Origin of the sequence: Klebsiella sp. CN_Kp113 (assembly GCF_040064585.1) — a bacterium.
In the GTDB taxonomy this organism is placed as follows: Bacteria; Pseudomonadota; Gammaproteobacteria; order Enterobacterales; family Enterobacteriaceae; genus Klebsiella; species Klebsiella michiganensis.
Genome location: NZ_JBEAID010000023.1, coordinates 114676 through 171318, shown reverse-complemented (window position 1 = coordinate 171318; position 56643 = coordinate 114676). Strand labels below are relative to the sequence as shown.

The following is a 56643-nucleotide window of genomic DNA, read 5'->3' as shown; positions in this document are numbered from 1 at the left end:
CGCATTGAGCATCAATGAAATAGCGAATAATTAATTTTCCGCTGATTTTATGTCAGGCATGTGCGGATATTAACAAATTCCACATTCATTATCTGGTAATGTTTGCTGATATTCCCGGAGGCCAGCGCGGCTATTTCGAGGCTAGCGGTGATTAATCCGCCAGGCGTCATAAACGGGTAAGTTTTGTCTCAACGCTCTTTTTTCGGTATTTCAATATTTATGAACGGGATCACAAACATGTTTCTGCGGTGGAGTCGGGCGCCCGGCAAAACGCTTGCGTTGCTGCTGCTGGCCGCCGGATTCAGCTCCTGTGCGGCGCAGGGGAACGAACTGGTGATGGCGACAACATTTTCCCCCAGCGCCACCGCGTGGATTATCGCACGCTGGCAAACGGAGCCGGGGTCGGTGATGATTCGCACCCTCAACCGCACCAGCGCCTCGCTGGAACAGCTGCTTGATACGGCAAATGCGGAGAACGTTGATCTGGTCCTGACCTCATCACCGATGCTGCTGCAGCATCTTCAGGAGCATCAAAAGCTGGCGCCGTTAAGCGGCGCGCCGGCGGCCAGTCAACGCCTGGTGCCGGAATCCATCCGCGCCACCTCCGTTGCCGTGGCGATGTCGGGGTTTGGCTTGCTGATTAACCGCTCGGCGCTGACGACGCGGCATCTGCCTGCGCCAGCGGACTGGGACGATCTCACCGATCCCCGATATCAGGGGGCGCTGCTGATGAGCAGCCCGTCGCGCTCGGACACTAATCATCTGATGGTGGAGTCGCTGCTGCAACAAAAAGGCTGGCTTAAGGGATGGCAAACGCTGCTGGCAAGCGCGGGAAATCTGGTGACGATTTCATCCCGCAGCTTTGGCGTGGCGGATAAGATCAAAAGCGGGCTGGGCGTAGCCGGTCCGGTGATTGATAACTATGCCAATCTGTTGCTGAACGATCCGCACCTTGCCTTTATCTATTTTCCGCAGTCGGCGGTGTCGCCTACCTACGTTGCGGTGCTCAAAAATAGCCAGCACGCCAGCGAGGCGCGGCGGTTTATTCGCTATCTGCTGAGCCCGGAAGGCCAGCGGATCCTCGCCGACGCGAATACCGGGAAATACCCGGTGACGCCGCTGACGGCAGGCAATCCACGGGCGGCGCAGCAGGCGGTGCTGATGAATCAACCGCCGCTGAACTATCGCCTGATCCTTAAGCGTCAGCGCCTGGTTCAGCGGATGTTTGATACGGCGATCAGCTTTCGTCTCGCCCAGCTGAAAGATGCCTGGCGAGCGCTGCACAGCGCGGAGGCTCGCCTTAAGCGTCCGCTGCCCGAGATACGCGCGCTGCTAACCGGCGTCCCGGTCGATCCGGCAAGCAGCGAGGATGAGGCCTGGCTGGCTAAGTTCGATAATAAGAGCTTTGCGGAGCAGCAAATGATGGAGTGGCAGCTCTGGTTTCTCAACAACCAGCGGCAGGCGATCAATAAACTGGAAGAGCTGAAATGATGGCCCGTTCCATACTGCAACGTCTGCGGCAAATCAGTATCAGCAGCAGCCTGCGCGGGGCCTTTCTGATGGGCGCGCTGCTGACGCTTATTGTCAGCAGCGTCAGCCTCTATTCATGGCATGAGCAAAGCTCGCAGATACGCTATTCGCTGGACGAGTATTTTCCCCGCATCCACTCTGCTTTTCTGATTGAAGGCAATCTCAATCTGGTAGTCGATCAGCTGAATGAATTTCTGCTGGCGCCGAATACCACGGTGCGCCTGCAGCTGCGTAACCAGATTATTCAGCATCTGGATAAAATCGAGCGGCTGAGCCAGGGCTTGTCGCCCGCGGAACGCCAGCAGCTGGCGGTGATTTTACAGGACAGCCGCGCGCTGCTGTCGGAGCTGGATCGCGTGCTCTACAACATGTTTCTGGTACGCGAAAAGGTGGGGGAACTCTCGGCGCGTATCGACTGGCTGCACGATGATTTTACCACTGAGCTGAATTCACTGGTGCAGGACTTTACCTGGCAGCAGGGAACGCTGCTCGATCAGATAGAAGCCCGCCAGGGCGACGCGGCGCAGTACCTGAAGCGTTCCAGAGAAGTCCAGAATGAACAGCAGCAGGTCTATACGCTGGCCCGCATTGAGAATCAAATCGTTGACGACCTGCGCGACAGGCTTAATGAACTGAAATCCGGAAATGATGACGGCATGCTGGTGGAGACGCATATCCGCTATCTCGAAAACCTGAAGAAAACGTCGGATGAAAATATTCGCGCGTTGGACGACTGGCCGAGCACGATCACGCTGCGACAAACGATTGATGAGCTGCTGGAAATCGGCATGGTGAAAAATAAGATGCCGGATACCATGCGCGACTACGTGACGGCGCAAAAAGCGTTAGTGGACGCCAGTCGCGCCAGAGAAGCCACGCTGGGGCGTTTCAGGACGCTGCTTGAAGCCCAGCTTGGCAGCAGTCATCAGCAAATGCAGATGTTTAATCAGCGTATGGGACAGATTGTCCGCGTGAGCGGCGGGTTGATTCTGGTGGCGACGCTGCTGGCGCTGCTGCTGGCGTGGGTGCTGAATCATTATTTCATCCGATCGCGGCTGGTGAAGCGCTTTACCGCGCTGAACCAGGCGGTGGTGCAGATTGGTTTAGGCCGGACGGATGCCACCATTCCGGTTTATGGCCGGGATGAGCTGGGGCGTATTGCCGGTTTGCTTCGCCATACGCTGGGTCAGCTTAACGCGCAAAAACAGCAGCTTGAACAGGAGATTGGCGAGCGAAAAACGATTGAGGCCGATCTTCGCGCCACCCAGGACGAGCTGATCCAGACCGCTAAACTGGCGGTGGTGGGGCAGACGATGACCACCCTGGCGCATGAGATCAACCAGCCGCTGAACGCGCTGTCGATGTATCTGTTTACGGCAGGACGGGCGATTGAGCAGGGACAGACGGCGCAGGCGCGGGCGACGTTAAGTAAAGCGGAAGGGTTGATTAACCGCATTGACGCGATTATCCGCTCGCTGCGTCAATTTACCCGCCGCGCTGAACTGGAAACGCCGCTGCATCCGGTTGATTTGCGTCAGACGTTTACGGTGGCGTGGGAACTGCTGGCGATGCGCCATAAGCCGCAGCAGGGGACGCTGGAGATACCGGATGAAACCGTCTGGATCCGCGGCGATGAAGTGCGGGTTCATCAGGTGCTGGTCAACGTACTGTCGAATGCGCTCGACGCCTGTCCGACCGCGGCGAAAATAACGGTGAGCTGGCAAATCCACGGCGATACCCTGTGCGTGTTGATTGCCGATAACGGTCCCGGCTGGCCTGCGGCCTTGCTACCGTCACTGCTGAAGCCGTTCACTACCAGCAAAGATGTGGGGCTGGGGATTGGGCTGTCGATTTCTGTTTCGCTGATGACGCAAATGGAAGGGACGCTGCGCCTGGCGTCGACGTTAACGCGCAATGCCTGCGTGGTGCTGCAATTTAATTTAACGGATGTAAATGATGTTGAGTAATGAGTGTTCGATTCTGCTGATTGATGATGATCGCGACGTGCTGGATGCCTATACGCAGCTGCTTGAGCAAGCGGGTTATCACGTCCACGCCTGCGATAACCCCTTTGATGCGCGGGCGTGGGTGCAGAAGGACTGGCCCGGCATTGTGCTGAGCGATGTCTGCATGCCCGGCTGCTCCGGCATCGATTTGATGACGCTGTTTCATCAGGATGACGAGCAACTGCCGATTCTGCTTATCACCGGTCATGGCGACGTACCGATGGCGGTGGATGCGGTGAAAAAGGGGGCCTGGGATTTTCTGCAAAAGCCGGTCGATCCGGGTAAGCTGCTCTCGCTGGTGGACGCCGCGTTGCGCCAGCGGCAAGCGGTGATCGCGCGTCGCCAGTACGGCCAGCAAAAATTACGGGTTGAGCTGATCGGGCGCAGCGAATGGACGGAACAGTATCGCCAGCGTTTACAGCAGCTGGCAGAGACGGATATTGCGGTCTGGCTTTACGGCGAAGCGGGAACCGGGCGTATGACCGGCGCACGTTACCTGCACCAGCTGGGGCGTAACGCCGAAGGCCCTTTTGTCTACTGCGAACTGACTGCGGCCAACGCCCATAAGCTGAATGACGCGATCGCGCAGGCGCAGGGCGGAACGCTGGTATTAAGCCACCCGGAGCACCTGACTCATGAGCAACAACATCTGCTGGTACAGGCGCAGAGCCATGAGAAGCGGCCTTTTCGCCTGATTGGTATCGGCAGCGCGTCGCTAGTGGCGCTGGCGGGCAGTAGCCAGATCGTGGCGGAGCTCTATTACTGCTTCGCGATGACGCAAATTGCCTGCCTGCCGCTGTCAAGGCGGCCTGATGATATCGAGCCGCTGTTCCACCACTATTTGCAAAAAACCTGTCAGCGACTGAATCATCCCGTCCCGGAGGTGGATAGCCATCTGTTAAAAGGGATGATACGTCGGGCGTGGCCGAACAACGTCCGTGAACTGGCGAACGCTGCCGAACTGTATGCGGTGGGGGTATTACCGCTCGCGGATACGGTGAATCCGCTGATGCATGTCGGCGAGCCGACGCCGCTCGATCGACGGGTTGAGGACGTAGAGCGGCAGATCATCACCGAAGCGCTGAATCTCCATCAGGGGCGCATTAATGAAGTGGCGGAGTATCTGCTTATTCCGCGTAAAAAACTCTATCTCAGAATGAAGAAATATGGCCTGAGTAAAGAGCACTACAAGGGCTTTTAGCGAAAATTGAGGGGGAGGGTGTCTATTTCCTTGCCCCTGATTTTTTGCGTTTTATTAATCGTATGACAAATAGTGGTTGTTATCTCTGCACGTGAATTATATAAATATCCAGCACGTTAAGTACACCCATACAAATAATAACGTATTAAAAATGATACTTTAAAAAATAATAAGATTTCAGTACTAATTTTGATGCGTTAAAAGGTGCCACTATAAATCAGGTTATGTGATCGCTGTTAGTGAATCAGCATAGTTGCATTTTATAAAATAGCCAAACAAACACAGCGTTTTTATTACCTGAATCAGAGTCAAATTAATTTGACCCTACTCTATATTACTGAGGCCATATTATGGAAACCGTTCAAAATACCCTCGTTGCTCGCGAGAGCAGCGGCTGGAGAAAAAGTGATACCGTGTGGATGCTGGGCCTGTACGGTACCGCAATTGGTGCAGGGGTGCTTTTCCTGCCAATTAACGCCGGGGTCGGCGGTTTAATTCCGTTAATCATCATGGCCATTCTTGCCTTCCCGATGACCTTTTTTGCCCACCGCGGTTTAACCCGTTTTGTCCTGTCGGGCAAAAATCCGGGAGAAGATATTACCGAAGTGGTGGAAGAACATTTCGGCACCGGTGCAGGTAAGCTTATCACGCTGCTTTATTTCTTCGCTATTTATCCGATTCTGCTGGTTTATAGCGTTGCTATTACCAACACCGTCGACAGCTTTATTACTCACCAGCTTGGTCTGGTGTCTCCGCCGCGCGCTATTTTGTCGCTGATTTTAATTGTCGGCATGATGGGGATTGTCCGTTTTGGCGAAAAAATGATTGTTAAGGCCATGAGCGTGCTGGTGTTTCCGTTCGTGTTCGCGTTGATGATATTGGCGCTGTATTTGATCCCGCAATGGAACGGCGCGGTACTGGATACGTTGTCGCTGAGCAGCGCTTCGGCAACGGGAAATGGTCTGTGGATGACCCTGTGGCTGGCCATCCCGGTCATGGTCTTCTCCTTCAACCATTCGCCGATTATCTCCTCATTTGCGGTGGCTAAACGTGAAGAATATGGCCAGGACGCCGAGCGCAAATGCTCCCGTATTCTGGGCTTCGCCCACATCATGATGGTGCTGACGGTGATGTTCTTTGTGTTCAGCTGCGTACTGAGCCTCTCCCCGGAAAACCTGGCGGAAGCGAAAGCGCAGAACATCTCCATCCTCTCATATCTGGCGAACCACTTTAACGCGCCGGTGATAGCCTGGATGGCGCCGATCATCGCGATGATTGCGATTACTAAATCCTTCCTCGGCCACTACCTCGGCGCGCGTGAAGGCTTCAACGGCATGGTGATTAAGTCACTGCGCGGAAAAGGCAAATCGATCGAAATCAACAAACTGAACAAGATCACCGCGCTGTTCATGCTGGTGACCACCTGGATTGTTGCCACCCTGAACCCCAGCATCCTGGGGATGATTGAAACGCTGGGCGGCCCGGTCATCGCGATGATTCTGTTCCTGATGCCAATGTATGCCATCAACAAAGTACCGGCCATGCGCAAGTACAGCGGCCACATCAGCAACGCGTTTGTGGTGGTGATGGGACTGATTGCCATCTCCGCTATTTTCTTCTCTCTGTTCAGCTAAGTTTTCAGCGCCGCCTGTCACCGGCGGCGCATCCGTTTTGCTATGTAACCGCGTGGGTGCCATATGATTAGCGTTTTCGATATTTTCAAAATCAGCATCGGGCCGTCCAGCTCACATACCGTTGGGCCGATGAAAGCGGGAAAACAGTTTGTTGATACCCTGCAGGAAAAAGGCCTGCTGCATAAAGTGACTCGGCTGGTGGTGGATGTGTATGGTTCCCTCTCATTGACGGGTAAAGGTCACCATACCGATATCGCCATAATTCTTGGTCTGTCAGGGTATCTACCGGATACCGTTGATATCGACGCCATTCCGGGCATTATTCGCGATGTCAACACCATGCATCGTCTGTTTATTGAAGAAGGCCAGCGCGAGATACAGTTCCCGGTGGCGGAGTGCATGCGCTTTCACAATGAGTTTCTGCCGCTGCACGAAAACGGGATGAGCATTACGGCGTTTTGCGATGGCAAAATCGTCCACTTCCAGACTTACTATTCCATCGGCGGCGGTTTTATCGTCACGGAGGAAAACTTTGGTAAGAACCTGGAGGCGGAGGTTGATATTCCGTTCCCGTTCTATTCTGCCCGCAACCTGCTGGCGCACTGCCAGAACAACTGCCTGTCGATTTCCGCCGTGATGATGAAAAACGAGATCGCCCGCCACGGCCGGGAGACCGTTGAGCAAAATATGGCGAAAATCTGGGAGACCATGAGAAACGCCATTAACCGGGGGATGAATACGGAAGGTATTTTACCGGGGCCGCTGAAAGTGCCGCGCCGGGCTTCTGCGCTGCACCGCGTGCTGGCACCGCAGAGCCAGTCGATTACGCCACTGAGCGCGATGGATTGGGTCAATATGTTCGCCATGGCGGTGGGGGAAGAGAACGCGTCGGGCGGGCGAGTGGTAACCGCGCCGATCAACGGCGCCTGCGGCATTGTTCCTGCGGTACTGGCCTATTACGATCGTTTTATCAAAGAGGTGACGCCGGAAATCTATATGCGCTATTTCCTGACGGCGGGCGCGATAGGCATTCTGTACAAGATGAATGCCTCCATTTCCGGGGCAGAGGTCGGTTGCCAGGGCGAAGTGGGCGTGGCCTGCTCGATGGCGTCTGCCGGACTGGCCGAGCTGCTGGGTGGCAGTCCGGAGAAGGTGTGCATCGCCGCGGAGATCGGCATGGAGCATAACCTCGGCCTGACCTGCGATCCGGTGGCCGGCCAGGTGCAGGTGCCGTGCATCGAGCGTAACGCGATTGCGGCAGTGAAGGCGATAAACTCGGCCAGTATGGCGATGTACCGTACCAGCGATCCAAAAGTCTCCCTGGATAAAGTTATCGAAACGATGTTTGAGACGGGCAAAGATATGAACGCCAAGTACCGTGAAACCGCCCGGGGCGGTCTGGCGATTAAAGTCGCGGTGTGTGAATCCTGAGTCCCCTAAAAACCGCCTGCCTGAGCCGCAGGCGGTTTTCTCTTCCCTGATCTTTAAAATCATCTGAAGCCTGTTAGCTTTTTTTCTCTCCGTCGGACGGCGTAAAAGACCACACCACGCTGTTAGAAGCCGATGAGGTGTACCATTCGTTAATCGTGGCATCAGCCTCGTTGGTCTGGGCAGCGGCGGGCAATTTCTCTTTTGGCTGATGCGTTTTTTTCCGAATACGGATACGGGAAGGGGGTCCGGCATTGAGCTGCGCCTTAAATGTACGCATGTGCGAGTCAAATAAAATCGACTCCAGCTGATGCAGCCGATCGAGACCGCGCAAAATACCAATCAGCGTACTGAGGGTAACGGATTCGCCTAATTCAACGCGTTTAATGGTTGCCGCGCCGACCTGAGCGCGTTCGGCCAGCTCAATCTGTGACAGGCCCAGCTGTATACGCGTTTCTTTAATTCTTCGGCACAGTTCAGAAATAATTTCACTGTCGGGCATGGTACTGAAACGCATCTTAATTCCTCTACTGCGTAATAAAACCTGACCAATTATTTAGCAAGCCAATTTATAAATAAAGCGAATAATTTCTCTTTTGCGATAGCGGCGACAATGTTTTTTGCCAATGCCATCAAAGAGTTGGGTATAGGGTCATTCCTGAAAATCCCGCGGTTTCAGGCGCCGAATAAAGAGGCTTCGGATCATTCGCCTGGGGCGATACTCCGTGGCGCAGGGATGAGCCTCCGTCTCTGCCATAATGCAATTACGGCGAATTATGGTTATATATATCCCTTTCTGCGGCCCGGTTTCGCCGCAGCCACTCTTACGGATGATAACGATACGCCATGAATCTTCGTGAAAATATTGTGAGCCAATTCAGCCTGCTGTCGCCCGAACTCCAGCGCGCGGCGGAATTTTCCCTGCAAAATGCCAACCAACTGGTGGTGCAATCAATGCGCGCTTTCGCCGCGGAAGCCGGCGTTAAGCCTGCCACGCTGCTACGCCTGGCGCAGCGTCTGGGCTATAACGGTTGGCGGGAGCTGAAAAGCGCATTTATCGACGATCTCGGCTTAGGAAATGATACATATGTATCTAAGGCTGAAAAATTGATCGCCAAAGGGACGCAGCCCGCGCTGTACGAAGAGGTGTTCCTCGCGCATCAGGCCAATCTGGCATTCACTCAGGCAGAGAATCAACACGCTATGCAGCAAGCGGTGACGTTGCTGGATGAAGCGAAGCAGGTCTATATTTGCGGCTTCCGCGCCAGCTTTCCTATCGCCTGGTCGTTGTTTTATGTCTATCGATTGTTCAATCGCCAGGTGTCGCTGATTGACGGGCTGGCCAGTAATATCGAAGTCTTCACCCGTGAGATCAACGCGGAAGACTGCCTGCTATTGACCAGCTTTTCTCCCTATTCCCGCGAATCTCTCGACGTTCTCAATGCTGCCAGGCAGGCCGGGGCACGGATTATCGCCATCACCGACTCTCCGGTTTCGCCGCTGGCGCAAGCGGCGGACTGCACGTTGCTTTTCTCCCTCAGCAGCCCCTCTTTTTTCCCTTCGATAGTGTCCGGTATGGGCGTCGCCGAGTGTTTGCTGGCGATGCTGGTTGCCCGCCACGGTAGGGAGGCGGTGAATAAAATTGAGAGCGCAGAACGTTATCTGCAACGCTCCGGGGCGTATGTGATGCCCGATAAGTCCTGATAAATGATTCATTTGCTTTTATCATAAGAAAATTAAATACATTTGAATCATTATTGAATTGACGAGATTCAAATGGATCCTGCAAGATGCTTTCAACTTACGCGAAAGCGATTTCTTAAGCAGGATAAAAGCATGAGTCAAATCATTCACCGCAGCCTCCGTACCACCCCGGCAGTGGCAGTCAGTGCCCAGGGCGCTTACATCACCGATGCCAGTGGTCAACGCTATCTGGACGCCTGCGGCGGGGCGGCGGTTTCTTGTCTGGGTCACGCCCATCCGGATGTGCTGGCGGCGATGCACCGGCAGATCGATCGGTTGGCCTATGCCCACACCAGTTTTTTCACCAGCGATACGGTGGAACAACTGGCAGAGCAGCTTGTCCGCACCGCGCCCGGTTCCCTGAACTATGCCTATTTCGTCTCCGGCGGATCGGAAGCGGTTGAAACGGCGCTGAAGCTGGCGCGCCAGTATTTTGTGGAGATAGGGCAGCCGGATCGCACGCTATTTATTGCCCGTAAACAAAGCTACCACGGCAATACGCTGGGTGCGCTGGCCGTTGGCGGTAACGAGTGGCGCCGCCGCCAGTTCGCGCCGCTGCTGATGGATGTGGTGCGCGTGTCGGCCTGTAATGAGTATCGTGACCGTGAGGCGGGTGAAAGCCAGCAGCAATATACCGAGCGCTTACTTGGCGAACTCGAAGCGGCAATTCTGGACGCCGGGCCGGAAAAAATTATCGGTTTTATCGCCGAAACGGTGGTTGGCGCAACCACTGGCGCAATGCCGCCTACGCCGGGTTATCTGCAAGGCGTTCGTCGGCTGTGTGATAAATACGGCATTCTGTATATCGCCGATGAGGTGATGTGCGGCATGGGCCGTACCGGCACGTTGCACGCCTTTGAACAGGATGGCGTTGTCCCTGACATCGTGACCATCGCAAAAGGTTTAGGCGGGGGTTATCAGCCCATTGGCGCAGTGCTGGCCAGTGAGCAAATCGTCGCCGCGCTGCAAGCCGGTAGCGGAATGTTCCAGCATGGTCACACCTACATCTGCCACCCGACAGCCGCAGCGGCTGCGCTGGCCGTGCAGCAGGTTATCGAGCGAGATCGTTTGCTCGAGCAGGTGCAGCAGCAGGGCGCGTATTTGCAGCAGGCGCTGCATGATGTGCTCGGCGGATTACCGTATGTCGGTGATACGCGCGGTCGCGGTTTGTTCGCCGGCGTGGAGCTGGTATGCGATAAAGAGCGCAAAACGGCATTCGATCCGCTGCTGAAGCTGCATGCGGCTATCAAAGCGCAGTGCATGGCGCACGGGCTGCTGGTCTATCCGATGGGCGGAACCATTGATGGCCAGCGGGGCGATCATATTCTGATTGCGCCGCCGTTTATTGTCAGCCGGTCAGAACTCGATTTCGTGGTGGATACACTGCACAAGGTCATCAGCGAAGAGACGCATAAACTGATGAGACGTCAGCCATGAACCGTTTACCTGCGCTGTCAGAACAGCAGTGGAGCGATGAACAACGCCAGCTTGCGGAGGAGATTATCAACGGGCCGCGCGGCGCGCTGCTGCCGCCGTTTGAACCGTTGTTGCGCAGCCCGGAACTGATGGCCCATGCGCAGCGAATGGGGGAGTATCTGCGCTACCGTAGCGCGCTGGGGCAGCGGTTGTCGGAACTGGCCATCCTGCTGACCGCGCGTCACTGGTCGCAGCCGGTTGAATGGGCTATTCATGCGCCAATAGCCAGGGAAAAAGGGATCCCGGCGCAGGCGGTGCAGGCAATCAATGAACGGCGTCAACCAGAGACGCTGGCGGCTGATGAATGGGTGGTTTACCATTTTTGCCAGCAGCTGCATCAGCATAAAAAAGTCAGCGATGATATCTGGCAACAGGCAATCGATCTCTGGGGGGAAAAGGGCGTTGTCGATCTGATTGGCATCAACGGTTATTACAGCTTTCTTTCAATGATTATGAACGGCGCGCAGACGCCAGTACCCGACACCAGGGATTTTATTCTTCCCGCATAAATAATTCGCACGCCTTCATTTTTATATCGCGTGCGAATGTAGGGATACTGTTTTTATTCTCAACGCCAATATCAGTTTTAGGGTATTGCGTGAAAACTCATGTCTGCTGTCTTAATTACGCTGAGGATTATTATGTCTGCATTATTGAAAAAATTAAAGATTACCCTGGCACTGGTTGCCTGTTCGGCGAGTTTTGCCGTCATGGCACAAGATAAATTATTAGTCGGTGTGGATACTGCCTTCGTTCCCTTTGAATTTAAACAAGGCAATAAATATGTTGGTTTTGATATCGATTTATGGGAAGCCATTGCGAAGAAAATGAATGTCAGCTACGAATTACGCCCTATGGATTTTGGCGGTTTAATTCCTGGGCTGCAATCGCGTAATTTAGATGTGGCAATGGCCGGGATCACCATTACCGATGCCCGCAAACAGGTCGTTGATTTCAGCGAGGGTTACTACGATGCGGATCTCTTAATGGCGGTGAAAAGTGGTGATAATTCCATCACCAAATTCAGCGAGCTTGCCGGTAAAAAAGTGGGGCTGAAGCAGGGCACCGCCGCGGCCAGTTTTATGAAATCCAAATATAAAGCCAACTATGTCGAATTCCCCAATATTGATAACGCCTATCTCGACCTGCAGGCAGGCAATCTGGACGCGGTCGTTCACGACTCCCCGAACGTGCTCTACTACGTGAAAACCGCAGGTGGCGGTAAGGTAAAATCGACCGGGGAAACGGACAGCATTCTGCCGCAGAAATACGGTTTTGCCCTGCAGAAAAACAGCAGCCTGACGCCGAAGGTCGATGCCGCGTTAAAGGCATTACGCGCGGATGGCACCTACGACAAGATTTATTTCAAATGGTTTAACAAGCAACCTAAATAATCCCCGCCGGGCCGGGTAACCCCGGCCAGAACCGAGAGTAATAGACTGCATTATGAATTTCGAAACGAAATATATATGGGAATCCCTGCCGTTATTATTACAGGGGCTGCAGCTGACAATATTGATCTCTATGGTCGGTTTGGCGGGCGGCTTTATCATCGGTCTGCTGGCAGGAATCTGTCGTGCACTGGGAGGCGGTATCGCGAAAACATTATCATTAATTTTTGTCGAGCTGATTCGCGGCACGCCAATTATGGTACAGGTGATGTTTATCTATTTTGCCTTGCCAATGATTCTGCCTGTTCGTATCGACCCTATCACGGCCGCGATGGTCACCATTATTATTAACTCCGGCGCGTATATTGCGGAAATTACGCGCGGCGCAATTTTGTCCATCAATAGAGGATTTAAAGAAGCCAGTCTGGCGATGGGATTATCGCAGCGCGCAACGCTATGGCATGTGATTATGCCGCTGGCCCTGCGCCGCATGATCCCGGCGTTGGGCAACCAGTGGATTATCAGCATTAAAGACACCTCGCTGTTCATTGTTATCGGCGTCGCGGAATTAACGCGCCAGGGGCAGGAGATCATCGCCGGGAACTTCCGTGCCCTTGAGGTCTGGACAGCGGTAGCCCTGATTTATCTTGCCGTCACCCTGTGCCTGAGCTTCCTGCTGAAGCAACTGGAGAAAAGGATCCATATTTTATGAGCATGGTTGAATTTAGCGCGGTCGCTAAACATTTCGGCACCACCCAGGTGCTGCACGATATCAATCTGAAAATTGATGCCGGTGAAGTGGTCGTGATTATCGGTCCTTCAGGTTCAGGTAAATCGACGCTGCTGCGTTGTATCAACAAGCTGGAAGAGATCTCCTCCGGCACTTTGTTGGTTGCCGGAATGCACCTGACCGATCCTCACGTCAACGAGTGCGAAATCCGCCGCGAAGCGGGGATGGTATTCCAGCAGTTTCATCTGTTTCCGCATCTGACGGCGCTGGAAAATGTGATGTTTGGGCCTATCCGCGTACGCAAAATGAGTCAAGCGGCAGCCCGCGAACAGGCGCTGGCGCTGCTGGAACGTGTCGGCCTGGGCGAACGGGCCGAGCACTATCCGTCGGAGCTTTCAGGCGGCCAGCAGCAGCGCGTGGCTATCGCCCGCGCGCTGGCGGTGAAACCGAAAATGATGCTGTTTGATGAGCCAACCTCTGCGCTCGATCCGGAGTTGCGCCATGAAGTATTAAAAGTGATGCGTTCACTGGCGGATGAAGGGATGACCATGATTATAGTGACGCACGAGATTGGCTTTGCACGCGATGTGGCCTCTCGATTGATTTTTATCGATGGTGGAACCATTGCTGAAGATGGCCCACCTGATATCCTGCTGAATGCCAGTAGCAATCCGCGCCTGAAAGAATTTTTACAGCACGTTTCCTGAACATAAGTGAATCCATCACATGAAGAAAATCGACATCAGTGGTTCCCCGTTTGAGATTGGCCTGCGCCTTGGCGAGCTTGGCCGTGAAGCATGGCATCAGAAACTGATGCTCACGTCATTGTGGCAAACGGTGATGACCCTGCAGGCATCCCCTGAGACCCGATTAATGCGCGCTGAGGTGCAGCGGCATTATCCGCACATCTGGCAGGAGCTGGAGGGGTTGGCGCAGGGGCTGGAGGCCAATGTTGATCAGGTCTTTGCCTGGAACTGCCGTGGCGATCTGGTGCGCTCAACGTCGGATGGCTGTACGACGGTGGCCGGGGTAAACGCCGCAGGCGAGCGGATTATCGCGCACAATGAAGACGGTTTTCCTCAGTTACGGGATGAATGCTTGCTGGCTACCATTACCCCGAGTCGCGGTCTGAGCTTTACGAGTTTTGCCTATCCGGGGTCGATTTGCGGCCACACCTTTGCGGTGAATGAAAAAGGTATCGTTAACACGGTGAATAACATCCGTGCAGTGCATCGTCCGCAGGGATTACCGCGTCAGATCCTGGCTCGCGCCTCGCTGAATGCGAACACCCTCGACGAGGCCATCACTATACTTATCGGCCAGCCGCGATCCGGGGCGTTTCACCATACGCTCGGGCAGCTGGGCGATGCGCGGCTGTTCAGCGTTGAGGCCACCGGGCAAGGCTGTTCCGTTCTCCCCCTGACGACGGTAACCGGGCATGCCAACCATCTGGTGCATGCGGCACTGGCTGGCGTTGAGCAGATCGTTACCGACAGTTCAGCGTCGCGGCAGTTACGCCTCGTGCAGTGGCGGGAAACGCAACCTCCGTTTGACGCCGCGGCGGCAAAAGCCATTCTCTCAGATACCCATGATGCCAAACTGCCAATTTACCGGCTGGCTGCCGACGATCCGGATGAGGAGAACACCCTCGCCACGGCAGTTTTCACCCTCGATGCCAACCACGTCAGGTGGCAAATTTTCGACATTAACCGCGACGATGCTAAATTTCAGGGAGAAGTGCGTGGGTGAGATAGCTGGTCGTCAGTCATAAAGGGCAGGGTACCGGCGTTCGATAGTACCGTCCGGATACTGCCCGATATAGGCGTCTTGAGCGATGTCCTGAAGCGCGGTGTCCGGAATTTCAGGTTTGTGTCTCTATACGATTCGGGCCATCGCCGTTTCTCATCTGCCTCGTGCGTGCCGAAGCATACTCTCACGGACATACTACGAAAAACAAAATGTCTTGTTCAGTTAAGTATGGCTTTCAGGACATCGCCTGTTAATTAGCCCTTACACCTTAGTTGATGATTTCAAGGTTACCGCTGTTTCTGCTTTCTTATCCTTTCGTATGTCGCCTGCATCTCACTAAAAAATTTATACAACTTTGTCAAAGTTACACTTTTTTACGTATTAACTTTTTTTTGCCGCGCTTAAAAACGCTTGACAAAATCAACACCAAAGTTAAATTTGAGCGACTGCTCTAATTTTATGTCATGCATTTAGAATGGTAAAAATGGTTCTTAATGATTTACAAAACACTCTATGACAAGGGGAATAGCGTGATGCCACTTTTTTTCCAGGAAACTCAGTTGAAGAGAGCAAATATGATTACCCTTGCTCTGGCTTTTACTTTCTCTATTTTTTCCGCACCAACCTCAGCAAATGCCTCACCATCAAAAAGTTATCGTATCGCTGTTTATAGGGGAGACGCCGGGTGCGCGGGGTGTTCAGAAATGGTGGTGAAATCGCTCGTCGGTACTGGCCTGCCGCTGAACATCGCTTGTGTGGGTGAAAAAGAAACGCTGAAAGTGAATGAGCAAACGCTTAAAAAATTCGATATCTACATTCAACCCGGCGGCGGTCAGGATATACCCGGTTCTTATGACGTCATTGGTGATGATGGCGCTGAGGCTATCCGTCAATTTGTGAAAAGCGGCAAAGATTTTATTGGTATTTGCATGGGGGCATATCTTGCCGATAAAGACTGGATTGGGCGAGTCAGAAGTGGGAAGACCTGGTTCACGCGCCTATGATGAGGGGGATTACACCTTGCAAGTGAAATGGAATAATAAACAGGAACCTTTTTACTATCAGGATGGCCCCTATCTGAATAACACAACCTCAAACGCTGGGTTCCAGGCGATAGCTTATTACGACAATGGGGATGTCGCTATCGCCAGATATCAATATGGGGAAGGACATGTCATATTATCAGGCCCTCACCCTGAAGCCGATGAGACATGGATAGATGCCCGCGTTGCGGGGAACACCACAGCGGAAAGTAAAATGAAACGTATTTTAAGCTATCTGGGCATAAACAAGCGCTAATTTCTACTGCGGGTTTTTCATGCGCTTCAGAAGGGTTTGCCAAGGATTTTAAAAGAAATCTCATATATTTCATTAAGAAAAGCGGTTCTTTTTTCTTTTGAATAATCGAGGATCAGCATACTCGAGTATCCATCTATTAATGCATTTATTTGTCTGGCGGATACCGAAGCGTTTATCGAGGAAAACTCGCCCTCATTAATTCCGGAGTCGATGATTTCTTCGAGTATATAGATCCATTGGAGTGATTGATTATGGACCAAATTAGCATAATCATCGTCGCGCGCGGCCATCGGCCAGAGTTCAAGGTAGAGCAGCCAGTGCGCTGATGGCGCATCAGGTAACAGCGTTTTGATATACAGCCTGACCCTGTCAGTTGGGCTCATACTTTCCGAGGCATTAAACGTTGCATGACATTCCTCGATGTCATTATCAAACATATATTTTATGGCCGATTTTTTTAATGTTTCCCAGTTACTATAATAATGATAGATGTGGCTCCTTGAAATATTAAGCTTTTGTGTAAGATCGCGGGTGGAGACATTGTTGAATCCTTTTTCTCTAAAAAGCTGCAGAGCGGCTATCTTTATTAGTTCCGAAAAATTTGTTGCTTTCAAAATTTAACCTTCATAGTGCGTAAAATTATCGTGTCGCAGAAAACGCTCTATCATTGCTCTGCACCTAATCAACAGCCAAATTTACTACACAGTCATGACCAGAGGCAATGACTGGGTTTTACACAGGACGGTGAACGTTACCATCATGGCGTGGCGGTTTCTTACATCTGCGATTGTTCCCTGAACGATTTCCGAGAGGCGTTCGTAGGTAGAGCAGGGAAGCCAGCCGGCTCAGCGCGGCACAAACCGGCGCACCGTTATGCCATTATACTATCTGTAGCGCTCGTAGGTCACACGCCAGCCTTCACCTTTATCGACAGGCGACAGTTCAAGTTTATTTCCTGTTAAATGAAAAGCGCGCTCCATTTTTTGACCAATTAATCCACTGGCAAGTGCAGAATTCACCGTTAAGATGAAACGCCCGGCAACATCGTCAATTTTAATATCACCATAAAGTGCTTCATAACCGTTTACCGTATAGGCGGAGTCAGGTACTGTTTTGTCCGGATTGCTTGCTTGCGCAGACAAGGTTCCGGCATCGGTGATAATAAGTTGTCCGGTGTAAGGTATCTCTTTCAATTCTTCACCAGTCCCGGTTTCAAATTTGACCATTTTCCACGCGCCAATCAGGGCGGACTGGTTGCTGTCTTTCCCTGATAAGGCACCTTTCTCTGTACAAACCGGCTGGACATTATTGCCATTGGCCATGACGGGTATAACCCGGGTGGACATAAAAAGAATGACCGCAACCTTGATGTAAAAACGCATATATATTCTCCATTGTTTTATGATTAGAAATCTGAACGGCTGATTATAGGATTTTGATTCCTGTGACCTTTTGAAGATAGCTGAATAGCTTATCCTGATAAGCGATATGACTAATTCTCCTTGTAGCTGATGCGATCATTCGGCTTCGTCCCGAATTGGGTGTGGGAATGCATATTCACTGTTGATTTTTACAATCAGAAAACTGACCAGGGCCAGTATCAGAATGACCCAAGGCAAACCATTGACGCCGGGTCCCTGAAGGATAATTCCTCCGGTAATCCCCCCCAGGGCAATCGCCGCGTTCCAGCTCACCACCGTCATGGAGATCGCTACATCAGCACCATCTTCCGCCGCATCGGCAAGTGCGGTATTCAACAGCGTTGCAGCACCACCAAATGTCACACCCCATACAGCGCTACCTACAATAAGAATGGCGGGTGTATAAGAGAACAGCCCCAGGAATAATGAGACGATAGAAAATATAGCCAGCGATGCCAGTACCATTTTACGTAACTGGCTATCAATTATTTTTCCGGTAAAGATAAGACCCGCGAGAGCGGACAGGCCAAAAATTAATAAAATACCGTCAACATGGGCCCCCATACCTGATAATGACGAAAACGGTGCGATATAGGTGTAAAGGATATTGTGTGCAAGCATCCAGGTCAGTACGACCGCGAGAACCGGCCTGACCCCGGGGGTCGCCAGTACTTTCCTGAACGGTATTTTTTGATGTTTTTGCTGCCCCGCAGAGTCCGGAACGCTGATACGGATCCATATCATTAGTAACAGCGAAAGTACTGACATAATACCGAACGTCAGGCGCCAGCCAAGATAATGCCCAAGCCAGGTTCCCAGCGGAACGCCTAGTGAGAGCGCCAGCGGTGTCCCAGCCATGGCTATCGCCATAGCCCGACCCTGATGAAGCGGGTCAACAATTCGGCGTGAAAACCCCGCCAGCAGGCTCCACGCCAGTCCCGCAGCCGCCCCGGTCCCCAAACGCGCTAACAGGGTCAGGTAAACATTTGATGAAAGTGCGGTAATGGTATTAAAAATGAAGCATCCCGCTACGGTCATTAATAAGACATATTTCCGATTCCACGACCGGGTAACGATAGTTAACGGAATAGCGGCAAATAATGACCCGAGGGCGTAGACGGTGACCCACTGGCCTGCGCTAGCCAGCGAAATATTCATTCCCTTACTGATTTCTGGCAATAATCCTGCTGGAATAGTTTCCGTCATGATGCAAATAAATCCGGTCATCGCAAAAGCCATTAATGGCATATAGGGAAATGTGTCTTTCATTTTCTGCATTCTGCAATACCGTTAATGATTAATTAAGCCTGCCAGGTGCGCAGGCTTAGCGCCTAATGGAGTAGGTTGTTAGGCAATTAAAGTGCCATATTCAGTATTGTTTCCGCCACTTCAGCAGTAATTTTTCCATGTTCACCTAATGCGATATGCCCATGTTCTTTTAACTTGCCGATAACGGCTGAAATATCTTCCGCGCCCAGACCATAATCAGAAAGTCGGGTTTTAACGCCCATCAGTTCAAAAAATTCCACGGTGGCATTGATAGCCTCATCGGCCATTTTTTCGCTATCAGACTCAGGAATATTCCAGACACGCGCACCGTACTGAGCCAGCTTTTCTGCTTTTTCCTTTTTGCACAAGCGCCATAGTGCAGGCATAACGATAGCGAGGGTACGGGCGTGGTCGATTCCGTATAATGCAGTAATTTCCTGGCCAATCATGTGAGAAGCCCAGTCAGTTGGGACACCTGCGCTCAACATTCCATTCAGGGCCATCGTCGCAGCCCACATGATGTTAGCTCTGGCATCGTAGTTCTGGGGATTTTTAAGGGCTACTGGTCCTTCTTCTTTCAGCGTGCTCAGCAGTCCTTCCGCCAGGCGATCCTGCACCTTAGCGTTAACCGGGTAAGTGATGTATTGCTCAAGAACGTGGACAAAGGCATCAACAACCCCGTTTGCGGTTTGTTGTTCAGGCAGCGTGTAAGTCATTTCCGGTTCGAGCACTGAAAATTTCGGCATAACGTAAGGGGAGGTGAAAAAGAGTTTATCCTGGGTGGTCACCCGATTAATCACCGCCGTGTTATTCATCTCTGAACCCGTGGCCGCCAGTGTCAGCACGCAACCAAAAGGGAGAGCTTGTTTCACCACGCCGCCATAACTCTTGACGATCTCCCATGGATCATTTTCGTAGAGGGCTGCGGCGGCAATAAATTTAGTCCCGTCGATCACTGAACCGCCGCCCACGGCCAGAAGAAAATCAATTTTTTCTGCTCTGACAATCTCAACGGCTTTCATCAGGGTTTCATAATGTGGGTTTGCTTCTACACCGCCAAACTCATAAACCAGGGTGTTTGTCAGGGACTCTTTTACGCGTTTCAATATACCGTGTTTTATAACGCTGCCCCCGCCATAGACAATCATGACCTTTTTACCCTGCGGGACTTCTTGTGCTAACGCAGAAATTTGATCGCGACCAAAAAGAATTTTTACCGGATTATGATAGATAAAATCTTGCATAATGATTACCTCATTTTCAGAATTAAAAGCCGTCACTACAACGAGGACATATTCACGTCGTGGAATATAAAGTACCATTTTAAATTTTATTTATTAATCAACATAAATTTCACTTACTTGTGAAATTTATTTGATAATTAATGACAGGCTGGTACGCTGACGTCTCCAGTAGGGACCGAGGAGGAGGAATCGTGTGGATGAATTAAAGGTTTTTTTAACAGTGGCCAGGCTGAAAAGCTTTACCAAAGCCGCAGCTGAAATAGGTGTGACACCCTCAGCCATCAGCCACACGGTGAAATCTCTTGAGGAAAGGCTTGGGATCCGCCTGCTGGCCAGAACCACCCGCAGTATCTCCACTACGGAAGCAGGTGAAAGGCTCATTAACGAAGTTGGCCCGTTAATGGAACAGGTTGATGATGCTATTAGTCGGTTGAGTGAGCTTAGGGAAAAACCCACTGGCGTCATACGCCTCACGGCGGCAGATGATGTTATCCAGTATTTGATCCGTCCTGTATTACCGGACTTTCTGAGTCGCTACCCAGATATTCAGATTGAAATCGGCATTGACTATGGATTTGCAGATATTGTTGATCAGCGTTTTGATGCCGGGATTCGTCCGGGCGATGTTCTGAATAATGATATGATTGCCGCAAAAATAAGCCAGAACTGGCGCCAGCTTGTTGTTGCTGCACCAGATTATTTTAAGCGTTATGCTAAGCCCAGGAAGCCGCAGGATCTTTTGAACCACAACTGCATTAACGTCCGCTATTCTGATACGAGTGGATTGTACGCCTGGGAATTCGAGAAAGATGCTCAGAAATTCAGTCTGAAAGTCAAAGGGCAATATATTGCGAACAGCACGATTCATCAGCTCGATGCAGCATTAGACGGGCTGGGGATTGCCTATATTCCCGAGTATGTTGCAGATGGATATATCAAAAGCGGCAAGCTGATTGCTGTTCTGACCGAGTGGTGTCCATATTTTGACGGCTACCATATTTATTATCCTCACCGCCGACAGGATTCTCCTGCGTTTATGGCTTTTCTGCAAGTTTTGCGTGACAGGTACAATAATGGAATAAGATAAATTTATGAGTAAAGGATTATGTCCACGATAAGCACCTGGGTCGATTCCTGGGAGGCGGCCATGAGGGTAGGGAAGCGCCGTCCCGTCAAGTCAGCGTAATGCTCTGCCAGTGTTACAACCAATTAACCAATTCTGATTAGAAAAACTCATCGAGCATCAAATGAAACTGCAATTTATTCATATCAGGATTATCAATACCATATTTTTGAAAAAGCCGTTTCTGTAATGAAGGAGAAAACTCACCGAGGCAGTTCCATAGGATGGCAAGATCCTGGTATCGGTCTGCGATTCCGACTCGTCCAACATCAATACAACCTATTAATTTCCCCTCGTCAAAAATAAGGTTATCAAGTGAGAAATCACCATGAGTGACGACTGAATCCGGTGAGAATGGCAAAAGCTTATGCATTTCTTTCCAGACTTGTTCAACAGGCCAGCCATTACGCTCGTCATCAAAATCACTCGCATCAACCAAACCGTTATTCATTCGTGATTGCGCCTGAGCGAGACGAAATACGCGATCGCTGTTAAAAGGACAATTACAAACAGGAATCGAATGCAACCGGCGCAGGAACGCTGCCAGCGCATCAACAATATTTTCACCTGAATCAGGATATTCTTCTAATACCTGGAATGCTGTTTTCCCGGGGATCGCAGTGGTGAGTAACCATGCATCATCAGGAGTACGGATAAAATGCTTGATGGTCGGAAGAGGCATAAATGCCGTCAGCCAGTTTAGTCTGACCATCTCATCTGTAACATCATTGGCAACGCTACCTTTGCCATGTTTCAGAAACAACTCTGGCGCATCGGGCTTCCCATACAATCGATAGATTGTCGCACCTGATTGCCCGACATTATCGCGAGCCCATCTATACCCATATAAATCAGCATCCAGGTTGGAATTTAATCGCGGCCTCGAGCAAGACGTTTCCCGTTGAATATGGCTCATAACACCCCTTGTATTACTGTTTATGTAAGCAGACAGTTTTATTGTTCATGATGATATATTTTTATCTTGTGCAATGTAACATCAGAGATTTTGAGACACAACGTGGTTCCCGCCATGTGAAAATTCGGCCAGACCAACATCATTCTGGCGCTCCGAAAGAAGGGATATTCGCCGCCGTGACCAGCCTGAAGCGGGTCGCATAATCTTTGGCCGCTTCGTAGTCGAGGAACATGGCATCGAGCGTGCCAATAAATTTTGAGCTTGATAGGATTTTGATGTTATGCTATGGAAAAGGATTATTTACAGGTCTGGAGGTAATTTATATGACGCCAAAAGAAATACTTTGCCAATGGGTTGACGCATTTAATAATGCAGATGTAGAAACTATTTCAGAATTATATGATGATAATGCAATAAACCATCAGGTAGCCAATGAGCCAGTTATTGGGAAAGAGGCTATAAAGAAAATGTTTGAACAAGATTTTTCTTTTCCAGAAATGGTTTGTATAGTTGAAAACATTTTCGAAGATGGACAATGGGCAATTTTAGAGTGGCGTGCCCCATTAGGTTTGAGGGGTTGCGGTTTTTTTCAAATAGTAAATAATAAAATTATATTTCAAAGAGGCTATTGGGATAAGCTATCTTTCTTAAAACAGCACAATTTACCTATTGAATAAAATTCATATATACCTTATATGAATAGCTTGCAAATTTCTTAAAGTGTGCATTAAGGGAAGCATAATAACTTCCCTTAACCAATCTGTGGATTCTTTACACCATCGTATAATGTGATCCTGCTTTTCCAGGTAGCCCCGGGTGGCCTCAAAATAGGTGAATGTCGATTCCGGTTTTACAAATCGAAGCTGCATCAGGTGGCTCGTCGCGTCGTCGACGTAGATCAGTGCGGTACAGGCGGGTGCACGGTTCTGCTTAGTGCCCCGATTAATGCAGGAGAGTTATGAAAGCGAAGGTTTGTTGCGTTTAGTACAAAGGTTACGCCAGTAATCCCGTTGAAGGGGAAGGGCTTAAACGGGAAGGATGACCGCACACGCAGTTTTATGAGTAAAGTTGAAAAAGCCCTGATAAACAGGGCCGTGTTTCAATGAGGGAAAACAAACAAAGGGTAATAATCAGGGCATCCATGCTTAGCGCATGGTCAGGCCACCATCAATCGAAATTGACTGACCTGTTACGTAGGACGACGCATCACTGGACAACCAGAGGACCGCATCGGCGATTTCTTCCGGATTACCATGACGCTGCAACGGAACGGCTTTCACCATGGCTTCCAGAGCTTCCTTCTGGCCCGAAGCGACCATCGCATCGACCATTGGCGTCCAGATAAGACCCGGACAAACTGCATTCACACGGATGTTCCGGCCGGCGTATTCAAGTGCTGCACTTTTGGTCAGGCCCAGCACACCGTGCTTCGCGGCGTGGTAGTTTGCACGTTCTGCTCCGCCCACAATTCCGCCGATAGAAGAACAGTTAACGATGACACCACTTTCCTGCTTGCGCATCTGCTGAAGTTCATACTTCATGCATCCCCACACGCCCCGGAGGTTCACGGCATTAACGCGATCAAAGTCCTCCACGGTGGCGTCCGCGATTTCAACAAGTTTATTCTGTACACCGGCATTATTAAAAGCGATATCCAGATGGCCGTAAGTGGAAACAGTGAACTGAACCATCGCTTCGACTTCATCAAGGTTTGCCGCATTACAGGTAAACGATTTAGCTTCAAAACCACGGGAAATCAAATCATTTGCGGCCTTATTTACCAGCTCTGAATTAATATCCGCTAACACAACGGCAGCGCCCGCTTCGGCATAAGCTCGTGCAGTTGCAAAGCCAATACCGGACGCGGCACCGGTGACCAGCGCAACTTTATTTTTCAGTGAAAGATTCATAATTTTTTCCTCTTAATATTAAGTCAGCAGAATGACCATCCGATTAATTCAGGCCTTCATTCTGCTTGTTCACATATACCTGCGTGAGGTTATGATTAAAGGTTTTTGCTAAAGAACTCTGCCAGTTTATTTAAGGCAGGGTTAACAAATTTTGGCTTGTCATATAAATCAAAATGTGAAGCGCCTGGAATAATAACCAGCTCCTTCGGCTCTTTCGCTCTGTCATAGGCTTGCTGGCTGAATTTTCTTGTTTCAGCTTTTTCTCCGGCAATTAACAGCACCGGACGGGGGGAAATCAAATCTATATGCTCCAGTGGATAGTAGGCCATATGGAGTCCGGTGCTCGTGACGACATAACGGTTATTGGCATTCGGATGCGCGCCTCTCGGCGTCAGGTAATAATCGGTCGCCTCCCGGACAAAGTTAGGCGTACTGGCATTTAACTTATCCCGGGAAGGCAGCAACTGCTGAACCAGCACCGGCGCACCGCTGGCCTCTTTGTTCAGTTGTTCATCCACGCTTTGCATTAACTTCGTTCTGTCGCTTGCCGTAACCGGCAGGCCTTCAATACCGTTGCGGGTCGCATCGCCAATGTCGTAAGTGACGACACCGGCAACAGCCCTGACGCGTAAATCATTCTGCGCTTCGTGCAGCGTATAGCCTCCACCGGCACAGATCCCCAGAGTACCAATGCGGCTGGCATCAACCTGCGGCAGGCTGGCAAGATAGCCTACGGCGCTGCGGATATCCTGTACGCGATCGGACGGATTTTCCAGGTCACGTGGCAACCCACCGCTTTCTCCATAATGTGAGGCATCATAAGCCAGAGTAATAAATCCGCGCTTTGCCAGTTGTTGCGCATAAAGCCCGGACGTCTGTTCTTTCACACCGCCCCAGGGATGAGAGACTACGATCGCCGGATATTTCCTGGCGCTGTCATAATCAGGCGGAAAATATAAATTGCCCGCCATGGTGATGCTGCCATTTTTAAACGTCACTTTTTGCGACCCCAAAACATTGACGCCCTCCGCAACAGTTGAAGGGATTTTTTGTGCAGCCATAACAGAGCCTGCCGCCAGCAGCGAAGCACACAAAAGAGAAACCTTAATTAAGGACATAGCATTACCTCATTGATGATTATTGACAGTAGCCACTGTATAAGCCGAAAGCACAACCTGAACCGCATGTAATATATTAAAATACAGGTGACTTTATTTTTTTTCAGGGACTCAAAGCCAGCCGGAGAATATCAGTGCTGATATAATTTCCAGGCAGGTAGATAAAAAATTTATTGAAGAGTAGCCAGTGGTTAATAATGTACATGATGCGGGCTCAGCTAACCACCCAGCCTCGTTTCTTGCATTCATAAATGAAATTCATCAATGTCCGTGATACCTTATTCACATGAGCAGGAGACACTGTCGTTGTCCGGAGGGATACACAGTCGGTGAGAGAGGAAGATGGCAAGAGAAGGGTTCAGTGAATTAATCGCACTCATAGCAGTTGCCCAGACGGGCAGTTTTACTCGTGCAGCGGCTCAGTTGGGAGTGACACAACCTGCTCTCAGCGCAAGCATACGCGGGCTTGAGGAACGGCTGGGAGTGCGTCTTGTACTGCGCAGTACACGAAGTGTTGCGCTCACGATGGCGGGTCAGCATCTCGTAGATCGTCTGGTACCGGAGTTTGATCAGATCACGAATGAGCTGGAATCGCTCAATGACTTACGCGACAAACCTACTGGAACACTGCGCATTACCGCCATTGACTACGTGATACGCTCGGTTCTGTGGCCCCGGTTAACACCTTTTTTGAAACAGTATCCGGACATTACCGTTGAGCTTATCAGCGAGTATGAAAGCGTTGATATTGCGGCCCGGGGATATGATGCCGGCGTCCGGTTTGGGGCCGATCTGGCCCAGGATATGATTTCCGTTCGCATCAGTACAGATGTTAAGAATGCGGTTGTTGGTTCAGCAGAGTATTTTACGCGCCACCCGATCCCGCAACATCCGACCGAACTGAGCCAGCACAGCGGGGTACGTTTACGTATGTCCACGTACGGTGGGTTGTATGACTGGGAGTTTGTTGAGGGCAAGCGTGAGTTCAGCGTCAAAATCAACGGGCCGGTAATATGTAATAACGTTTACGACATACTGGAGGCAGTCAGACGGGGTTTCGGTCTGGCTTATCTACCGCTGGATATGGTACAGCCATTGCTTGACAGCGGAGAACTGGTTTCTGTGCTCCAGGAGTGGTGCCCTCTCTGGCCAGGGCTGCACCTTTACTACCCAAACCGGCGACAGCATTCCAGAGCCATGAGCCTGATGGTGGAGGCGCTCCGCTTTCATGCTAATGACTGAACCGGACGTCACTTCAGCCCTTAAAACCAGAGCACTGGATAACCACTTCATGTTATTAAACAGATTTTCTCCAGAGAACAGGTGACGAACCATGTCAGGCGAAATATTCCGGGATCTTATCGCATTTATTACCATCGCCCGGCACAGAAGCTTTACCAGAGCGGCCGCTGAGCTTGGCGTTTCGCAATCAGCATTAAGCCATACCATTCGCAATCTGGAAGAGCGGATCGGGCTGCGTCTGTTGATAAGAACCACACGCAGCGTTTCCCCGACGGAGGCCGGAAAAAGGTTGCTGGAACGCGTGTCGCCCAGGCTGGACACAATTGCCAGTGAGCTGACCTCCATCAGGGATTTGAGCCGCACCATTGCGGGCACGGTGAGAATGACTGTCTCCGATTTTGCCTATAAGACTTTTGTATGGCCACGCCTCAGCGAAACGCTGCGCCATTATCCGGACGTCAGGCTTGAGCTCTCTCTTGATACAGCGCTGACCGATATTATTACGGAGAGATTTGATGCCGGTATCAGGGACGGTGATTCGCTTGGCAAAAATATGGCATCTGTGCGTATCAGCCCGGATTTACGTTATTCAGCAGTTGCCTCTCCCGGTTATGTTCAGGATAAAGGACTGCCGCCTTCACCCGGTGCTTTGGCTCAGTATTCCTGTATTAATACCCGCTTTACGCCTGGGGGAAGCACAACGCCATGGATACTGAAGGAAAATGAAATCGGGCAGATTTTCCGGCCTGCGGGCCATCTGGTCTTTAATTCATATTATGCTGCGATGGATGCGGCGCTGGCGGGTTACGGAATTGCCTTTTTACCGGAGATACTCAGCCAGCCATGGCTGGATGCAGGAAAACTTCTGCCGATCCTGCCTGAATGGTGGGCAGAACGACCGGGTTTTTATATTTACTATCCGGGTGAACGTCAGCTGTTGCCTGCGCTCTCCATGATTGTTGAAACGCTGCGATATGAGCCGCCAGTATAATGCCATTTCTGCTCAGAACCGCCTGACCTGGGAAGCAATGGACGGCCAGTCGCAGAGATTTATTCTCCGTTGGTTTTCTCCGTCTCCGCGAGGGCCATCCCCGGCAGGGAGTGCCTGAGACCGGTTATTGTCGCGTTTGTCCTTAACCAGCTTAATAAACTCAAGTGTCCGCCCGAGACGCTTGTTGTCCACGATAGCACCCTGGTCAATTTCCTGAAGGCGATCATAGGTGGAGTAGGGAAGGACGACTCCGTTTAGCCGGAGTTCTTTCCGGCCATCCGGGTGATGCCAGACCTCTATGTATTTCCCGATGGCTTTGCGACTAATTTCACTGTCTTCAATAAGATAGAGCACTTTGTCATACTGAACCGTCAGAGATTTTGAAACGCGGCGCGGTTCCCGCCATGTGAAAAAGGCAGCCAAATCATCATCATGTTCGAGTGGCCGATGCACATCAAAGTCATGTCGGGGAACTTTGGCAAAGCGCCGGTTATATCTGGATCAACTCACCACAACAGGCAAGACGATAACGTGGCTGCTGAATTTTCGGCGCACGTTGTTTGCGGGGGATCCAGAGACCGGCTTTGACCATGAGTGAACGGACAGTCTCTTTGGACAGGTGAACATCGTGCAGTTCTGCGAGTTTCACACATGCAAGCGTCGGCCCAAAGTCGGTATAGCGATCTCGGATTATATTGAGCGCGTACTGTGCAAAACCATCAGGCAGCTGGTTATTTCTGGGTTTTCCTCGACGGCGGTTAGTCATACCAGGCGGGCCAGATTCACGGTAACGCGACAGAAGACGCCGGCACTGACGAGCGGAGATACCCAGGCGCTGCGCGGGCATCTGCGTTGTCAGGTGCCGGTCGACAACATGGGTTAACTTCATCTAAAGTAAAAAACTGCGCTGAATGGGCCAGAGCAGAATCTTTCTGGTGGCCACTGCCAGCGGGAACGGATGTTATCCCGGTTGCTCTGCTTCAGGTGATGGCAGTAATAAAATCTGCATAAATTTTACTCCCCTTCGTCTTAACTCACTGCGATGATTATGGTTTTGGAGATTTAACTTAAGGAAAGATGATGAACATACGTTATCCGGTACGGAAAGCCGACGGACGGGACTATAAGAACTATGACGAGCTGCTGACCGATATCCGCAAAAATGCCCACGGTTGGTGGGTACTTGGCGTGAATCGTTACTGGCACGGGGGGATCCACATCGGGACGTCATCGTCTCCGGCCTCGGTACTGAATCAGGACACGCCGGAAACCCTTCTTTCATATAGTTATTTACATTAGGATGGATGATGAAAAAGGTGGTTTTGTTTTTTGCTATTGTATCTTTCTCTGCTGTGGCTGGTATTACTGACATCACGACAAAGCCAGTTGCATTAACAGCGTTGAAAAAAAACAGTGCTCAATATATTGATATTTGCAAAACGGTCGATGATTTCTGTAAAGACGGGACTTCTATCTGGAAAGAAAAAAATTCCAATGACATCTTTTATTTAACCACTTCACATCTTCAGTTAATGAAGATAAAAAAAGAAGGTGATGTGTATTCTAAAATAGTTTCATGGGATTTTACTAAAGAAGCTAATAATGAGGATGTTCCTGATGATGAACTTACCAAAAGCGATGTATATATATATCCAGCTTTATATCCTTTAAGTAAAGTAAAAACGGCCGTTGCGTTAGTATCGAAATGGTCAACAACTTATTCCGGAGGTGGGCGCGAGGAAGAATACGCAAATTTCATAATGATTAATGATGATGGTACATATCAACCAGCCTTTAAAAATATTCCATTTTCATCAAGAGAAATGATAAAAGCTTGCTTTACCGAAGATGATTATGCAAAACAATCACATTGTCACGATGAGAGTTGGAGCATCTTAAGCCTTAAAATCACCGATGACTCGAAGGATTATTACTCATGGAAGTTCATAACAAAATCATATAATTGGCCTGCATTTAAAGAAAAGTCATCGACTCAAGTAAGTATTAACGAGAGCATTGCATATCCATTCCAACCGCAGCCACAACATAACAAATAACCCCCCATCCTTATGGGATGCGCATAATGTAGTACGCATTATAATAAGCAGGCCGCAGCGAAGCGGCCTGCTTACACAGAACGTTATAGTGCAAACCTCAAGTCTCAAATGGATCTTTTACAGAAAGTCATCGTCCGGTTCTGGCTCTCTTGCCAAAAATCTCCTCTGACTGCGACTGGAGTTGCTTAAGCGCTTCGAGCATGTCGTCGTTATTCAGTGACCGCTGGGATTTTTTCCCTTCCTGTCTGGGCCGTCGCCGGGAAGGGCCATCACCAGAAGGAACGGACTGAGAGCGCGTGTTATCTCGTTTGCTCTGCACCAGACTGATAAATTCCAGAGCACGGCCAAGTCGTTTATTATCCACAATTTCGCCCTGGTCGACTTCTGACAGCCGGTCATAGGTAGAGTAGGGAAGTGTCTCACCATTCAGGCGTAACTCTTTACGACCATCGGGGTAGTGATACACGTCGATGTATTTACCAATAGCACGGCGGCTCAGCTCGCTGTCTTCAATCAGGTACAGCATTTTATCGTACTGTATCGTCAGCGATTTTGAGACTTTGCGATGTTCCCGTACTGTGAAAATAAGATCCAGATCTTCGTCATGTTCAACCACACGATGCACGTCAAAGTCATGTCGGGGCTCTTTGCCAAAACGACGGTTATAGTCAGCAATATAGGCTTCAGCAAAGGCATTTGCAGCCTCAATTGAGTTGATACCCTGTAACCAGCGCCAGCGGTTTGCCATGCTTATCAATATAATGGCGTGTGGCTTCGAAGTAAGAAAACGTGGACTCAGATTTGACGAACAAAAGCTCCATGATTTTACTGGTTGCATCATCAACGTGTACAGGCTGGTCCTCGGCCTTCAAACCAGTCATGATCGCAGCCATCGATTTGTATCAATCCGCCCGTACACGGACGCCGGTAACGTGGCTGAGGGATCCTTGCGGCGCGTTGTTTGCGGGGGACCCATAAACCAGCCCGGACCATAATACGCCGTACGGTTTCTTTGCCGAGAAACTCCGACATTGTCTGTCGCTGATACCGAGGTGTTCAGCTGCACGACGCGTGGTCATACGACGTTCGATAACGTCCTGGATAATCTTGACCCGGTTGATCTCTTTCAAAGTAAACACTCCTGAGCTTTCTGCGCTCATGATATGCCTCCCGGTAGTTTAAACGGACCAGTGAAGCTTACCATAACGCGGACATCTGAATTGAGCTACAGGCGGACATTACTATTGAGCCCCTACAATGTTGGTGCGCATAATGTATATTATGTTAAATGCCATTAAAGAAACCGAGTCTGCCGCAATGCGCCCCCATATCCTTACCTTACCCCGCGCTAAGCCGGGATATTCAAATCATTTCCCGTCGCTAAAGAACTAACGCCATCGTGTCATCCACCTGCCGCCGCAACGCCTGGGAGCGCCTTCCGTCACGCGCAGCTCGCACTCATATCGCGCAGACTCAGGAGTCTGACCCGGTGTGCCTGTTCGATGGCGTCGCTCCCTGCTGCTCTTTGGGCAATAATGAGCGAGGCGAGATGCCAAAGGCTTTGCGGAAGGCGTGGCTGAAATGAGAGAAATCAGAGAAGCCGAAATCCAGCGCCGCCTGGGACACGCTACTGACTCGTCCGCGTTCGAGGGCCTCTCGGCTCGCTCGCAGCCTCTCCTGCCAAATCACGGCCATCGGCGTTTTTTTGTGGCGGGCGAAAGCACGCGTGACGGTGCGAATGGATACATGGTGCGCCCGAGCCAGGCTCTCAATGTTCAAATCTGGATCGACAAGCTGCCGCCGAATGTAAATCATCATCCTGGCGTACAGATCGCGCTCAGCACTCACGTTATCCAGATCCTGCAATTCCAGACTCAGCACCAGCAGATCCAGCATCGTCTGGGAGAAACGGCCAGAAATATCTGGGTTGTCCAGACACGCGGGCATCGCTGTCGCCTGACGCAGCATTTCACGCAGTGGAATCACGCCGGGCCGACTGTCGTCCAGTACCATAGCGGTGAGCGTTTCAATCCTCGGCAAACGACAACTCAGCAGATGCCGCGGGATCCGCACCAGGTGGTTATCGCCCCCACCCAGGCTGAAACTGAACGTCTGCGCGGCGTCGTATAACACCAGACTATCCGCCGCCAGCGCCGCCTTGCGCCCTCCCTGTTCAAGCAAGTACGCAGCAAATTTCTCCCTAATATCTGTAACCGTAAGGTCTTCCGGCCACGTTGGTACCGGGAAATAAACAAGAGATATCAGACATGAGGGTAACGTTATGACTGTTAGTGGCACCACATCTCGCATCAGCCTGGTCGCCTGCACACTCTGGCTGGCGACGATCCCGGCCCATGCGGTCGATCTCAACTCACAGGATCTCATTCCGGCTCCTGCCGGTACCGATGCCATTCTGGCGTATTTCACCTACGCCACGCGAGACAGCTTTACCCCCACAGGTGGCGACGAAATTAAGCAAGGCACCGGGCTGGACTCCTTCGTCAGCATCTTTCGTTACGTCCACTATATGGATGTGGGGGGCTTCACGGTCGCGCCGCAGGTGCTGATGCCCTACGGACGTCTTTTTAACGGCTCCCTGGGCGGTGCCCGCCTCGATTCCGCCAGCGGCCTGGGCGACCCCATTCTGGCCGCCCCGGTCTGGCTGGTGAACAACCCCAGCACCACCTTCGCCCTCGTGCCCTACCTGTACGTCCCTGCCGGTTCCTACGATGCCGGGCGCATGCTCAACGTCGGTGAGAACCGCTGGAAGTTCGATCTGCAGCTTGGCGGCGTGCAGCAGCTTGGTAACGGTTTCGCCACGCAGCTGTCCGCTGATGCGATGTGGTATGGCGACAACGACGATGCCACGGGCATCGGCACCGGTCGCCTCAAACAAGACAACACCTATCAATTTCAGGGCTGGGTAAGCTGGACGCCGCCCGCAGACACCACCTGGACCGTCTCCGCTGGTTACGCCAAATTGTGGGGCGGTAAACAGCAGATCGACGGCGTCGAGAACGGACAAGCGACGCGTTCGGAGCAGGTAAGGCTGGAATTGTCGAAATTCATCACCCCCACGGTGCAAGTGCAGGGCTTGCTCCAACGCGACATCAACGTCGATGGCGGTTTTAAGGAAGATCTCCACACCACCCTGCGCGTGATGAAACTGTTCTGATTGAACAGAGACCTATGCACCCCCTTCCACTCACATGTTACGGAGAAATCCACCATGAGCGAACAGCAGCAAAAGCCGTCTCTCTATGAACGTCTCGGCGGATATGACGCCGTCTACGCCTTCGCAGGCGAAGTGTTGAAGACCTGTATGAAGCATCCCGACATCGGCCATATCTGGGCGCACGTGTCCGAGTCTTCATTTCAGAAAGAGCATATCAACTTCGTTGATTTCTTGTGCAAGCACTGGGGTGGCAACACCGTCTATCGGGGACGAGATATGGTGACCGCGCACCGCGGCATGGGGCTGACCGAGGTGCACTGGAAAGCCGTATTCGAGTCTATCGACGAGTGTTACGAAAACTTCAATGTACCGCAGGATATTCGTGAAGAGGTCAACGCTTTCCTGACCCAATTCAAGCCCGCGGTCATCGGCAGTCCTTCGTATCGCGACGTGGTGCTCTCACATCCGGACATGGACGTGACCAAAGGCATGAAAAGTGTCGGTATCCACTGGCCTAAAGCCGATAAGCCGTCTTAACACCTTACGGACACCCGCAGGCTGCGCGGGTGTCCATTTCAGCCAAACGACTGACCCGGATAACCAAGTCAGGATGGCATTCCGGGCTTATGTTCAAGACAGGCGCATGAGCAAACACAGAAAAAAGGAAACAACATGGCTATTCAACGTCCCACTGCTGAACAACTCCAGGAGCTTGCCGGTCGGCTGCATATCAGCCTGACGCCGGCGCAGGCCGAGGAATATCTGGCGGTGATGCAGGCTAACTTCGACGCTTACGATCTGATCGACTCCCTTCCCGACGATATCCCGGAGGTCCGCTATCCGCGCGCCGCCGGCTATCGTCCGACTGGCGAGGACAATCCGCTCAATGCCTGGTATTACAAAACGGAGGTAAAAGGTGCAGCGACTGGCGCGCTGGCCGGGCGGACCATCGCTCTGAAAGACAATGTCTCGCTCGCCGGCGTACCGATGATGAACGGCGCCTCCACGCTCGAAGGTTTCGTCCCATCCTACGACGCGACCGTGGCCACCCGCCTGCTGGATGCCGGGGCGACGATTCTCGGCAAAGCCACCTGCGAGCACTTCTGCCTCTCCGGCGGCAGCCACACTTCCGACCCGGCCCCGGTGCACAATCCCCATCGTCATGGCTATTCCTCCGGCGGTTCGTCCTCCGGCAGCGCCGCACTGGTGGCGGCTGGCGAAGTGGACATGGCGATAGGCTGCGATCAGGGCGGTTCCATCCGTATCCCTTCCGCCTTCTGTGGTACCTACGGCATGAAACCGACCCACGGTCTGGTGCCTTACACGGGCATCATGCCGATTGAGGCGACCATCGACCACGCCGGTCCCATCACCGCCAACGTGCGCGACAACGCGCTGATGCTGGAAATCATCGCCGGAAGTGACGGGCTTGACCCGCGTCAGTACGCGCCCGTTGTAGAGAGCTATACCGCCGCCCTCGGAAAAGGTGTGCGCGGCCTGAAAATCGGCATTCTGACCGAGGGATTCCAGTTGCCGAATATGGACCCGCAGGTAGAAACGAAGGTGCGGGACGCCATCGCCCGCCTGCAAGCACTGGGCGCCATCGTTAGCGAAATTTCCGTGCCGGAACACAATCTGGCGGGCGCGCTTTGGTCGCCTATCGGCTGCGAAGGTCTGACCGCCCAGATGATGCACGGCAACGGCATGGGTTTTAACTGGGAAGGCCAGTACGACGTCAGCCTGCTGGACAAACACGCGCAATGGCGCGACAGCGCGGATGCCCTCTCCCCGTCGCTCAAAGTTTGCATGTTCGTCGGCCAGTATGGGCTGGAGCGCTATAACGGTCGCTACTACGCCAGAGCGCAGAATATCGCGCGTCGGGCCCGCGCCGGCTACGACCGGGCCCTGAGCGATTTCGACCTGCTGGTGATGCCTACCGTGCCTGTCCTCGCTCAGCCGATACCAGGCCCGGACTGCTCCATCACCGAATACATCTCGCGCGCTTTCGAAATGATCGGTAACACCGCTGCGCAGGACATCACCGGTCACCCGGCCATGTCTATCCCCTGTGGCATGGTCGACGGACTTCCGGTTGGCATGATGCTGGTAGGACGTCATTACGCTGAAAACACGCTCTATCAGGCCGCCGCCGCTTTCGAAGCCTGCGGTGACTGGCGGACGTTTTAACCTTAACTCTCGGGAAGCCTAAAATGAGCCATAAACACGACCACGACCATACCCAACCCCCCGTTGATATCGAGCTACGCGTCCGCGCACTGGAATCCCTGCTGCAGGAAAAAGGCCTGATCGAACCGGCTGCGCTGGATGAGCTGATTGACACCTACGAGCACAAAGTCGGCCCCCGAAACGGCGCACAGGTTGTCGCCAGAGCGTGGAGCGACCCGGAATACAAACGTCGACTGATGGAAAACGCCACTGCCGCTATTGCTGAACTGGGTTTCTCCGGAATACAGGGCGAAGACATGCTGGTCGTGGAGAACACGCCGGACGTGCACAACGTCACCGTTTGTACGCTCTGTTCCTGCTACCCCTGGCCGGTACTGGGTCTGCCGCCGGTGTGGTACAAATCAGCGCCCTATCGTTCGCGTATCGTCATCGACCCGCGCGGCGTTCTCGCCGAGTTCGGGTTACACATACCAGAAAACAAAGAGATTCGCGTCTGGGACAGCAGCGCCGAGCTGCGCTATCTGGTCCTGCCTGAACATCCGGCAGGCACGGAAGGCTGGAGCGAAGCGCAGTTGAGCGAACTCATCACGCGCGATTCGATGATTGGCACCGGTGTGGTTAGCGCACCATAACGAAAGGAGAAAACCATGAACGGGATACATGATCTGGGGGGGATGCACGGCCTTGGCCCGATCCCTACCGAGGAAAACGAGCCCTATTTCCATCATGAGTGGGAACGCCGGGTATTTCCTCTGTTCGCCTCGTTGTTCGTCGGCGGACACTTTAACGTCGATGAATTTCGCCACGCCATCGAACGTATGGCGCCGACCGAATATCTGCAGTCGAGCTACTACGAGCACTGGCTGCATGCATTCGAAACGCTGCTGCTGGCAAAGGGGGTGATCACCGTTGAAGAACTGTGGGGTGGCGCGAAGCCTGCCCCCTGCAAGCCTGGCACACCTGTGCTGACGCAGGAGATGGTGTCGATGGTGGTCAGCACCGGCGGGTCTGCTCGGGTCAGTCACGATGTTGCGCCCCGCTTCCGGGTGGGCGATTGGGTACGAACGAAAAATTTCAACCCGACCACCCATACCCGCCTGCCACGCTACGCACGCGATAAAGTCGGTCGCATAGAGATCGCTCACGGTGTGTTTATCACGCCAGATACTGCGGCGCACGGGCTGGGCGAACATCCCCAGCATGTTTACAGCGTCAGTTTCACCGCGCAGGCGCTGTGGGGAGAGCCGCGCCCTGACAAAGTGTTCATCGATCTGTGGGACGACTATCTGGAGGAAGCATGAATACGGTAGCACAACACGATTACGCCGCCCTCGGGTTACCGCGCGATGAGGAAGGGCCGGTGTTCGATAAGCCCTGGCAGGCAAAAGCGTTCTCCCTGATAGTCCATCTCCACCGGGCCGGGCTATTCCCGTGGGCAGAATGGGTACAGACATTCAGTAAAGAGATCAACGCGGCGCCGGCGCAACCGGGTGAAAGCGCGAATGATGCCTACTATCGTCAGTGGACGGCGGCGATGGAAAACATGATGACGGCACTCAACCTGACGGTGCCGGATGAAATCAGCCGACGGACGCAGGAGTGGCGCAAGGCGTATCTCAACACGCCCCACGGCCAGCCGATTGTACTGGCGAACGCCAGTTGCCCGCCGGCACATAGCCATCATCACCTTTCGCCGGGCGTGCCGGTCACGGTGAGTCCGGCACTCGCTACCAACAGCAAAATCGATAATGGAGTTACACCATGAGTGATATCACCCTTAATGCCCACACCCCGGCTGCTCCCATTCCTGTCGCGAAACTGCTGCCCTGGGCGCTGTTCACCGCCCTGCTGGCGCTGCTGGCCATCTATTTCGTTGGCGCAGAGCAAGGCGCAACGTCGATGTTTTCCGGCACGCAGGTGCATGAATTCTTCCACGACGCACGTCATCTGCTGGGCTTTCCCTGCCACTGAGGAGGCGGAAATGATTGGCAAACTGTTATTTAAAGGGATGATGGCCGGCGTTCTGGCCGGGATGGTGGCATTTGCCTTTGCACACCATTTCGGCGAGCCGCAGGTCGATCGCGCGATTGGCCTGGAAAAAAGCATATCAGCTCACGCTCACCATCTCGGCGCGTCAGCAGACGGCGAAGAAGAAGAGGTGTTTAGCCGACAGACCCAGTCCGGGATTGGCCTGATGACCGGCATGGCGCTGTTTGGCGCCGCGCTGGGTGGCGGTCTGGCGCTGGCGTGGGCCTTTAGCTACCAGCGCTTTGGGCCATCGGACCCGCGTGTGCTGGCGTTGTGCCTGGCGCTGGCCGGCTTCCTGGCAATGAGCCTGATGCCAGGTCTGAAATACCCGCCCAATCCGCCCGCAGTCGGCAACCCGGAGACTATCGGCTATCGTACCGGGCTCTATTTCGTCATGATGTTGCTTTCTATCGGCATCGTCATCGCGGCCGCGTGGTTATCACATCAGCTCACGCCGCGCCTCGGCAGAGGGAATGCGATGATGTGGGCAACGCTGTTCGCCGTGGCGCTGATGCTCGTGGTTTGTGCCCTGATGCCGACAGTGAACGAAGTCTCCGACCACTTCCCGGCGGACCTGCTATGGCGTTTCCGCATAAGTTCCTTCGGCACGCATCTGGTGCTCTGGGGCGTCATCGGCGTGGCTTTCGGTGCTTTAGCCGAACGCACGCCGACGACACGCGAACATCGCCCGGCCTTCCGGCGCGGTTAACAACATGAGAGCGTCGCTAACGCTGATTTGTCAGGGAGAAACGGCAGCCTCCAGAGGTTCACACTTTCCCTGTGATGACCCTCTGGAGGCGCGGGAGTGGCAACGGGCGCGCCAGCTACAAAGCAGTGTCGCCCGTTATCACCGCGTCTGGTTCTCCCCGGACGCCGCCGCCAGGCAAACCGCCGCAGCGCTCTCTTTACAGGGTACGCCAGTGACGGAACTGGCGGAGCCCGACTACGGCATCTGGGCCGGTCGGCCAGTGCATGAGGTGATGATGCAAGACGCCGAAGCGTTCCAGGCCTGGCTGGAGGGTGCCGCTCCCCCGGGCGGAGAGTCACGTGCTCAGCTGCTGGCGCGCTGTGGCAGTTGGCTGGCTAAACACGTCGATATTCGAGGTCGCCACTGTGCCATTGCGCCTGCCGCCGCAATCCGCGCCACGATCGTCGACGTTCTCGGCGCCCCGCTTCACTCATTTGCGCGTATCGACATCCACCCGCTGAGCATCACCGAGTTGCGCAGCGACGGACGACGCTGGAATTTGTGTTTATTAAAGGGCCACATAAATAGTGAATAGACCACGTTCAGCCAGCGGACGGACGTCTGTCACATTTTTAACCCTTCCATAAATCAGGTCCGACACTCCCCTCGTGTCATTCATATACGCTTTCATCATGGGGATGATATTGAACCAGTGGTTTCAAGATTACGCGAACCACCATTGAGCTGAAGTACCAGCCAGTAATATGGCTACCTGTGGCTGGAGCAGGCCATTATTTGGTCGATAAGCCAGCGGCCTGCCTGGCCTGGCGGATTATCCACACGATACACTGCTGACATCAACATACTGACCCCACCCTGAGGTTCTTCCTCAATGGCCAGACGTACGAGGCGACCACTATCCAGATCGGTCTGCACGGTGTGGAGAGGCATTCCTCCCCAGCCCAGTCCATTAAGCAGGAATGCGCGCTTGGCAAACAGGTCCGCGAGTTTCCATGTTTTGGGAGACATTACGCCAAAATCGCGCCCTTTTGAATGTTCAGAACGATCGGTCAGTACCAGCTGAACATGCTTTGCGAGTTCACTCTGCGGGATTGGGCCTGGATACGCTGCCAGTGGGTGCTCTGCCGCAGCTACCATTGCAAAAGGAATATTCACCAAAGGTTCAGTGATGATTCCGGGGGGCGTCAATGGCAGGAAACCAACAATACCCACCGTGGCTCGTCTATCCAGTACGGGCTGGAAAGTAGCGCCAAGAGCTTCTACATACACATGAAGCGGTACTGCCGGGAACTGTTGACGAAACTCTTTAGCGACTCCCGCAAGGGCATCAATAGGAAAAAAGACATCCACAACCACAGCAAGTTCGGGTTCCAGTCCGGCCGCAATGCCTTTTGCCTGGGATTTCATGGCATCCACAATAGAAACGGCTTTTCGCGCGCTAACAAGCAATGCCGAGCCTGCAGGTGTCAGCAATGGATAGCGCCCTGAGCGATCGAATAAGGTGACACCTAATTGCAGTTCCAGTCCACGCACAAGCTCACTGGCTGCTGACTGAGCCCGGCCAAGACGACGGGCAGCGGCCGAGAAGCTCCCTTCATCTACAGCAGCAACAAATGTTCGAAGCTGGTCGAGCGATATTCCGTCAAGCATAAACCCTCACCAATGTATCTGAATTCAAGATGGTATCCATAAGATTATAACGGCTTTTCAGATGCATTCGTAGGTGCAATTATGGTGGCGCACTATTTTTTACGTTGACCACAGTCCACTCACCGGAGATTTAATATGACTACTATTCTGCATATCGACTCGAGCATCCTGGGTAGCAACTCTGTCAGCCGCAGCCTGACTGCTGAAATCGTCGCTAAAGAAGTGAAATTAAACCCTGGAGCCACACTTCTGCGACGCGATCTTGTTGCAGATGAATTACAGCATTTGAGCCCTGCCCATCTGGCTGTGTTTCAGGGAAATACACCGACTTCAGAATCGTTAGCGAACGACATCGCTCTGGGCAGCACCTACATCGATGAGTTGTTCTCAGCGGATATCATTATTATTGGCGTTCCGATGTACAACTTTTCGCTTCCGAGCCAACTCAAGGCATGGCTGGATCGTGTACTTGTCGCGGGGAGGACATTCCACTACACCGCGAATGGTCCGGAAGGTCTGCTTCCAGCAGGTAAAAAAGTGTATATCGCTTCAACTCGCGGTGGCGTTTACAGCGGTACCAGCCCTGTCGCCCATCTTGACCATCAGGAAACGTTGCTTACCGCTGCGCTTAATTTCATCGGACTCTCTGACATCACCATTTTTCGTGCGGAAGGTCTTGCTCTGGGAGATGACGCCAGAGCAACGGCACTTGCCAGGGCGAAGAACGAGGTTGAAACAACGGTTATCTGACCCATGACCGGGGTTACGTTGAAAAATCGGCACAAGGAGTTAAATGTGGAAATAGGCATAAACAGTTTCGCTTCACTTTTACCTGAAAGGAACAACGGACGCATACCTAATCCGGCAGAACGTCTTGCGGCATTACTGGAGGAAATCACTCTTGCCGACGAGGCTGGTATAGATGTGTTCGGTGTCGGTGAACATCATCGTACTGATTTCGCCGATTCGTCACCTGCGGTCATTCTTGCGGCCGCCGCCGCACGAACGAAAAAAATCAGACTAACCAGTGCGGTATCGGTTCTCAGTACGGTTGATCCGGTGAGGTTGTTTCAGGACTTCTCCACCCTGGATCTGCTCTCGCAGGGCCGTGCCGAAATCACCGTTGGTCGTGGTTCTTTTGCAGAAGCTTATTCGCTATTTGGTCACTCCAGGGATGACTATGACGCTCTATTTACAGAGAAGCTTGGACTTTTGCAGCAACTTGTCAGGGAAACACACATCACATGGTCAGGCCGTTACCGTCCAGCGCTTACGGGCCAGGGCGTCTATCCCCGGCCAATGCAGAATCCGCTGCCGGTCTGGGTAGGTGTTGGCGGGACACCGCACTCCTTCATCCGGGCCGGAGCTGCGGGTCTGCCGCTGATGGTGGCGCTTATCGGGGGCAGACCCGATCGTTTCCGGCCATTAATCGACCTCTACCGGCAGGCCGGTATTCGTGCCGGCTACCATCGCGAGCAGCTTAGGGTGGGGCTACATGTTACCGGCTTTGTGGCTGACTCCGCGAAAGCAGCAAAAGACGCGTTTTACCCAGGCTGGCTGCATGCTTTCACACAAGTGGGCAAAGAGCGCGGTTGGGGGCCAGTGACGCGTGAGCAATTTGATGCCTCCTGTAGCCCTGATGGTGCATACCTCGTTGGCGATCCGCCAAGCGTGATAGCCAAAGCACAGGCAATATCGACATCACTGGGCGGTATTGACCGGCTGTCATTTCAGATGAGTGCTGCCACTGCAGGATCTGAGGCAATGGGTCATTCAATCAAACTTATCGGACACGAAGTGGCTGCGGCCCTTCGTGAAAAAAAGCACACAGCCAGAATTGTATATTGAAGGAAAATCTATCATGACCGATTCTCTTGAGAGCCAGGGCGTGAATCGCGCCATTGCCTACCGTACGAAGGGCCATCGATTAGGCCCCATTACGCGATTACTGAGCCCGGATGATCTGGGAGATGATATCAAGCCGTTTGTTTTTCTTGATTTGTTTGAGTTCTTCCCACCGTATAACCGTGGTTTTATACCTCATTCACATTCAGGTATTGCAACCCTTACGGCCTTCTTTGAAGGTGGTATGACTTACGGGGATACCACAGGAAAACAAGGTTCCATGTCTGATGGTTCTGTGGAGTGGATGCGAGCAGGTAGTGGGGTCTGGCATGCGGGTGAGCCCTTACCGGGGAAAGTCATGCGAGGTTTTCAGCTCTGGGTGGCTTTACCGCCTGAACTGGAACTGGCATCGGCAGAAAGCCTTTATTTCGAAGCTGAAGCTATTATGCACGATGGCCCAGCCCGTATTTTACTGGGACAGTACAATGGCAGGACCAGTCCAGTCCCTTCACCAGCATCAATGACTTATCTGCACGTGCGGCTTTCAGATGGTCAGAAGTGGACTTATCAGCCGCAGGCAGATCATGATATCGCATGGCTGGCAACTAACGCCGGGCAACTGGAGATCGGAAATACTCTGCTCGAACGTGAGCTGGCAATTTTCGCAGAAGGTCATGGGGCTATCAGCATCACGGCTCATGAAGCGGCCGAATTTGTGATCGGTTCAGCGGTCAAACACCCTTACCCTCTCATCCGGGAGGCTTCCTCTGTCCATACAAACGCGGCTTCGCTGGCAGAAGGAGAACGAACTATCGCCTCTATTCGCAACAGCCCGTCATTCAGTGCGCTTATATCGCGCTGATAACTCTCATCGATATTCAAAGAAAAATCATGTCACGCCGTAGTCATACTCATAAAACTGTCGCCATCACTGGCGGCAGTCCCGCCTGAAAATGTCGTATTTCTGCGGCATGGCATTCACGAAGGTAATATCTCAACCGTGGCCGCTCTGGCGCGAGCTCCCGTCATTGCGGAAACATAGCTGCTGCCGGAATATTTTATCTGGTAGGACCGATCGATTTTACTTTCAAGAGCCGGGTCCGCGGGTTTTGCGAACCGTACGTCGAATTCCTGCCCGATAGCCACTATCTTACCCGCCCGTTGAGACAGTGCTGCCTGATACCATTTTGAACGGGTACCGCTATAGGCACGGACGAAAAGTCGGTTATCCACCGTCACTTCCCAAATCCATGTTGGCGTGCCGGTGGTATTCATATCGGGACGGTACGGCGCGATTTTCAGGTCGTCCGCCGCATCTATTTTTGCTAAAAGCTCGCGGTTCCAGAGCATAAACCTTTCCTCTTTTCTATACGTTATTTCGTATATTATAAAGTTGGTAACACTGCGTCGGAGAATATCGAACGGTGTTATGACTTATTTATTAAGGTATTTATTAAAAAATACCGTGATGTTATCAAACGGAATCTTATCCATGCGATCATATAAATCAACATGGGTGGCATCTTTCACAATCAGAAGCTCCTTAGGCTGATTTGCCGCTTCATATGCCGTTTTAGAGAAATAAAGCGAATGCGCTTTTTCACCATGAACAAACAGGATTGGGCGCGGAGAGATTTCCTTAATATACGTCATCAGCGGGAAATTCATAAAGGACATCGGCGTTGTCACGGACCATGAGTTTCCTGAGTTGACGGCACGTGGATGATATCCGCGTTTGGTCATATAGTAGTCCGCGTATTCCACGAGGAACTGCGCTTCGCCGCCCTTCAGTTTATTGTAAGCTGGCTGATAAGCCGGTTGACCGTTTGCCGCATCGTCCCAGCGCTGAAGGCTCATCTTCTCAAGCGCCTGCTCGCGTTGCGCCGGCGTTACGCTGTCATTATAGCCCTTTGACATCACGCGGCTCATATCATACATGGTGCTGGCAACAACCGCTTTTACGCGTTTATCCACGGCAACAGCGTTCAGCGCGATACCCCCCATACCGCAGATACCGATGACGCCGATACGTTCACGGTCCACATAAGATTGCAGCCCAATAAAATCGACGGCTGCCATAAAGTCTTCGGTATTAATATCAGGTGACGCGATATTGCGCGGTTCCCCACTGCTTTCGCCGGTATAAGACGGATCAAATGCCAGCGTCACAAATCCGCGCTCGGCTAAGGTTTGCGCATAAAGACCTGAGGCCTGCTCTTTTACCGCGCCAAAGGGCCCGGAAATAACCAGTGCCGCAAGCTTCTTGTTTCCGCGATCTTTAGGAAGATACACATCTGCGGCCAGCGCAATGCCGTAACGGTTTTTAAAAGTTACTTTTTGATGATCCACTTTGTCGCTCCTTGGGAAGGTTTTATCCCACGTCTGCACCAGGCGTACTGAAGAATCTGCTGTGCCTGCTGTCGGCTGGGCGACCGCAGATTCTGTTGAAATCATGGCCAGCGCTCCGGCAAGGAGCGCGCCATTAAAAAAGCGGGTTGAAGTTTTTAGCGTCATGATAGTCATACCTTCATTCAAATTGGATGCGGGTTGGGTTGTAGTCAGCGCCTCATTTCGGTATGGCTATTTTGGATGTCGCTAATGAAATCTGTTATTAAAATACTCTGCATTATTTGCCTGATCCTATTAACATGATGCCAAAGCGTATATTTCACTTTTCATAACGGGTAAGTTGACGACGTCGCACAGACTTAACAAATATGAGGCGTGATGGAATGATTTCAGACAAATCGGTTGAGAGACGACTCGGCGAGCTCTCCCGGGATATTGCTCAGCGCACGCCCGGTACCGGTGATTTCCCCACCGCGGTTGAAGGGCTGGAACTCTTCCGGCGCAACGAACCCGCCCCTCCGGTGAGCTGCCTGGTTCCTCCGAGTATCGTCCTGGTGGCTGATGGCGCGAAGATCATGTGGGTTGGCGGTGAAGCTTATGAATATAATACGGAAAAATTCCTCATCACCTCCCTCGACTTGCCAGCCAGTTCGGAAGTGTTACAGGCATCGCCATCACGGCCCTGCGTCGGCGTCGCCTACAAACTTGACCAGCGCGTACTGATGGAATTAATTGCCCAGGGATGCCTGCCGCCAGTCAAAAAACGAGATGCGGGAACGGGGGTCGGTATAGGAACCATGACTGATGTTTTACTGGAGCCTTTCTGCCGCCTGCTTTCACTGCTGGACGAACCTGAAGCCATTCCCGTCCTCGGCCCGCTGATTCAGAGGGAGATACATTACCGGCTGTTGATGAGCGATCGGTCCGATCGTCTCAGGCAGATTGCGGCAGTCGACGGCCATGGCTACCGTATCGGTAAAGCTATCGACTGGTTAAAGACCAACATTGCTTCGCCTCTGCGCGTCGAAGAGCTGGCAAGTCGCGTGCAAATGAGCACGCCCTCCTTCCACCACCATTTCAGACAGCTTGCGGGAATGAGTCCGCTCCGCTATCAGAAATGGCTGCGTCTCAATGAAGCAAGGCGACTGATGCTGAATGAGCATTACGATGTCACCACAGCGGCCTATGCTGTCGGCTACGAAAGCTTATCCCATTTCAGCCGGGAATATACGCGGATGTTTGGGGAGCCACCCAAGAGGGATATTACTGTGCTGAGAGAGTCTGCCGGTAAGATTTAATGATACCGATTTTCATCGTTAATCCCGAGGTGAAAGTGAGTCGTCGTTTTTATCACTCCGTAGCGGCTATCAGAAAGTCGATCAGGGTTTTCACTCTTTTGGTTTTACCGGCGTTTTTCGGGTAATAGAGATAAACTGGCGGATAGGTTTTCCAGTAGCTCTCCATCACGGGTATAAACTGCTCTCGATCGGGCTGTAACCGCCAGATGGGTTCGAACAAGCGCCCTATCCCCAGCCCGTGGCGAATACCGTCTGCCATAACGTCAATATCGTTGCTGATTAACTGTCCGGGCATTTCTAAGGTCAATGGTTCTCCGCGATCGTTAAGGATCAGCGGAAGAATGCGGTTGTTGGTGATGAAACGATAGCCAATCAGCCGGTGATGGCTGAGATCGGCTGGCGCCTCAGGCATTCCATATTCGGCGAGATAGGCTGAAGACGCATATAACCCTTCACGAAACGGTTTCATCAACGGGCGTGCCACCACCCCGCCTTCAAGGATATCTCCAAAACGAATCCCCAGGTCAAAACGCTCCTCGATAATATTCACGGTACCGTCGTAGACCGAAATTTCCAGCTTTATACCCGGATATTGCCGACAGAATGCCGCCATTGCGTGTTTAAGAATGAGCTGGTAGGCAAAGCGCGAGAGCGTAATCCTCACCGCGCCGGAGGGCTCCCTATTCTGGTCACGGAGACTTTCCAGCGATTTCTCCAGCGAATCCACCGCGGCGGCGGTTTGCTCCAGCAGCTGTTGCCCGGTTTCCGTTAGCTCAATGCGCCGGGTCGTGCGCACAAAAAGCGGATGGCCAATATGCTCCTCCAGCAGCTTGAGCGCATTGCTGACGGAAGGCGGCGTAATTTCAAGTTTCCTGGCGGCTGCCGAAATATTGCCTTCGCGCGCAATGCTCTGAAAGATACGTATCTGATTATAAAGGGCGTTATTCATAGCATTTTCCTTAGCAAACCTCGGCTGATTATTAAGTACAGGCTAAATATGCTTAAGTCAATGCCCGCCTAATCTTCTGCGAATGAGGCGCTTATACTTTTTTCTCTTTCCACTGAAAACTGAGTACAGGAGACGATGATGCGAATTTTATGTCTGGATATGCCCAACCCTGGCGCAACGCCGGAAAAATATGCGCCACACCTTACCGCTGAGGCCCTGCACGCCTGGGGGCTGTATAAATCCGGCTTTATCCGCGACATCTATTTCCGTCAGGACAGGCCCGGCGTCGCCATTTTCCTCGAATGTGACACCGTGGAAGAAGCCAGTAACGTGATGGCTGAATTCCCGCTGGCAAAGGCGGGCTTATTAACGTTTGAGTGCATTCCTCTCGGATCCTTTATTAGCTGGGAAAGTCTCTTCTCCGCAGAATTTAAAAATCAAAAATGAAGGAAAGGTGATGACCGACGAACGCCTTAATACAGAGCGGATGGCGTGAGCATGGCGCGGGTGCATGCGCGCCACCAGCCAGCGTAAGGCGGCAGAAAGCATTGCATTCTTATCCACGCCTTTGGCCGCAAGCAGCGCTTCGGCCTTTTTAAGGTGCTGATTATTAGCTTCTGTCTAAAAGTGATTGAGCCTTTACTGCTCTAAAAAATAATCCTGCATCCCTATACTGAGTTAATCTTTATCAACGGACTTAACTGATTGAAATGAAAAATATCCTTATCGTATCCGGGCATCCCGATGTTAACCATTCCGTCGCCAACGCGACCATCCTTGACGAGGTGGCGACCGCCCTGCCCGACGCTGAAATTCGTCGTCTGGACTGGCTTTATCCAGACGGCAAAATCAACATCGGCGCGGAGCAGAAAAGTCTGCTGAAGGCGGATGTCATCGTCTGGCAGTTTCCCTTTTCCTGGTATGGCCTCCCGGGGCTGATGAAACAGTGGCTGGATGAGGTTTTTGTTCACGGCTTCGCGCACGGTTCGGCGGCGAAACTGGGCGGTAAAAAGCTGCTCCTCTCCTTCACAACGGGTGCGCCGCAGGCAATGTATACCTCTGACGGCTTCTTTGGTCACACCATTGAGGAGTACCTTATTCCGTTCGAGACCACGGCAAGGCTGTGCCGGCTTGACCTGCTGACGCCGGTATATACCTGCGGTATCAGCTATGCCGACCGGGATGCCGATAAAATTGCCCAGCAAAAGACGCTCGCCAGGGAGCACGCTTCCAGGCTGATCGCGCAGCTTAACGCCCTTCCTGAATAAACCCACGAGGGAAATGAAGATGCAGTATACCCGACTCGGCAAAAGTGACTTACTGGTCTCCCGCATCTGCATGGGGTGTATGGGATTTGGCGATCTGTCTACGGGCCAGCATCGCTGGACGCTGAATGAAACGGAAAGCCGGAACATCATTCGCTACGGTCTTGAAAAAGGTATCAATTTTTACGATACCGCCATCGCCTATCAGAACGGCTCGAGCGAGCGGTACGTTGGCCGGGCGCTGCGAGATATGGCAAAACGCGATGAGATCGTCCTTGCCACCAAGTTTCTGCCGCGTACGCCAGCGCAAATTGCGCAGGGTATGAGCGGAAAACAGGCGATTACCCGTTCGCTTGACCAGAGCCTGCAGAATCTTGGTATGGACTATATAGACCTCTATATCTACCACCTCTGGGACTATAACACCCCCGCGATCGAGGTCCTTGAAGCACTGCATGCCGCCGTCACCGCCGGCAAGGTACGCGCCATTGGCATTTCAAACTGCTATGCATGGCAGCTGGCGAAGATGAACGCGCTTGCCGAACGCGAAAGGCTCACGCCCTTTGTTTCCGTGCAAAGCCACTACAACCTGATTATGCGCGAAGATGAACGCGAACTCTTGGGGCTGTGCGCTGAAGACGGCATCGCAGTGACTCCCTATAGCGCACTGGCAAGCGGTCGTCTTTCCCGTAAGGAAGGCCACACGCGGCGGGCCGCTGAGGATGACTATGCCCGCGGGAAATATGACCGCACGGCGGAACAGGACAGCGTCATTATCGAGCGGGTCGCTGAGCTTGCCGAACGGCATCAGGTTTCCATGACGGAAATCTCACTCGCCTGGCTGCTTAATAAGGTCACCGCCCCGGTCGTAGGCGCGACCCAAAAAAGGCATGTCGACGGCGCGGTTAACGCCGTGAATTTTCAATTGAGCGCGGAGGAAATCGGGTATCTGGAAGAGTCCTATCAGCCGCATTTTCTGACAGGGATTATGGCGCAAAACACACCGCAGACCAAAGACGACAGGCAGGTATGGACGCGATAGACGCCGCGAATCTCATACACTAAAAACCGAATGACAGTTCCAGGGGATTTCCATCAGGCTAGCGCGTGGCAAAAGAAACCCGGCATTCAGCGCCGGGTTTGTCTGAGGCTTTAAGGCCGTCTGAAAAGGGCAATGCTGCGCCCGGCCAGAACAAAATCAATTGTCTCGGTAATGATGACGCCGTCCGTTTTTTCTTCAGCGGTCGACAGCTCAAGAACCCAGCCGCCTTCGCCAAACTGCGGGATCTGGAACGGAACATCGCCCTCAAAGGGATTGAACAGCATCAGCACGTCATGCCAGATGCCCTCCTCCTGTTCAAGGTCGGGTCGGCTGATGGCGAGACCTAACGTCGAACCTTCATCCCATTGTTCAGATTGCTGCAGACCGCCGCCGGCGTTAAACCAGCGTATCTCGAGCCCGTCACGCCAGCTTTCACGGCGTAAAAGCGGTTGCTCCGCACGCAGCGCTATCAGACGCTGGGTGAAATGGCGCAACGCATGGTCCTGATCGGACAGTGCTTCCCAGTTAACCCATGAAATCTCGCTGTCCTGGCAGTAGCCGTTATTATTGCCCTGCTGAGAACGGCCAAACTCATCGCCGGCCAGCAGCATCGGCGTACCGTGGGAGAACAATAACGTGGTCAGGAAATTCCGCTTCTGGCGTTCGCGGACGGCGACGATATCCTGATTTTCCGTCGGACCTTCTTCGCCATAATTGCAGGAGCGGTTGTCATTATGCCCGTCGTTATTGTCCTCACCGTTGGCTTCATTATGCTTCTCGTTATACGAAACCAGATCGTTCAACGTGAAGCCGTCATGGGCGGTAATAAAATTGACGCTGGACCACGGACGACGGCCGCGTAAATCGTACAGATCGCCGGAGCCCAGTAAACGGGCGGCAAAGTCGTTGGAAACATTATCCCCCTTCCAGTATTCCCGCACCGTATCACGATATTTATCGTTCCACTCGCCCCAGCCAGGCGGAAAACCGCCGACCTGATAACCCCCGGGACCGATATCCCAGGGCTCACCAATCAGTTTAAGCTTCGATAAAACCGGATCCTGAGTTATCGCATCGAAAAAACCACCTCGCGGATCGAAGCCTTCGGGTTCGCGCCCGAGAATGGTCCCCAGATCAAAACGAAAGCCGTCGACGTGCATAGCTTGCGCCCAGTAACGTAGCGAATCCATGACCATCTGCAGCACCCGGGGATGCGAGGTATTCACCGTGTTCCCCGTCCCGGTATCATTTATGTAATAGCGATGCTGGTCCGGCATCGTCCGGTAGTAGGAAAAATTATCGATGCCTTTAAATGAGAGCGTCGGTCCCAGCTCATTGCCTTCCGCGGTGTGGTTGTAAACCACGTCAAGGATCACTTCGATACCGGCATCATGAAATGCGCGCACCATGTCGCGGAAGCCCGCGATACCCGCAGGTCCGTAGTAACGGGACGCGGGAGCGAAGAAGCCCAGCGTATTGTAACCCCAGAAGTTTTTTAGCCCTCTGTCGAGCAGATGCCGATCGTCCGGAAACCAGTGTACGGGAAGCAGCTCAACGGAAGTGATGCCCATGCTCTTGATATAATCGACGGAAGCCTGATGCCCAAGCCCCTCAAATGTGCCGCGCAGCTCCGGGGGAAGCGCCGGATTGCGCTGGGTAAAACCCTTCACATGCGTTTCGTAGATAACCGCATGCGGCCAGGGGACGTCGGGGCGATTCTCCCCCTGCCAGTCGAAGGCATCCGGGTCGACAACCTTGCATTTTGGCGTAAATGGCGCGCTATCGCGGGTATCAAAGCTCAGATCTTTCTCCTCATGGCCCAGCTCGTAGCCGAAATGCGCATCGTTCCATTCAATATCGCCTTCCAGCTCCCGCGCGTAGGGATCGATAAGCAATTTATGTGGATTAAAGCGATGGCCGTTCTCCGGATCGTACGGCCCATAAACCCGATAACCGTATAAGGCTCCGGGCTGCAGACCGGGTACGTAGCCGTGCCAGATTTCGTGTGTATATTCAGGTAGTTCAAGCCGGGCTATTTCCGTTTTTCCGCAAGGATCGAATAAGCACAGCTCAACCCGCTCAGCGTGCGCTGAAAACAGCGCGAAGTTCACGCCCTTTCCGTCAAAATTAGCCCCCAGCTGCTGGCCGTCACCGGGCTCTATTGCAAACGTTTCTTTCATTGTCCCTGTTCCTCTCCACTTTTCTTTTCACTAATAAGCGTCACTAACCACCCCGTTGCTGACGCCAGATCGAGCGCCTCTTCGACAAGACGCTTTTCGCCGGTTAACGCATCGCGATAACGTCGTCCTGCCAGAGCTTCGGGTATGGCTACCGCAGAGTTGCCCCACAGCCTGACCGGGGAATCAGCCAATCCGTGCGCCGCGACGTCAAACGCCAGGCGAGGAACCACCACGATAAGGGCCTCCTCGTCGTTGATGCGCGCGTAGGCGATAAGATTCTCTTCCCTGTCACCGGTGACCTTTAATGGTACCCAGTCACCATAATGGAAGAGCGCGGAATACCGCTGCCTTAACCTGAGAAACGACGCGGTGACGTACTGCTTCAGCTGCCCGTCTCGCCATGCGTTTTCGCTATTAAACAACTCAGGGCCTTCGCTATCGAGGTTATGCGCCAGGACGGCGAAGTCAGGTTCACGTCGGTTATCCGGATCGACAAGGCTGAAGTTCAGCGCCTCGCTCCCCTGATAAATATCCGGTACGCCGGGCGCGGTCAGTTTGATGACCGTCTGGCTGAGGCTGTTCACCAGGCCGGCACGGATAAAAGGCTGCAGGGCGGTGTGAAAATCGTTGAGAAAGAGCGAATTATCCGCAGCGAACAGCTGTTGCGCATAGTTCAGCACAACGCTTTCATAGCTTTCATTGCTGTCGATCCAGTCGGTTCTTTGCTTGGCCTCGCGCAGCGCTTTTTCCATAAAAGCAAGAAAACGCGTCTCGAGTTCTTTCAGCCCTGCGGTATCGTCGGGCAGCAGCGTTGCAGGCCACACGCCGGCGAGCGCCTGATAGATCATCCACGTATCCGCCGCGTTCGGCGCCGTACCGTCGTTCAAAAAACGCACCTGGGTTTGATTCATCTGACGCCAGCGCGCAAGGTTTTCCGCCCACAGCTGCGGGGCTTCCGTTAGGGTGTAAAGCCGGGCGCGCGCATCTTCCCCGCGTTTAGTATCGTGCGTCGACGTTCCCAGCAGCGCGTCGGGCTGGCGGGCAAGACGAATGCGCATCTCCTGGTGAAAACGAGAGAGAGAAAAAGCGCGAGGAGTAGGATCGGCCCCGACTTCGTTCAATGCCAGGTCGAGGTTATGGCGAAAGAACAGCGTATCCTCGACCGATTTAGCCATCAACGGCCCCGTCAGCTGCTGAAAGCGGGTCCTGAAGAGTGACGCGGTGTCGAGGCTACTTTCGTGCAGATTGCCGGTCAGGATGGCGATAATGACCTCAAGCGCCCTGGCATCGGGTTTGTCTTCCCTGGCGTTCACCTGGTCAACCACCCGGTTTAACAGCGTAATATCGCCTGCGGTCAGCCCTTCGGCGGTGCCGTAGGTACGATAGACCGGGAAGGCCAGCAGCAGTTCACGCAAGGCATGGCGCAGCGCGTCGCTCTCAACCGGCATGCTATTACGCTCCGCCAGTTCGGTGGCCAGCCGCAATAAGGTGGTAAATTCACCCTCAAAATTGCGATCCACCATCAGTCCTTTCGCCTCGCGCAGCGCGGTATGGCGATCTATCGCTCCGCCGAGCGCTTCATCATGAACCTGCTGCAGCTGATCGAGGTTATTGTCATCCACCAGCACTTCCGCCAGCGAAGCGATAAACTCATATCCTGTGGTGCCGGAGACGGGCCAGTCGGCGGGCAGCTGCTCGCCTTTGGCGAGGATTTTTTCCACCGTAATGTAGCACTCTGGCCCGGTTGCCTGGCGCAGGCGCTGCAAATACCCCAGCGGGTCGGCAAGGCCATCGATATGGTCAATGCGCAGACCATCGACGATGCCAGAATGCACCAGTTCAAGGATAAGGCGGTGGGTGTCGTCAAACACCGCCGGGTCTTCAACCCGGACGCCAATCAGGCCGGTAATTTCAAAAAAGCGCCGCCAGGAGAGCTGCCTGGGCGCCTCCCGCCAGGACATCAGCCGCCAGCTTTGCGCCTCGTGCAGCGCCAGAATGGCGTCGCGGTCCGGGGATGTTAGTAGTTGCTCACCTGTCGCCAGGGTTTGAGGATTCAGGGGCCAGGCCTGGTCATAGTAGACGAACGCCGGCTTCCCGGTTTCCGGATCGCGTTTTAGCGCGAGAGCCCCGCTCTCCAGCTCCGCCTCAAAGGTATCCCCCAGAAACGGCAGCGTAACGGGACGCGTCCAGTCAATATCGAAATAATGGGCCCAGGCGCTGTTTTTGCCCTGCTCGATGACGTCCCGCCACCAGCGATTCTCCAGCGAGGTCGCCATATGGTTGGGAACAATATCCAGAATCAGGCCAATTTGCGCGTTTCGCAGCGCCTTCACCATCCGGTCAAACCCTTCGCGGCCGCCGATGGCCGGATCGATCTCGTTAGGATCGGTAATATCATAGCCATGGGTTGACCCGCTGGTTGCCGTAAAAATCGGCGAGGCGTAAAGATGGCTGATACCCAGGTCTTTGAGATATGGTGCCAGAGCCGCCGCGCGTTCGAAGGTCATGCCGTTACGGAACTGAATACGATAGGTTGCGGAAGGGATCATGATGAGGCTTCTCCATGTGCAAAACGGACAACAATACTGTTTGGCGATAACGCCTCCTGCCGCTCCGGCCAGCTAAAAATGACCTCGCCCGGTATTTCCGGCATCGCGGCCCGCTCCTCGCCGATATTCAGCGCCACGGAGAGCGTGCCGCCGGAGAATTGCCAGCTCACCGCCAGCGCCTGCGCCGCCGCGTGCAGGATCATGCCCTCCACGGCCCCTCCCGCCGCGAGCAGCGGGACGATGTAGCGATGGCGCAGTTGGATAAGGTGGCGCGTAAAGCGCAGCCAGGCTTTCCCCTCCTCGCTTGCCGCCTTCTGCCAGTCGAGCTTAGAACGGATAAAGGTCCGGGGATCGTTCGGGTCAGGGACTGATGCATCGTGTCCCGCGTGCCCGGCAAACTCTTTAGCCCGCCCTTCCCGCACCGCCTTCGCGAGGTCGCCATGAAAATCGGTAAAGAACAGAAAGGGGTTCGTCTCCGCAAACTCTTCGCCCATAAACAGCAAAGGAATGTGGGGCGACAGAAGCAATGCGGCGAGCAGAACGCGCGTTTTCCCGGCGCCGGCAAGAGAAATCAGCCTCTCCCCCTGCGCACGGTTCCCGGTCTGATCGTGATTCTGAATAAAGTCGACAAAAAACTGCGGCGGCTGAGCGGCGCAGGCCACGCCGCGTGGCTTTCCGGTTTGCGCAGAAAGCTCACCCTGGTAGACAAACCCTTCGGCCAGCGCCCTTGCGACATTCTTTGCCGGCTGATGCGCAAAATCCTGATAATAGGCGTGCGTTTCGCCGGTCGCGAAAACGTGGGCGGCGTTATGAAAGTCATCATTCCACTCGGCGGTAAAGAGCGGCGTCTGTCCGTTCTCATCGCGCGGATGGAGGAAAATCACGTTCCGGCTGTCTTCAGTGGTGAGGTGGATATGGAGGTCGGGAATCGCGGCGCGGATATTTTCGGCTATTTCTATCAGGACGTGCCTGGCGGAGCGATCTTCAATCTGATCGATAGCATCAAAGCGCAGCCCATCGAGCTGGTATTCGGTCAGCCAGAACAGCGGCGCCTCGGTAATAAACTGCCGCACGGCCTCGGTTTCATAGGCGACAGCGTTACCCCACGGGGTCATCCGGTCCTGATGAAAAAAGCCCGGCGACAGCAGAGAGAGATAGTTGCCTTCCGGGCCAAAATGGTTCAGCACGATATCGAGAACCACCGATAGCCCTAACCCGTGGGCGGCATCAATGAAGGCGTGAAAATCCTCCGGTGCGCCATACGCTGCGTGCGGCGCATAGAGTAATACGCCGTCGTAACCCCAGCCGCGGGAACCGCCAAACTGGGCTACGGGCATGACCTCTATCTGGGTGATCCCCAGCTCCGCCAGATAAGGCAGCTTTTCGATGGCGGCCAGAAAGGTGCCTTCCGGCGTAAAGGTGCCCGGATGAAGTTCATATATCACGGTTTCTTCCCACGGACGCCCTTTCCAGCCAGAGTTAACCGGCTGAAAACGCCTGGGGTCGATGACCACCGAGGGGCCGTTAACATCATCGCGTTGCGCGCGCGACGCCGGGTCCGGAATGCGCGTGCCGTCGGCTAAACGGAGCATATATTCATCACCATGCTTTACGCCGGGGATGTCAATCTGGAACCAGCCCTCTCCCGCAGCGTCCATCGGAATATCCCGGCCCGTCAGGCTCAGCGTCATCGTTTTTTGACCTTCGGCCCAGACGCGAAAGCGGACCGTGTCCGCGGCAATGAACTCCGCCCCCCAATGTTTTTTAAATACTCTGGATTCCATTAAATATCCTCAAATGACCTGTGGAAAATGCGGTATGAATATAAGATTAGACCAGGTTTAAACGCGTGCGCTGTTGATGGCGAGGCTGTTATTTTTAAAGACGTTGTCTATGATTAATAAATCGCTTAAAAAACAAGGAATGCTATGCAGATTCGTAAAGGATTAAATTCCGACCTGGCTCGCCTGGAATATTGTGATTTTTCCTTCACCGTCAGCCAGATTGCCACCGGCCCCTTCGTCAATAATGATCTGAAAATTGAAACACTTCCCAGCGCTTATAATAAAACCTATGAACTGGACATCCAGACGCTGGAAAACCACTGCGTTAATCCGGATGCTATATTTTTAATCGCGGAAACCGATGCGGGGCAAGTGGCCGGATTTATCACCGCTTCCTTGATCTGGAACAAATTTATTTCCGTGGATTATATCGCCATCGAGCGCTCACAGCGCAGAACGGGCGCGTCCAACAAGCTCATGGCGGCAGCCCATATATGGGCTCGGAGCATGAGCGCGGCGGGATTAAAGCTGGAAACCCAGAACGTCAACGTTCCCGCCTGCCTTTTCTACCGAAATTATGGCTTTACCCTGGGCGGATACGATCGTTATCTCTACAGCGCGTTACCGGAAAAAGATGAAATTGCGCTGTTCTGGTATTACATGTTGACTTAAAAGCCAGGTAAATAATTCCTGGTTTTACGATGTTAATTATTCCTGGTTTACGCTTTTTTTATCGCCCAAACGCAGTCATTGACTAATCTTAAATTTCATTTATTAAGGAGGCCGGTATGACAACAGGAAATAACCCAACGCTACACTATCCACTTCCGCCGTTTGTCGAGCAGCCGCAGCAGCCCCCGGGGCTGGCATCCGAAATGAAGCCCCTTCCCGATCACGGTGAGACCAGCTATACCGGTTCAGGAAAGCTGGCGGGGAAAAAAGCGCTGATTACCGGCGGTGATTCGGGGATTGGTCGGGCTGTCGCGATTGCCTACGCGCGGGAAGGCGCGGATGTCGCTATCGGCTACCTGCCGGAGGAGGAGTCCGACGCGGCTGCCGTTATCGCGCTGATCCAGGCCGAGGGAAGAAAAGCCGTCGCCATTCCCGGCGATATTCGGATTGAGTCATTTTGCGATACCCTGGTTGAAAAGGCGGTCGCTGAGCTCGGCGGGCTGGATATTCTGGTTAACAACGCCGGCAGGCAGCAGTATTGTGAATCCATTGAGGCGTTAACGACCGCCGCGTTTGACGCCACGTTTAAAACCAACGTTTATGCGCCCTTCTGGATAACCAAAGCCGCGCTTCGTCATCTCTCTCAGGGGGCGGCGATCATTAACACCTCTTCCGTGCAGGCGTTTAAACCCAGCGAGATCCTGCTGGATTATGCCCAGACCAAAGCCTGCAACGTGGCGTTTACCAAATCGCTGGCTAAGCAGCTTGGTCCGCGCGGTATCCGCGTTAACGCCGTGGCGCCCGGTCCGTACTGGACTCCGCTGCAGTCAAGCGGCGGCCAGCCGCAAGAGAAAGTTCAGCAGTTTGGTGAGGATACGCCGCTCGGCAGACCGGGACAGCCGGTCGAGATTGCGCCCCTTTACGTTCTCCTCGCCTCAGATGCCTGCTCGTACGCTTCCGGTCAGGTCTGGTGCTCAGACGGCGGTACCGGCGTCGCATAAAAGAAGCGCTCGTCGCTGTCGCGCGCTGTTCCAGCTCGCCGCAGCGGCGAACGCTAGCCGCAGAGAAGAAACTGGATGAGGGTAATCAGCAAATAAAAACCGCAGACGATTTGCAAAACTCTCCAGCCCCACCTGAAATAACGCCACTGATAACGCTCCCTGGCATTCGCCTGCGCAATAGCGGGTTCCAGGACCTGCTTTTTCTGCTTCCTTCTAAGCATGCTCCAGCCCCACCCGATAATGGTCAGGATGACGATAACTTTATAAAGGATAATGTTGTCCATGCCGCCGCCATTTCATGATGGGATAAATCTCCCCGCCAGTGTAGCGCACTTCCCGCCTCGTTACCTGCATTCCTTATTTACGTTTAAATGCGTTTACGATGGAACACTCTTGCTTTGTCAGCGCCGCTGACGCAAGCCTCACCCTGGAATAATCTTATATATGTCAGAAAGGTGAATTGGGGCTTTTCTATTTATTAA

At 52.9% G+C, this 56643-nt stretch carries 53 protein-coding genes and 5 pseudogenes; 37 read left to right on the top strand and 21 right to left on the bottom strand.

Going from position 1 to position 56643, the window contains the following annotated elements:
- Positions 1–237: 237 nt before the first annotated feature.
- The 5 genes from pgtC (at position 238) to ABLV30_RS15980 (ending at position 7802) form a co-directional block, all read left to right on the top strand.
- Positions 238–1491, top strand: coding sequence for a phosphoglycerate transport regulator PgtC (pgtC, locus tag ABLV30_RS16000; RefSeq protein WP_348865623.1), 1254 nt, complete (start codon positions 238–240; stop codon positions 1489–1491).
- Between the two features lie 11 nt (positions 1492–1502).
- Positions 1503–3497: a two-component system sensor histidine kinase PgtB gene (gene pgtB, locus ABLV30_RS15995; RefSeq protein ID WP_163520716.1), complete on the top strand. Its 1995-nt coding sequence runs from the start codon at positions 1503–1505 to the stop codon at positions 3495–3497.
- Positions 3487–4737 (top strand): sigma-54 dependent transcriptional regulator, encoded by a 1251-nt coding sequence (locus ABLV30_RS15990; RefSeq protein ID WP_064404958.1) that lies wholly within the window; start codon positions 3487–3489, stop codon positions 4735–4737. The genes pgtB and ABLV30_RS15990 overlap by 11 nt, the downstream gene beginning before the upstream one ends.
- 350 nt (positions 4738–5087) lie before the next feature.
- Complete coding sequence (locus ABLV30_RS15985; protein WP_014229376.1) at positions 5088–6371, top strand: HAAAP family serine/threonine permease; 1284 nt, start codon at positions 5088–5090, stop codon at positions 6369–6371.
- Between the two features lie 63 nt (positions 6372–6434).
- Positions 6435–7802 carry an L-serine ammonia-lyase gene (locus ABLV30_RS15980; protein ID WP_348865622.1) on the top strand — a complete coding sequence of 456 codons (1368 nt, stop codon included), beginning with the start codon at positions 6435–6437 and terminating at the stop codon, positions 7800–7802.
- A gap of 73 nt (positions 7803–7875) precedes the next feature.
- Here ABLV30_RS15980 and ABLV30_RS15975 read toward each other — a convergent pair whose 3' ends face one another.
- A complete protein-coding gene (locus tag ABLV30_RS15975) occupies positions 7876–8316 on the bottom strand; it encodes a helix-turn-helix transcriptional regulator (RefSeq protein WP_009652280.1) in 441 nt (146 codons plus the stop codon).
- Positions 8317–8645: 329 nt separating this feature from the next.
- Between ABLV30_RS15975 and ABLV30_RS15970 the strand changes: the two genes are divergently transcribed.
- The 8 genes and pseudogenes from ABLV30_RS15970 to ABLV30_RS15935 all read left to right on the top strand — a co-directional run bounded on the left by ABLV30_RS15970 (position 8646) and on the right by ABLV30_RS15935 (position 16187).
- A complete protein-coding gene (locus tag ABLV30_RS15970) occupies positions 8646–9503 on the top strand; it encodes a MurR/RpiR family transcriptional regulator (protein ID WP_025106346.1) in 858 nt (285 codons plus the stop codon).
- 132 nt (positions 9504–9635) lie between these two features.
- Positions 9636–10979, top strand: a complete 1344-nt coding sequence (locus ABLV30_RS15965) for an aspartate aminotransferase family protein (RefSeq protein ID WP_014229371.1) — start codon at positions 9636–9638, stop codon at positions 10977–10979.
- On the top strand, positions 10976–11527 hold the full coding sequence (locus tag ABLV30_RS15960) for a hypothetical protein (RefSeq protein WP_014229370.1): 552 nt from the start codon (positions 10976–10978) through the stop codon (positions 11525–11527). The genes ABLV30_RS15965 and ABLV30_RS15960 overlap by 4 nt, the downstream gene beginning before the upstream one ends.
- A gap of 132 nt (positions 11528–11659) precedes the next feature.
- The gene (gene glnH, locus ABLV30_RS15955) at positions 11660–12412 is read left to right on the top strand and encodes a glutamine ABC transporter substrate-binding protein GlnH (RefSeq protein ID WP_044112285.1); all 753 of its coding nucleotides are present in this window, start codon (positions 11660–11662) and stop codon (positions 12410–12412) included.
- 52 nt (positions 12413–12464) lie between these two features.
- On the top strand, positions 12465–13121 hold the full coding sequence (glnP, locus tag ABLV30_RS15950) for a glutamine ABC transporter permease GlnP (protein WP_001008622.1): 657 nt from the start codon (positions 12465–12467) through the stop codon (positions 13119–13121).
- A gap of 2 nt (positions 13122–13123) precedes the next feature.
- Entirely contained in the window at positions 13124–13846 is a 723-nt protein-coding gene (glnQ, locus tag ABLV30_RS15945; protein ID WP_025106350.1) for a glutamine ABC transporter ATP-binding protein GlnQ, read from the top strand.
- A gap of 19 nt (positions 13847–13865) precedes the next feature.
- Positions 13866–14888: an acyl-CoA--6-aminopenicillanic acid acyl-transferase gene (locus ABLV30_RS15940; RefSeq protein ID WP_049083570.1), complete on the top strand. Its 1023-nt coding sequence runs from the start codon at positions 13866–13868 to the stop codon at positions 14886–14888.
- A 533-nt stretch (positions 14889–15421) separates the two neighbouring features.
- Positions 15422–16187, top strand: a pseudogene (locus tag ABLV30_RS15935) (BPL-N domain-containing protein).
- Positions 16188–16213: 26 nt separating this feature from the next.
- On the opposite strand, the gene ABLV30_RS15930 reads toward ABLV30_RS15935, so the two are convergent.
- The 4 genes from ABLV30_RS15930 to ABLV30_RS15915 form a co-directional block, all read right to left on the bottom strand.
- Positions 16214–16801: a TetR/AcrR family transcriptional regulator gene (locus tag ABLV30_RS15930; protein WP_048262783.1), complete on the bottom strand. Its 588-nt coding sequence runs from the start codon at positions 16799–16801 to the stop codon at positions 16214–16216.
- A gap of 270 nt (positions 16802–17071) precedes the next feature.
- Positions 17072–17569: a lipocalin-like domain-containing protein gene (locus ABLV30_RS15925; RefSeq protein WP_265799937.1), complete on the bottom strand. Its 498-nt coding sequence runs from the start codon at positions 17567–17569 to the stop codon at positions 17072–17074.
- A 135-nt stretch (positions 17570–17704) separates the two neighbouring features.
- On the bottom strand, positions 17705–18886 hold the full coding sequence (locus tag ABLV30_RS15920) for an MFS transporter (protein WP_228728107.1): 1182 nt from the start codon (positions 18884–18886) through the stop codon (positions 17705–17707).
- A 77-nt stretch (positions 18887–18963) separates the two neighbouring features.
- Positions 18964–20121 (bottom strand): iron-containing alcohol dehydrogenase, encoded by a 1158-nt coding sequence (locus ABLV30_RS15915; RefSeq protein ID WP_025106357.1) that lies wholly within the window; start codon positions 20119–20121, stop codon positions 18964–18966.
- A 193-nt stretch (positions 20122–20314) separates the two neighbouring features.
- Between ABLV30_RS15915 and ABLV30_RS15910 the strand changes: the two genes are divergently transcribed.
- Entirely contained in the window at positions 20315–21208 is an 894-nt protein-coding gene (locus tag ABLV30_RS15910) for a LysR family transcriptional regulator (RefSeq protein ID WP_097479414.1), read from the top strand.
- A gap of 136 nt (positions 21209–21344) precedes the next feature.
- Here the strand turns inward: ABLV30_RS15910 and ABLV30_RS15905 are convergent, their stop codons facing one another.
- Positions 21345–22160 carry an APH(3')-I family aminoglycoside O-phosphotransferase gene (locus ABLV30_RS15905; protein WP_049083576.1) on the bottom strand — a complete coding sequence of 272 codons (816 nt, stop codon included), beginning with the start codon at positions 22158–22160 and terminating at the stop codon, positions 21345–21347.
- 145 nt (positions 22161–22305) lie between these two features.
- A pseudogene (locus ABLV30_RS15900) lies at positions 22306–22407 on the bottom strand (amino acid ABC transporter substrate-binding protein); the annotation flags it as partial.
- A 76-nt stretch (positions 22408–22483) separates the two neighbouring features.
- Between ABLV30_RS15900 and ABLV30_RS15895 the strand changes: the two are divergent.
- Positions 22484–22837 carry a nuclear transport factor 2 family protein gene (locus ABLV30_RS15895; protein WP_038423437.1) on the top strand — a complete coding sequence of 118 codons (354 nt, stop codon included), beginning with the start codon at positions 22484–22486 and terminating at the stop codon, positions 22835–22837.
- Between the two features lie 468 nt (positions 22838–23305).
- On the opposite strand, the gene ABLV30_RS15890 is transcribed toward ABLV30_RS15895, so the two are convergent.
- Both ABLV30_RS15890 and ABLV30_RS15885 read right to left on the bottom strand, forming a co-directional pair.
- Entirely contained in the window at positions 23306–24070 is a 765-nt protein-coding gene (locus ABLV30_RS15890; protein ID WP_122117843.1) for an SDR family NAD(P)-dependent oxidoreductase, read from the bottom strand.
- Between the two features lie 95 nt (positions 24071–24165).
- Positions 24166–25188, bottom strand: a complete 1023-nt coding sequence (locus ABLV30_RS15885; protein ID WP_265799930.1) for an alpha/beta hydrolase — start codon at positions 25186–25188, stop codon at positions 24166–24168.
- A 342-nt stretch (positions 25189–25530) separates the two neighbouring features.
- Here ABLV30_RS15885 and ABLV30_RS15880 point away from each other — a divergent pair, with 342 nt between their 5' ends.
- The gene (locus ABLV30_RS15880) at positions 25531–26430 is read left to right on the top strand and encodes a LysR family transcriptional regulator (RefSeq protein ID WP_025106362.1); all 900 of its coding nucleotides are present in this window, start codon (positions 25531–25533) and stop codon (positions 26428–26430) included.
- A gap of 91 nt (positions 26431–26521) precedes the next feature.
- Positions 26522–27421 carry a LysR family transcriptional regulator gene (locus tag ABLV30_RS15875; protein ID WP_049079832.1) on the top strand — a complete coding sequence of 300 codons (900 nt, stop codon included), beginning with the start codon at positions 26522–26524 and terminating at the stop codon, positions 27419–27421.
- Positions 27422–27511: 90 nt separating this feature from the next.
- On the opposite strand, the pseudogene ABLV30_RS15870 reads toward ABLV30_RS15875, so the two are convergent.
- Positions 27512–28310, bottom strand: a pseudogene (locus ABLV30_RS15870) (ISNCY family transposase); the annotation flags it as partial.
- Positions 28311–28498: 188 nt separating this feature from the next.
- Here ABLV30_RS15870 and ABLV30_RS15865 point away from each other — a divergent pair.
- Together ABLV30_RS15865 and ABLV30_RS15860 are read left to right on the top strand one after the other, a co-directional pair.
- A complete protein-coding gene (locus tag ABLV30_RS15865; RefSeq protein ID WP_224227213.1) occupies positions 28499–28720 on the top strand; it encodes a hypothetical protein in 222 nt (73 codons plus the stop codon).
- An 8-nt stretch (positions 28721–28728) separates the two neighbouring features.
- Positions 28729–29478: a hypothetical protein gene (locus tag ABLV30_RS15860; protein WP_049079834.1), complete on the top strand. Its 750-nt coding sequence runs from the start codon at positions 28729–28731 to the stop codon at positions 29476–29478.
- A 127-nt stretch (positions 29479–29605) separates the two neighbouring features.
- Here the strand turns inward: ABLV30_RS15860 and ABLV30_RS15855 are convergent.
- Both ABLV30_RS15855 and ABLV30_RS15850 read right to left on the bottom strand, forming a co-directional pair.
- Positions 29606–30638 (bottom strand): annotated as a pseudogene (locus ABLV30_RS15855) (ISNCY family transposase).
- A gap of 313 nt (positions 30639–30951) precedes the next feature.
- Positions 30952–31788 (bottom strand): AraC family transcriptional regulator, encoded by an 837-nt coding sequence (locus ABLV30_RS15850; protein WP_348865621.1) that lies wholly within the window; start codon positions 31786–31788, stop codon positions 30952–30954.
- Between ABLV30_RS15850 and ABLV30_RS15845 the strand changes: the two genes are divergently transcribed.
- The 9 genes from ABLV30_RS15845 to ABLV30_RS15805 all read left to right on the top strand — a co-directional run bounded on the left by ABLV30_RS15845 (position 31760) and on the right by ABLV30_RS15805 (position 38151).
- Complete coding sequence (locus ABLV30_RS15845; protein WP_265799924.1) at positions 31760–32653, top strand: transporter; 894 nt, start codon at positions 31760–31762, stop codon at positions 32651–32653. The two genes, ABLV30_RS15850 and ABLV30_RS15845, sit on opposite strands and share 29 nt — an antisense overlap.
- Positions 32654–33190: a group 1 truncated hemoglobin gene (locus tag ABLV30_RS15840; RefSeq protein WP_224262171.1), complete on the top strand. Its 537-nt coding sequence runs from the start codon at positions 32654–32656 to the stop codon at positions 33188–33190.
- Positions 33191–33325: 135 nt separating this feature from the next.
- Positions 33326–34840 carry an amidase gene (locus tag ABLV30_RS15835; RefSeq protein WP_049079836.1) on the top strand — a complete coding sequence of 505 codons (1515 nt, stop codon included), beginning with the start codon at positions 33326–33328 and terminating at the stop codon, positions 34838–34840.
- A gap of 23 nt (positions 34841–34863) precedes the next feature.
- Positions 34864–35472: a nitrile hydratase subunit alpha gene (nthA, locus tag ABLV30_RS15830; protein WP_265799922.1), complete on the top strand. Its 609-nt coding sequence runs from the start codon at positions 34864–34866 to the stop codon at positions 35470–35472.
- A 15-nt stretch (positions 35473–35487) separates the two neighbouring features.
- Complete coding sequence (gene nthB / locus ABLV30_RS15825; protein ID WP_025108349.1) at positions 35488–36141, top strand: nitrile hydratase subunit beta; 654 nt, start codon at positions 35488–35490, stop codon at positions 36139–36141.
- Positions 36138–36605 (top strand): nitrile hydratase accessory protein, encoded by a 468-nt coding sequence (locus tag ABLV30_RS15820; protein ID WP_049083582.1) that lies wholly within the window; start codon positions 36138–36140, stop codon positions 36603–36605. The genes nthB and ABLV30_RS15820 overlap by 4 nt, the downstream gene beginning before the upstream one ends.
- On the top strand, positions 36602–36811 hold the full coding sequence (locus ABLV30_RS15815; protein WP_004850884.1) for a CbtB-domain containing protein: 210 nt from the start codon (positions 36602–36604) through the stop codon (positions 36809–36811). Before ABLV30_RS15820 ends, ABLV30_RS15815 begins: the two co-directional genes overlap by 4 nt.
- A 10-nt stretch (positions 36812–36821) precedes the next feature.
- Positions 36822–37577: a CbtA family protein gene (locus tag ABLV30_RS15810; protein WP_265799918.1), complete on the top strand. Its 756-nt coding sequence runs from the start codon at positions 36822–36824 to the stop codon at positions 37575–37577.
- A gap of 4 nt (positions 37578–37581) precedes the next feature.
- Entirely contained in the window at positions 37582–38151 is a 570-nt protein-coding gene (locus ABLV30_RS15805; protein WP_064374975.1) for a histidine phosphatase family protein, read from the top strand.
- Positions 38152–38191: 40 nt separating this feature from the next.
- Here ABLV30_RS15805 and ABLV30_RS15800 read toward each other — a convergent pair.
- Both ABLV30_RS15800 and ABLV30_RS15795 read right to left on the bottom strand, forming a co-directional pair.
- Positions 38192–38271 (bottom strand): annotated as a pseudogene (locus tag ABLV30_RS15800) (flavodoxin family protein); the annotation flags it as partial.
- 53 nt (positions 38272–38324) lie between these two features.
- Complete coding sequence (locus ABLV30_RS15795) at positions 38325–39227, bottom strand: LysR family transcriptional regulator (RefSeq protein ID WP_265799917.1); 903 nt, start codon at positions 39225–39227, stop codon at positions 38325–38327.
- A gap of 135 nt (positions 39228–39362) precedes the next feature.
- On the opposite strand from ABLV30_RS15795, the gene ABLV30_RS15790 reads away from it, so the two are divergent.
- From ABLV30_RS15790 to ABLV30_RS15780, 3 genes are read left to right on the top strand one after another with little or no spacing between them, the layout of a single operon-like run.
- A complete protein-coding gene (locus ABLV30_RS15790; RefSeq protein WP_025108354.1) occupies positions 39363–39977 on the top strand; it encodes an NAD(P)H-dependent oxidoreductase in 615 nt (204 codons plus the stop codon).
- Between the two features lie 3 nt (positions 39978–39980).
- A complete protein-coding gene (locus tag ABLV30_RS15785; protein WP_227536743.1) occupies positions 39981–41075 on the top strand; it encodes an LLM class flavin-dependent oxidoreductase in 1095 nt (364 codons plus the stop codon).
- 13 nt (positions 41076–41088) lie between these two features.
- Positions 41089–41934, top strand: a complete 846-nt coding sequence (locus ABLV30_RS15780) for a pirin family protein (RefSeq protein ID WP_232553316.1) — start codon at positions 41089–41091, stop codon at positions 41932–41934.
- 116 nt (positions 41935–42050) lie between these two features.
- Here the strand turns inward: ABLV30_RS15780 and ABLV30_RS15775 are convergent, their stop codons facing one another.
- Together ABLV30_RS15775 and ABLV30_RS15770 are read right to left on the bottom strand one after the other, a co-directional pair.
- Positions 42051–42422 carry a DUF2255 family protein gene (locus ABLV30_RS15775; protein WP_265799913.1) on the bottom strand — a complete coding sequence of 124 codons (372 nt, stop codon included), beginning with the start codon at positions 42420–42422 and terminating at the stop codon, positions 42051–42053.
- Positions 42423–42506: 84 nt separating this feature from the next.
- Positions 42507–43595 (bottom strand): alpha/beta hydrolase, encoded by a 1089-nt coding sequence (locus ABLV30_RS15770; RefSeq protein ID WP_265799911.1) that lies wholly within the window; start codon positions 43593–43595, stop codon positions 42507–42509.
- A 209-nt stretch (positions 43596–43804) separates the two neighbouring features.
- Here ABLV30_RS15770 and ABLV30_RS15765 point away from each other — a divergent pair, with 209 nt between their 5' ends.
- Entirely contained in the window at positions 43805–44719 is a 915-nt protein-coding gene (locus ABLV30_RS15765; RefSeq protein ID WP_265799909.1) for an AraC family transcriptional regulator, read from the top strand.
- 52 nt (positions 44720–44771) lie between these two features.
- Here the strand turns inward: ABLV30_RS15765 and ABLV30_RS15760 are convergent, their stop codons facing one another.
- Positions 44772–45668, bottom strand: coding sequence for a LysR family transcriptional regulator (locus ABLV30_RS15760; RefSeq protein ID WP_154919083.1), 897 nt, complete (start codon positions 45666–45668; stop codon positions 44772–44774).
- A gap of 138 nt (positions 45669–45806) precedes the next feature.
- On the opposite strand from ABLV30_RS15760, the gene ABLV30_RS15755 reads away from it, so the two are divergent.
- The 3 genes from ABLV30_RS15755 (at position 45807) to ABLV30_RS15745 (ending at position 47975) form a co-directional block, all read left to right on the top strand.
- The gene (locus tag ABLV30_RS15755) at positions 45807–46115 is read left to right on the top strand and encodes a hypothetical protein (protein ID WP_025108361.1); all 309 of its coding nucleotides are present in this window, start codon (positions 45807–45809) and stop codon (positions 46113–46115) included.
- A 263-nt stretch (positions 46116–46378) separates the two neighbouring features.
- Positions 46379–46936, top strand: a complete 558-nt coding sequence (locus ABLV30_RS15750) for an NAD(P)H-dependent oxidoreductase (protein ID WP_025108362.1) — start codon at positions 46379–46381, stop codon at positions 46934–46936.
- A 19-nt stretch (positions 46937–46955) separates the two neighbouring features.
- On the top strand, positions 46956–47975 hold the full coding sequence (locus ABLV30_RS15745) for an aldo/keto reductase (protein ID WP_265799907.1): 1020 nt from the start codon (positions 46956–46958) through the stop codon (positions 47973–47975).
- 110 nt (positions 47976–48085) lie between these two features.
- On the opposite strand, the gene glgX is transcribed toward ABLV30_RS15745, so the two are convergent.
- From glgX to treZ, 3 genes are read right to left on the bottom strand one after another with little or no spacing between them, the layout of a single operon-like run.
- A complete protein-coding gene (gene glgX / locus ABLV30_RS15740) occupies positions 48086–50155 on the bottom strand; it encodes a glycogen debranching protein GlgX (protein WP_122117681.1) in 2070 nt (689 codons plus the stop codon).
- Positions 50152–52704 (bottom strand): malto-oligosyltrehalose synthase, encoded by a 2553-nt coding sequence (gene treY, locus ABLV30_RS15735; RefSeq protein WP_265799904.1) that lies wholly within the window; start codon positions 52702–52704, stop codon positions 50152–50154. The genes glgX and treY overlap by 4 nt, the downstream gene beginning before the upstream one ends.
- A complete protein-coding gene (treZ, locus tag ABLV30_RS15730) occupies positions 52701–54488 on the bottom strand; it encodes a malto-oligosyltrehalose trehalohydrolase (RefSeq protein WP_265799902.1) in 1788 nt (595 codons plus the stop codon). Before treZ ends, treY begins: the two co-directional genes overlap by 4 nt.
- A gap of 144 nt (positions 54489–54632) precedes the next feature.
- Between treZ and ABLV30_RS15725 the strand changes: the two genes are divergently transcribed.
- Both ABLV30_RS15725 and ABLV30_RS15720 read left to right on the top strand, forming a co-directional pair.
- Positions 54633–55160, top strand: coding sequence for a GNAT family N-acetyltransferase (locus tag ABLV30_RS15725; RefSeq protein WP_265799900.1), 528 nt, complete (start codon positions 54633–54635; stop codon positions 55158–55160).
- Between the two features lie 116 nt (positions 55161–55276).
- Positions 55277–56161, top strand: coding sequence for an SDR family oxidoreductase (locus ABLV30_RS15720; protein ID WP_004850866.1), 885 nt, complete (start codon positions 55277–55279; stop codon positions 56159–56161).
- A 53-nt stretch (positions 56162–56214) separates the two neighbouring features.
- On the opposite strand, the gene ABLV30_RS15715 is transcribed toward ABLV30_RS15720, so the two are convergent.
- A complete protein-coding gene (locus tag ABLV30_RS15715; protein ID WP_265799898.1) occupies positions 56215–56445 on the bottom strand; it encodes a hypothetical protein in 231 nt (76 codons plus the stop codon).
- Positions 56446–56643 lie beyond the last annotated feature (198 nt).

Bases quoted from the DNA above. Each gene is read 5' to 3' on its own strand.
- ABLV30_RS15860 (WP_049079834.1), top strand. From the start codon at position 28,729: ATGAAAAAGGTGGTTTTGTTTTTTGCTATTGTATCTTTCTCTGCTGTG.
- ABLV30_RS15755 (WP_025108361.1), top strand. From the start codon at position 45,807: ATGCGAATTTTATGTCTGGATATGCCCAACCCTGGCGCAACGCCGGAA.
- treY (WP_265799904.1), bottom strand. From the start codon at position 52,704: ATGATCCCTTCCGCAACCTATCGTATTCAGTTCCGTAACGGCATGACC.
- treZ (WP_265799902.1), bottom strand. From the start codon at position 54,488: ATGGAATCCAGAGTATTTAAAAAACATTGGGGGGCGGAGTTCATTGCC.
- ABLV30_RS15845 (WP_265799924.1), top strand. From the start codon at position 31,760: ATGACTGTTAGTGGCACCACATCTCGCATCAGCCTGGTCGCCTGCACA.
- ABLV30_RS15810 (WP_265799918.1), top strand. From the start codon at position 36,822: ATGATTGGCAAACTGTTATTTAAAGGGATGATGGCCGGCGTTCTGGCC.
- ABLV30_RS15940 (WP_049083570.1), top strand. From the start codon at position 13,866: ATGAAGAAAATCGACATCAGTGGTTCCCCGTTTGAGATTGGCCTGCGC.
- ABLV30_RS15770 (WP_265799911.1), bottom strand. From the start codon at position 43,595: ATGACTATCATGACGCTAAAAACTTCAACCCGCTTTTTTAATGGCGCG.
- ABLV30_RS15885 (WP_265799930.1), bottom strand. From the start codon at position 25,188: ATGTCCTTAATTAAGGTTTCTCTTTTGTGTGCTTCGCTGCTGGCGGCA.
- nthB (WP_025108349.1), top strand. From the start codon at position 35,488: ATGAACGGGATACATGATCTGGGGGGGATGCACGGCCTTGGCCCGATC.
- ABLV30_RS15780 (WP_232553316.1), top strand. From the start codon at position 41,089: ATGACCGATTCTCTTGAGAGCCAGGGCGTGAATCGCGCCATTGCCTAC.
- ABLV30_RS15795 (WP_265799917.1), bottom strand. From the start codon at position 39,227: ATGCTTGACGGAATATCGCTCGACCAGCTTCGAACATTTGTTGCTGCT.
- ABLV30_RS15760 (WP_154919083.1), bottom strand. From the start codon at position 45,668: ATGAATAACGCCCTTTATAATCAGATACGTATCTTTCAGAGCATTGCG.
- ABLV30_RS15960 (WP_014229370.1), top strand. From the start codon at position 10,976: ATGAACCGTTTACCTGCGCTGTCAGAACAGCAGTGGAGCGATGAACAA.
- ABLV30_RS15875 (WP_049079832.1), top strand. From the start codon at position 26,522: ATGTCAGGCGAAATATTCCGGGATCTTATCGCATTTATTACCATCGCC.
- ABLV30_RS15985 (WP_014229376.1), top strand. From the start codon at position 5,088: ATGGAAACCGTTCAAAATACCCTCGTTGCTCGCGAGAGCAGCGGCTGG.
- ABLV30_RS15990 (WP_064404958.1), top strand. From the start codon at position 3,487: ATGTTGAGTAATGAGTGTTCGATTCTGCTGATTGATGATGATCGCGAC.
- ABLV30_RS15975 (WP_009652280.1), bottom strand. From the start codon at position 8,316: ATGCGTTTCAGTACCATGCCCGACAGTGAAATTATTTCTGAACTGTGC.
- ABLV30_RS15775 (WP_265799913.1), bottom strand. From the start codon at position 42,422: ATGCTCTGGAACCGCGAGCTTTTAGCAAAAATAGATGCGGCGGACGAC.
- nthA (WP_265799922.1), top strand. From the start codon at position 34,864: ATGAGCCATAAACACGACCACGACCATACCCAACCCCCCGTTGATATC.
- ABLV30_RS15785 (WP_227536743.1), top strand. From the start codon at position 39,981: ATGACCGGGGTTACGTTGAAAAATCGGCACAAGGAGTTAAATGTGGAA.
- ABLV30_RS15915 (WP_025106357.1), bottom strand. From the start codon at position 20,121: ATGCAAGATTTTATCTATCATAATCCGGTAAAAATTCTTTTTGGTCGC.
- pgtC (WP_348865623.1), top strand. From the start codon at position 238: ATGTTTCTGCGGTGGAGTCGGGCGCCCGGCAAAACGCTTGCGTTGCTG.
- ABLV30_RS15970 (WP_025106346.1), top strand. From the start codon at position 8,646: ATGAATCTTCGTGAAAATATTGTGAGCCAATTCAGCCTGCTGTCGCCC.
- ABLV30_RS15720 (WP_004850866.1), top strand. From the start codon at position 55,277: ATGACAACAGGAAATAACCCAACGCTACACTATCCACTTCCGCCGTTT.
- glnP (WP_001008622.1), top strand. From the start codon at position 12,465: ATGAATTTCGAAACGAAATATATATGGGAATCCCTGCCGTTATTATTA.
- ABLV30_RS15835 (WP_049079836.1), top strand. From the start codon at position 33,326: ATGGCTATTCAACGTCCCACTGCTGAACAACTCCAGGAGCTTGCCGGT.
- glgX (WP_122117681.1), bottom strand. From the start codon at position 50,155: ATGAAAGAAACGTTTGCAATAGAGCCCGGTGACGGCCAGCAGCTGGGG.
- ABLV30_RS15905 (WP_049083576.1), bottom strand. From the start codon at position 22,160: ATGAGCCATATTCAACGGGAAACGTCTTGCTCGAGGCCGCGATTAAAT.
- ABLV30_RS15745 (WP_265799907.1), top strand. From the start codon at position 46,956: ATGCAGTATACCCGACTCGGCAAAAGTGACTTACTGGTCTCCCGCATC.
- ABLV30_RS15895 (WP_038423437.1), top strand. From the start codon at position 22,484: ATGACGCCAAAAGAAATACTTTGCCAATGGGTTGACGCATTTAATAAT.
- ABLV30_RS15820 (WP_049083582.1), top strand. From the start codon at position 36,138: ATGAATACGGTAGCACAACACGATTACGCCGCCCTCGGGTTACCGCGC.
- ABLV30_RS15805 (WP_064374975.1), top strand. From the start codon at position 37,582: ATGAGAGCGTCGCTAACGCTGATTTGTCAGGGAGAAACGGCAGCCTCC.
- ABLV30_RS15980 (WP_348865622.1), top strand. From the start codon at position 6,435: ATGATTAGCGTTTTCGATATTTTCAAAATCAGCATCGGGCCGTCCAGC.
- ABLV30_RS15890 (WP_122117843.1), bottom strand. From the start codon at position 24,070: ATGAATCTTTCACTGAAAAATAAAGTTGCGCTGGTCACCGGTGCCGCG.
- ABLV30_RS15765 (WP_265799909.1), top strand. From the start codon at position 43,805: ATGATTTCAGACAAATCGGTTGAGAGACGACTCGGCGAGCTCTCCCGG.
- ABLV30_RS15865 (WP_224227213.1), top strand. From the start codon at position 28,499: ATGATGAACATACGTTATCCGGTACGGAAAGCCGACGGACGGGACTAT.
- ABLV30_RS15815 (WP_004850884.1), top strand. From the start codon at position 36,602: ATGAGTGATATCACCCTTAATGCCCACACCCCGGCTGCTCCCATTCCT.
- ABLV30_RS15750 (WP_025108362.1), top strand. From the start codon at position 46,379: ATGAAAAATATCCTTATCGTATCCGGGCATCCCGATGTTAACCATTCC.
- ABLV30_RS15850 (WP_348865621.1), bottom strand. From the start codon at position 31,788: ATGCGAGATGTGGTGCCACTAACAGTCATAACGTTACCCTCATGTCTG.
- glnQ (WP_025106350.1), top strand. From the start codon at position 13,124: ATGGTTGAATTTAGCGCGGTCGCTAAACATTTCGGCACCACCCAGGTG.
- ABLV30_RS15790 (WP_025108354.1), top strand. From the start codon at position 39,363: ATGACTACTATTCTGCATATCGACTCGAGCATCCTGGGTAGCAACTCT.
- ABLV30_RS15725 (WP_265799900.1), top strand. From the start codon at position 54,633: ATGCAGATTCGTAAAGGATTAAATTCCGACCTGGCTCGCCTGGAATAT.
- ABLV30_RS15920 (WP_228728107.1), bottom strand. From the start codon at position 18,886: ATGCAGAAAATGAAAGACACATTTCCCTATATGCCATTAATGGCTTTT.
- ABLV30_RS15965 (WP_014229371.1), top strand. From the start codon at position 9,636: ATGAGTCAAATCATTCACCGCAGCCTCCGTACCACCCCGGCAGTGGCA.
- ABLV30_RS15715 (WP_265799898.1), bottom strand. From the start codon at position 56,445: ATGGACAACATTATCCTTTATAAAGTTATCGTCATCCTGACCATTATC.
- ABLV30_RS15925 (WP_265799937.1), bottom strand. From the start codon at position 17,569: ATGCGTTTTTACATCAAGGTTGCGGTCATTCTTTTTATGTCCACCCGG.
- glnH (WP_044112285.1), top strand. From the start codon at position 11,660: ATGTCTGCATTATTGAAAAAATTAAAGATTACCCTGGCACTGGTTGCC.
- ABLV30_RS15880 (WP_025106362.1), top strand. From the start codon at position 25,531: ATGGCAAGAGAAGGGTTCAGTGAATTAATCGCACTCATAGCAGTTGCC.